Consider the following 57,671-nt stretch of genomic DNA (forward strand, 5'->3'; position numbering starts at 1 on the left):
TTATAAATCACCTTCTTTCATAGTGTTAGCGAGGCAGTACGAAAGTAGTGGTAGGCGATTTATAAGTGTATTTTATTACAAATAAATATCGGGGTGAAGTACCACCCCAATATTTATTATAGAACCATAAAATCATTAGAATAATTTTAAATGATTTTTCGTAAAAAATACAGTGTTATTTATTCACTGAAATATAGGATATGATTTTAATTATTGGATTGGTTTATAGAATATATAGCTTGATAGCTTTTTTTACCTGTAAGTACCATAAATCTTATCTTGTATGGATAAGGTCAAAGATGAGATTTAATCATTGAATATGAATTAAGCTTTTAATCATATAAAGATGATATCAGATTCTTGATCATAATAGTCAGGATTTAATAGGCTGGATATGGTTAAAAAGAATGGACGAACGGGTTACTTTGGGATATAATATGCAATCAGAAGGGGGGATTCTATGAGAAAGGTATGTAAAATCAGTGTCATAAGTATTTTAGCCGTTTTATTTCTAATTATGTGTTATATAGGTTATGAGATAGTACATCTGAAAATATTCGCATCGGAGTTTACCGTAACCGAACTTAATAAAAAGCAAAAGGAAGAAGATTTTAAATACTTGACGGATATCGTTCAAAAGATCTATCCATTTGACGCGGGAGTCAGTAAAGTTAAGGGATTAGATAATATAAATGACCTTAGAAATTCTTATATAGAAAGGGCGAAGGAGACCAAAGATAATCTGGAGTTTATAAAGCTCTTTATCGAATATACAGACCGGCTAAGGCAGGCAGGTCATGGTGGTATCATGTTTTTTGATAACTTTGATTTGTACCAAAGCTATACTATGGATATCTCAAAGGATAATTACTATAAAAGTCAGTATTGGAGGGAGTTGTTCTCTAAACTTAATCTGTATGTGCATGGTGATATAAAAATTAGCTATTTTGATGGAGAATATATAATCGCAGAAGATTGTTACCTATCAGAGAAACCGGAGGTTTTACAAAATCAAGTATTCGTACCGAAAGACTCCAAGTTGCTTATGGTCAATGATGTGTCGGTAGATCAGTTTGTGAAAACCCTTCAGGATATAACACCCTTAAGATATGATGAAGTACATAAAAAGGTTTTTACCACTGGCTTGTTTATGAAAGATCCGGGTGAGGATAAAAAAGGATGGAAATTAGAATATCAGCTTCCGGATGGTAATATAGCTTTAGGGTATCTCAAAAAAGAGCTTGGATTTATAGAACAAGATCCATCAAAATTATATCCATATAGCAACATTTACTGTTCCAAGCTGTCAGAAAGCACAGCATATATGAAGATCAATTCCTTTGAGGGGCAATATAAAAAGAACGATAAGGAAGTGATAGATACCTTTATGAAATCCTCTAAGGGAGAACTTAAAAAATTGATCATTGATCTTAGAGGTAATCAGGGAGGAGAACCTACTTATTGGATGGATTTATTAGTTCGCCCCTTGTTAAAGGATACAATGGTATATAAGCAAAAAACTGCGGTTAAGAAGGGCTTTTTTGATAAGATGGGTTATCGTTATAAGGCATACCGATTTATCTATTCCAACGATTTGTTAGACAAAAACGTTAATCATATTACTGAGATCAAAAAGATTAAGGATGATCATCTCGATGCTCAGGTTTGGGAGGTTTATGAAATAACGAGAAGTTTTACACCCAAGGATCGTTTTGATTTCGAAGGACAGGTTTATGTATTGGTGGATAATGACTCGATTTCGGCAGCAGATTCATTCGTAACGGCTGTAAGAGAGTTAAAGATTGCAAAGGTCGTTGGTGCGAATACCTATGGATGGGGAAATATCTTTATCGCACCTATGGTATACGTATTACCAAACAGTGGCCTTATGTTTCGTATGGATGTAGAACTGGCTTATAACGTGGACGATAAGGAAACCTCAATCTATGGTACGGCTCCGGATATCAATTTGGCTCCGTCCATGTATCCTACCTCATATCCGATTAGTTATCAGAGGGAAGAGCTTTTACAGGAGGAATGGATACAGTGGTGTATTCAGAATTAAAGAAAAAACAAGTTGTTTTGTAATATGTAAGTGTAAGAAGCTGATTTTTTAAAGATAGAACAGAAACAATATCTCTGAAACCAATCTTTCTATGTAATTACAAAATAAATAACAAGTAATCTAACAAATAATAAAACAAAGCAATTAATAACTAACAACAAAACAAACAATATAACAAATGATTCAATGATATTGACCTATAGATAGAATAGGAGGAAACGAAGTTGGAAAAAAATCCAAAGATCGCAAGTCCCAGATATCAGCAGATTGCAGCAGATATCGCTTCAAAAATAGTTGATAGAAATTATAAAGTTGGTGATAAAATTTATGCCAGATCCTCCATTGCCAGCCAATATGGGGTTTCCTCCGAAACAGCCAGGAGGGCTATCTTGGTTTTGTCTGATTTAGAGATTGTTGAAGCCACCAAAGGAAGCGGAGTAATTATAAAATCCTATGACAATGCCTTGGGTTTTGTTCGTCAATATAATGATATACAAACGGTGAACCACCTAAAGCGTGATATGTTGGAGAGTGTGGAAAGACAGGCTAGGGAATTGGAGTATTTTAATGAATGCTTAACAAAATTAATCAAAAAGACAGATCGTTTTCGTTCCCTTAATCCATTTGTTCCATATGATATTAAAATTACTGAGGAAACTCCTTATCTTAATCTGTCTGTATCAGAGGTTAACTTCTGGCATAACACCTCAGCCACAATTATTGCGATCAAAAGAAACGATACCGTGCTTTTATCGCCGGGACCTTATGCTAAGATTTTGCCGGATGACATCGTATACTTTATAGGTGATGAGAACTGTTTTGAACGGGTACAAAAGTTCTTATATCCAAATCACCAATAAAAATCCTATGTTACTTACATTAATAACAGAAAATAGATTGTTAATTCTGTGATGGCTTATAAAAAGCCTCTTAATGAAGATTGATAAGCTGAGAGAAAATGTATCATCGCCCTAAGCAAAAAATCACCCTGGTATTAAGGACTTATAGGAAATTTGATATAGGAAGGGTAACTTGAATTAGGATATTACTGGAAATAATGTAACAAACGATTTAAATTGAATTTTATGATAGATAGACCCTCAAATATAACCTTGGGAAAGGCTTTCAAGCTTTTTTTAAGGTTTTTTTGTACCTATTTATACTAAGATTTCATTAATATGAAACATTTATATCAAATTTGCAATTTGACAAAGTAACAACACATGTGTATAATAAAGTTGTTGCATTTCGCGAAAAATGTCAGTATATGTAATACAGCATGATAGGGAGGTTTTAAATTTGATTAGATTTGAAAATGTTACAAAGAAATTTAAGGATCAGAAAGTTCTAAAAAAAGTATCTTTTGAAATAGAGAAAGGTCATCTGGTAGTATTCATTGGTGAAAGTGGTTGCGGTAAAACAACTACACTAAAGATGATTAACAGATTAATTAAACCCTCCTCCGGTAAGATTTATATTAACGGAGAGGACATAGAAAAAAAAGATGTGATTGAACTTCGTAGAAAAATGGGATATGTCATTCAGCAGACAGGTTTGTTTCCTCATATGACTGTTAAGGAAAATATTGAAATCATACCTAAGGTTGAAAAGAGAGATCCGAATGAGACAGAAAAAAGAACCTATGAATTAATGGAGATGGTTGGGCTTGGTACGGAGGAGTTCATTCACAGATATCCTACTGAACTAAGTGGTGGTCAGCAGCAAAGAGTCGGAGTTGCCAGAGCATTTGCTACAGACCCTGAAATCATCTTAATGGATGAGCCTTTTTCTGCCTTGGATCCAATTACAAGAGTTGGGTTACAGGAGGAGCTGATTAATCTTCAATCTCAGTTTAAGAAGACAATTGTATTCGTTACCCATGATATGGACGAAGCAATTAAGATTGCTGATGAGATATGTATTATGAAGGATGGTGAAATCCTACAATACGATACACCGGAAAATATTCTGAAAAATCCAAACAGTGAATTTGTCTCAGAATTTGTTGGTAAGAACCGCATCTGGGCTTCACCGGAGTATATCAAAGCAAAGGACATTATGATTGAGACACCGGTAACCTGTCGCAAAAGTGACACTTTACTGCGTTGTATGGAGAAGATGCGTAGTGCGAAGGTTGACAGCCTAATGGTAGTTGAGGGTAAAACCAATAAGCTATTGGGTATTGTTAGAGCAAAGCAGATTCAATCGAAGAAAAACCGAACACAGGAAGTACAAAATATTATGAACACAGATATGTTAAGTGTTAGTCCTGAGGATTCCATTGTGGACATTCTAAAAGTTGTGGAAGAACATAATGCATCTAATGTTCCGGTTATCGATGGAGATGGAATTTTGAAAGGTTTGATTACAAAGAGCAGCTTAGTGACTACCTTAAGCCAACAGTTTATAGATGCAGAGGAGGCGATATAAGATGAAGCAGTTATTTGCGTTTTTTGATTATTTAGTACAAAGTAGGAATCAGATATTTTCTTTGACCATAGAGCATATTAAACTCACGGTAATCTCTGTTGGGTTTGCGATATTAATTGGTGTTCCATTGGGAATATTGATCAGTTATGTAAAGAAATTAAATAAACCGGTGTTAGGAACAGCGAATGTAATTCAGGCAATTCCCAGTATGGCACTTTTAGGTTTTGCCATACCGTTTTTAGGTATCGGTACAGTGCCGGCGGTAGTTATGGTAATTCTTTATTCCTTACTTCCTATTATAAAGAATACTTTTACAGGAATTCAAAATATTAATCCTCCGACTTTAGAGGCCGCAAAGGGGATTGGTTTAACAAAATTACAGATCCTTAGAAAGGTACAGATACCGCTGGCATTACCGGTAATTATGGCCGGTGTAAGAATTTCAGCCGTTACTGCTGTTGGGCTTATGACAATGGCAGCTTTTATCGGAGCCGGTGGATTAGGATTTTTGGTTTTCTCTGGGATAAGAACAGTGAATAATAATCAGATACTGGCCGGTGCAATTCCAGCCTGTATCTTAGCCTTACTTGTGGATTATCTGGTAGGACTAATTGAAAAACTGGTAACTCCGATTAGTCTGCAAAAATATCAAGGACCAAAAGAGATGCAATTAAAAGCCAGAAAGCGTCGTAAATTGATCCTTTCATTTACAGCCGCTGTGCTCGTAGTAATTTTATCATTTTCAGCACTTTCCGGTATCAATAGAAATGAAAAGATATTAAGATTTTCTAGTAAGGATTTTACCGAACAGCATATATTACTTCACATGTTTTCCGATTTAATTGAGGACAGAACAGATATCAGCGTGGAACGGAAAGCAAACCTTGGGGGTACTCAGGTTAATTTCTCCGCACTAAAGTCCGGTGATGTTGATATCTATATCGATTACAGTGGTACAGCTTATGGCGATACACTAAATTATCCTCCGATTTCTGATATGGAGGAGGTTTATAACACGGTAAAAGCTGATTTTAAAGAAAAGTTTGATATTGAAGTATTAAAGCAAATCGGATTTAATAATACCTATGTTTTAGCTGTAACAAAGGAAACAGCGGATCAATATAATCTCAAGACAATCAGTGATTTAGCAAAAGTGGCATCAAATCTGAAGGCAGGAACAACCCTAGAGTTTTTAAACCGAGAAGACGGATTACTCGGGATTACAAGACATTATAATTTTGAGTTTAAGGACAAGATCGGTCTGGACAGCTCACCCAGATACGTAGCCTTAATGAATAAGGAGACGGATGTTGTGGATGCCTTCTCAACAGATGGACTCTTAAAGAAGTTTGAATTAGTTTCTCTTGAAGATGATAAGAACTTCTTCCCTCCGTATTATGCGATACCATTAGTTCGTGGGGAAGCTCTTAAGAAGTTCCCAGAGATTGTTCCGGTGATAGAAGAGCTGGGTGATATGCTCTCTGATGAAATTATGATAGAGTTAAACTATAAAGTTGATGAGCTTCAGATGGAGCCGGAAAACGTAGCAAGAGAATTCTTGATAGAAAACGGATTAATTACTGAATAAAGTATGAATCGGATATAACCATTAAAATCAAAGAAGGGGCAGTAGTAAAATGAATGATCTTCATTTTACTACTGCCCCTTAGTATTACATAAAAGCACAATGTCTATATAATTGGAATTACCTTGCAACATAATAATATAGAAATACTATGTAAAAGAATATAAGTTATACTACATAGATTAGAGCATCTGGACAATTTCGAATATAGAAAATATAATTAGAGTAGGCCAAAGGATAAATGATATATACTTTATCTTACCAGAGCCTACCATTAATAAATTCAATAAATAATATATCATGTAGGGAGAATTTTATGAAGGATAAAGTAATTCGAAATGTTTCATTTTTATGTGGTATTATGATATATTCTTTGATACACTGGACCTTTCCGCTGATTTTCGGAGAAACACCCGTGAATATATTAAGGTTTGATTCACCGGTAGGCCTAAGAAATTATACCATTAATGTATTCAGTTATTTTATTCTTACGCTTTTAGTCATAATAATATTAATTGTGCTACAGCATAAAAAGATGAGGAGCTTCTTAGAAAGCTTACTCGGTATTGTTGTTTCAATAATTATGAATGCACTCTTTATTAGCTTTATGTTAAGAGGGTTTTAGAAAGAGAGGAGAGATTATGTTCTTTATTTTTGGAATTTCAAACGGAGAGAAGAAGCTGGAATTTGTTCAGGCCGGAATGTGTCCTGGTTGTGGACAGTTTGGCAGATTGGAATTATATATTACCTATATGTATTTCAGTCTTTTTTTTATTCCAATATTTCGCTGGAATAAAAAATTTTACGTAAAAAGCTCCTGTTGTAGATCCGTATATGGTATTGATAAGGAACTGGGAAGCCGAATAGAAAAAGGAGAGCAGATAACACTTAGAGAACAGGATCTTCAGATATTTCAAGAAAGCTCTTATCATTATAACATAAAACAGAAAAAATGTTTTAACTGCGGTTATATGGCAGAAGCTGATTTTGATTTCTGTCCGAAGTGTGGTAACCGTATGTATTAGAAGTGAATGACAAGAAATAGAACCTAACTTTATCCAAAATGACAACTTAAGTCAACTAGATCAAAGTATAATAAATGTAATGATTTATTCCTTTTCAATACTTAATTACGACTGACAAGATACTTATCTTTACCTAAAAAATCTTATAGAAATACTATCGACGCAATAGTTTGTTTGAATAAAGTATTAGAATTCTAAGTATTTAACAAGGTTGATTTAAGAAGGATATTGGAGGTTGATTAGTTGAAAAGAGGATTATCAAAATTAATTATGGTGATACTCATCATTAGTTCTGTTTTGTTATCAATATGTATAGCAAAAACAGCACAAAAGAATGAAGACGGGGGAAAGACAGATGAAACATATACTACAGCTACAACTGAGGAGAATTCAGATGTAACAGATGCTACAACTGAGGTGAATCCAGATGTGACAAATGGTGTTACTGAGGAGAATTCAGAGGTAACAGATGCTACAACTGAGGAGGTGCAAGAGGATTTGGTAACAAACAAAGAAACCATGGTTGGACCGGAAGAAGTTAAGCAAGTAAAAGAGGAAGCAACAGAAGTTTCCTATATTGATTCCTTGGAAGGCTATAAAGGAGCCTATGAAACAAAAGAATACCGTAATGTATTCTTAGAATGTGGATATAGTGAGGAGCAAATCAATACTAAGTTAAATAACGCTTGGGATTCGATTTTTTACGGTGGTGAAAGTACCAGAATATATTATGAGGTTGGTGAAAATGAAGCTTATATTCTGGATACCGGTAATCTAGATGTCAGAAGTGAAGGTATGTCCTATGGTATGATGATTTGTGTGCAAATGAATAAGAAGGAAGAGTTTGATCGCCTATGGAGATGGGCAAAAACCCATATGCAGATTGAGAGCGGAGCGAACGAAGGTTATTTTCGTTGGTCCATGGATCCGGATGGTACGCCTAAGTCCCATGGGCCGGCACCGGACGGAGAAGAATATTTTGCGCTATCCTTATTCTTTGCATCCAACCGTTGGGGGGATGGAGAAGCACCCTATGATTACAGTGAACAGGCCAGGTACATACTCCGTCAAGCCATCCATCAGGAGGATGATGGGATGGGAAGAAATATGTGGGAAGTAGAGAAGAAATTAATCAAGTTCGTTCCTGATTCTCTATTTACAGATCCGTCATACCATCTACCACATTTTTATGAATTGTTTGCACTTTGGGCAGATGAAGAAGATAGACAGTTTTGGAAAGAAGCAGCGACAGCCAGCCGAGAATATCTTAAACTGGCTTGCCATCCTAAGACGGGTCTTGCGCCGGACTATGCTACTTATGAAGGAGAACCGGTTGAATATAACGGTCCTCATAATTTGTTCATGTCGGATGCTTACCGGGTAGCCGGAAACATTGGTCTTGATTATATGTGGTTTGCAGCGGATCCCTGGCAGATAGAACAGTCCAATAGAATACAAGCCTTCTTCATCGTTCAAGGAATTGGAAGGCATTATAGTAATTATAGCATAGATGGAGAACCCCAGCCGGGATCGGATTATCAGTCAACCGGATTGGTGGCTATGAATGCAATGGCATCCTTAGCAGCCTATGGTCCTAATGTGAAACCTATGGTGGATGATTTATGGAGAAAGGCACCTGCCGTTGGAAAATGGAGATATTATGACGACTGTCTCTACTTTTTTAGTCTGCTTGCTTTAAGCGGAAATTATAGAATCTGGGAATGATAGGACACGACACAATAAGGAGAATGACATGAAAATAAAAAGAGTGATATCTTTTATATTGGTTATATCGATACTAATTACCATAACAGGCTGTAAAAAGTCGGAACTTGAGCCAAAGGAAATATCCTCTGAACAGACGATAAACCAACCTAATGAGCAGCCTACAAAGGTAACTTCAGAATCTGATTTGAACGAAAATGAACAAAAGGTTGAGGAGGATAACCAAGAATTAAAAGTAATTCCGATCTCCCATAACATGAAGGCAACAAAAAGTCCTATTATCTTAGGTACGGAGGGCTTCCCGCTGGTAAAGGATAAAATTGCAGCCGGTATTTATGTGGATGAGCAGGATTTAAAAGGGGTACATATAGCAGTGGAATCTTTGGGAGAAGATATTACCCTAGTATCGGATGTTTCACCGGTTATTGGCAATACCATAAGCGAATTAGGTGCCAATATAGTAATTGCGGGTACGATTGATAACAATCAAATGATTCGAAACTTAATTAATGAAGGAAAGCTTGATGTTTCTGAAGTGGAAGGCAAGTGGGAATCCTATGTGATAGAAATTGTTGATCATCCGCTTAATGGAATTGATAAAGCACTGGTCATAGCCGGAAGCGATAAACGGGGTACCATTTATGGTATTTATAGAATATCAGAAGCAATAGGAGTATCCCCCTGGGTTTGGTGGGCTGACAGTGTTCCTTTTCAACAAGAGCAACTGATTTTATCCATGAAGGATAACCGGTTTGTGCAGGGAGAACCCTCTGTGATGTACCGGGGAATATTTTTAAATGATGAAAATCCCTCTTTATATAACTGGGTTAATAAAACCTACGGAGGTTTTAACTCAGAGTTTTACGGTGAAGTGTTCGAATTGATTCTACGCCTGAAAGGTAATTATCTATGGCCTGCGATGTGGGGTAAAGCCTTCAATGAGGATGATCCTAAGAGTCCCAAGCTGGCGGATGATTATGGTATCGTTATGGGAACATCTCATCATGAACCGATGATGAGAGCCCAGAAGGAATGGAGTGTTCACGGACCTGAATACGGGGATGAATGGAATTATTATACTAATGCAGAAGGTCTTTACCGTTTTTGGGAGGACCGCATAATTCAGAATGCACCTTATGAAAAGCTGATTACGATTGGAATGCGTGGTGATGGCGATATGCCTATGATTGCCGGTGGATCGGTAGAGCAACACATTGATCTACTCACGCAGATTGTAACGGACCAGAGAGAAATTATTGAGAAACATATCAATGAAGACGTGACTAAGGTTCCTCAGGTATGGACCTTATATAAAGAAGTGGAAGATTATTATAAAGCAGGTATGAAAGTGCCAGAGGATGTTATCTTGATGCTGGCGGAAGATAATTTCGGTAATGTAAGAACCCTCCCTACAGATAAGGATAGAGACCGGGCCGGAGGATTTGGTATGTACTATCATTTTGATTTTGTGGGTGCTCCCAGATCTTACAAATGGATCAATACAGTTCCCTTAACAAAAATCTGGGAGCAGATGACCATGGCCTATGATTATGGCGTTAATAAAATATGGATAGTAAATGTTGGTGATTTAAAGCCAATGGAGCTTCCCATCGATTATTTTCTTGATTTGGCGTATGACTATGAAACCTGGAGCAAAGTGAATCAAGTGGAACAATTCACCTATGACTGGTCTGTTCAGCAATTCGGGGAAATATATGCCTACGATATAGTTCAGATTTTAGACGGTTATACGAAAATGAACGGAAGAAGAAAACCGGAGATTATCACACCGGATACCTATAGTGTTACCAATTATAACGAGGCGCAGAGAATTTTGGCAGAATTTGAAGCCTATGTGGCCCGAGCCGAAGAAATCTATGAGGTAATACCGGATGAGAAGAAGGATGCTTATTATCAGTTGGTTCTTTATCCTACGAAGGCTTCCATGCTGGTACTCAGGATGAATGTCTATGCCGGACTTAATAAGCTTTATGCTAAGCAGGGAAGAGTCATAGCCAATGAGTATACAGATATTGTGGATAAGCATGTTTATATGGATATGACAGAGACCAGGAATTATCATAAGAATATAGCCGGAGGAAAATGGGATGGCATGATGAGCCAAGCCCATATGGGTCAGACCTCCTGGGAGGCCCCGGAGAAGAATGTAGCCCCAAAGACGAAGAAGGTAAAAGCAAAAAGTGGGTCCGAAATGATTATCGGAGTACCCAATACCGAGGAGGCTTATCGTAGTGGAGAAGTATACTTGGCTGACTTTACAGACATTAACCGGGAAACAGTTTCAATAGATATCGCCAACGGAGGAGATAAAAAATTCGATTATAGCATAACTCCTAGTCACGATTTTATTATAGTGAGTGAACAGTCAGGCACTGTTGAATTACAGAATACCTTTACTGTAACCGTGGATTTTAATAAACTTGCAGATGACGTAACCCAAGCCAACGGAACTGTATCGGTAAAAGGTGCGGGAAGCGAAGTGATACTTAAGGTAAATGCAAGACGTATCGATGTAAGTAATCTTCCTAAGATGACCTTTGTTGAGACCCATGGCTATCTATCCATCGAAGCAGAACATTATTCAAAAAATGTAGAGATGGATGGTGGTAAATGGACCGTAATTGATGAGTATGGCCGTACGCTATCTTCCGTAAAGGTGTTGCCAAACCGTCTATCTTCCCGTACACCGAAGGTGGATGCACCGTATCTGGAATACTCCATCTATACTCAGCAACCGGGTACCTATGAAATTACCACCTATGCTGCGCCAACCAATAATTTATCTGCAGATACCGGTATGAAGTATGCGATTAGCATGGATGACAATGAGCCACAGATTGTGGACTCCTTCCCGAATACCTGGTATGTAGGAGACAGAGGGCACCAGTGGGGTAAAGGAGTTATGGATAATGTACATATCAATAAAACAACACATAAAGTATCAGAACCGGGTCTTCATACCATACGCATTTATATGGTAGATGCAGGCTTTACCTTACAAAAGCTTGTTATTGATACAAACGGAAGTGTTCTTTCTTCCTATCTGGGACCGGAAGAAACTTATTATGTAAAATAATTGTTTAAATACACTGAGCCGTAACATAAATTGTGATGGGTTTGCTTATCATCAAATAAATTGATTTTCATAGGGCTTCAGCACTTATTTTATTATATTTTCAAATTATCAGATTAATGTTATAATAAAACATGTAATAATTATGGAATTTTTATGTTTTTTATAGATTTGTATTATATTATTATAATAAGACAATCTTGATTATAATTTGAAATATATACAATATGCATAAAAAGTGCGAGTATCCTATGGTTTGATGAATGGAGGGTAAGATGAACTCATACATTTTTGAAACAATCGATCATGGTATTAAATTTCCTGCAAAAATATTTGTTACATCGATCGAACAATCCAGCTATCATTGGCATTATGACTATGAATTGATTTTGGTACTAAAAGGTTCGCTATCTCTGAAGCTATGGCCTGATTCCTGTGTCATGAAGGAAGGAGATATCGTACTGGTCAACAGTAAGGTGGTTCATGGTTTAAGTGAAACCAATGAAAATAATATCTGTCTAATCATGCAATTAAAACAGGAATTATTCGAAGACAGGAAGGATAAAAACCAGAATTATCAGTTTTATTTGAACAGTGTTACAGATATCGTGAAACCTATGGTGCCCTATGAAACCTTCACAAGAACAGCAGCAGAGATTGGACTGCAATATTACGAAAATTCTCTTACAAATTATTTTCGTATTCAGGCCTTATTATATACTCTGGTGGCTGATATATTTCAGTATACGCAGTATGATATAAGACAGTATGCTGATAAGAATACAACCGTTGAAGAGGCAGACACTTTGCTTCGGATTATTGAATATGTAGAGCAGAATTATTATGAGGATAGTATAACAGATTCACTTTGCCGTTATATCGGAATGAGTGAAAAGACGTTATACCGGTTTTTAAAATCCCATACTAATCTAACCTTAAAGGAATTGGTGATTTCGATAAAACTGGAAAAGACCTTACATATGTTATCGAAAACAGATAAGCCAATTTCCGTTATCGCACAGGAATGCGGGTTTGGAACGGATAAGACCTTTTATCGTATATTTAAAAATGCGTTTGGTATGACCCCAACAGAGTACCGTATCAGCGGAACCATTGTTGAAGAAAACAAGCAGGTACAAGGCTATATTGATTATAGCAAGCGGGACGCGATCCGTTTATTAAAGAAATATATATAAGGGATTCTATAAGTAAACTTATAGTATTGATGAATAATCAAACTAACATAAAAAAGGGGTTGTTGCAAAATGATAATACTTATTCCCATAAGCTTCATTTTGTAACAGCCCCTTAACTGTTATGGGCAGGCTTAAAGCAGCATGGAGGTTCGTATGAAATGTGATAAAGCATATCGAATTAGTTATACAGAGAAAGCGAAGAAGCTTTTGGCGGATTTGAATCTAGAAGAAAAAGTGAACTTAATGAGCGGTATCGGTTATTATTTTGGTAATGCGGAGCTTTATCAAAATGAGACCAATAAGCATTATAACTATATTCCATTCTATTGCGGTAGAATGGTTCATAAAGGGATACCCCGTATGATATTTACCGATGGCACCAGAGGGGTTGTAATCGGAACCGGTAAAAATACCTGTTTTCCGGTAACCATGTTGAGAGGAGCCTCCTTTGATACCAAGTTAGAAGAGAAGATAGGACGGGCAATAGCGAAAGAAGCCAGAGCCTGTAGCTGTAATCTCTTTGCCGGCATATGTATTAATCTGCCTTATCATCCGGGCTGGGGTAGAAGTCAGGAGACTTATGGAGAAGATTCCTACCATATTGGGCAGATGGGGTCAGCATTGGTTAGAGGAGTTCAAGGTGAGAACGTCATGGCCTGTGTAAAGCATTATGCTTTTAACTCCATGGAAATATCCAGATATAAGGTAAACATTGAATGTGATAAAAGAACAGAAAGGGAAGTATATCTTTCCCATTTTAAAGACTGTATTGATGCCGGAGCGGCGGTTGTTATGAGTTCCTATAATCTTTATCAGGGGGCATATTGTGGTCAAAGTGAATATCTGTTAAATCAAGTATTAAAGAAAGAGTGGGATTTTGACGGCTTTGTGATGAGTGATTTTAATCTAGGTATCAGGGATACTATAGAAGCAGCTAACAACGGTCAGGATATGGAGATGTGTAATACCAATTATTATGGCGATAAATTAGTTCAGGCAGTCAGGGACGGTTTTGTGCCTATGGAGAAAATAGACGAAGCCTGCTTAAGAATTGTCCGCACGATAATTGCTTTTCATGAAGCGGATGATAAAGAATATGATAAAACAATCCGTGGTTGCAAGCAGCATATCCGGTTAGCTCTTACATCTGCCAGAAAGGGTATCACCCTAATAAAAAATGATAAGAACGTACTTCCTTTCAAAAAGGAAAAGAGGGCCAGAATCGCTGTATTTGGAAAGCTGGCTAACCAAGATAACGTAGGAGATCATGGGTCTAGTTTTGTATATCCTCCCTATGTGGTTACACCTCTGCAAGGGATTGCAAGAGTTTGTAAGGATGCAGAGGTGATTTATTATCCAGGAACGGATTTTGGTCATGCCAGAAATCTAGCAAAAAATGCTGACTATACTTTATTTTTCGTAGGCTATGATTATGATGATGAGGGAGAACATGTGGAGGGAGAAGAGTTTAGTGAATTTGCCACAACGAAAGGTGGAGATCGGATTAACTTAATGGGCTTATATCCGGAGGACGTCAATCTAATCAGGGAAGTTGCTCCTGTGAATAAAAACTCCTGTGTTGTGTTGATTGGTGGTAATATGATTCTAATTGATGAATGGAAGGACTATGTGAACTCTATCCTTATGGCATACTACCCCGGTATGGAAGGCGGTACCGCCATCGCGGAAATACTATTCGGAGATGTGAATCCCAGCGGGAAATTACCCTTTGTCATTACGAAATCTGAGGAGGATCTGCCGGAGATAAATTGGCAAACAACCTATCAGTATTATGAATACTACCATGGTTACACAAAACTCGAGAAGGAAGAAAAAAAACCATCCGTACCCTTTGGATACGGTCTGTCTTATACAACATTTACTGTAACAGAACCGAAGTTTACTATAAAAAAGAAATATCTGATTAGTTCCTGTTTGATAGAAAACACCGGTAGAAGATATGGCGAAGAGGTGATACAGGTTTATGTAGGATATAAAAATTCATCCATTGACAGGCCGAGAAAGGAATTGAAGGGCTTTCAAAAAGTGGGATTAAAACCAGGCGAAAAGAAGAGGATAGAAATAAAAACACCGATTGATAAGCTACGCTGGTATAATGAAATGAACGGTCAATGGGAATTAGAGCACATGGAATATGAAGTGTATATCGGAACCAGCAGTGCGAATGAGGACCTATGGGAGGACAAAATTGTCTTATAACGAAACCTTATAGTATAAAATCTAATAGGTTATCTAAGATATGTTTCATGAATAATCCGGGATAAAGGAAAGTTTAGTTTCATATTATAATATAGGGCTGAAGCAAAATTGAAAGTTCATTTTGTTTCAGCCCTATATTATATGTAATATTTTTTGTTTAGAATCTATTATTCTTTATCCAGTATCTTCTTAAGCTCATCCATAAAGGTATTCACATCTTTGAATTCACGATAAACCGATGCAAATCTTACATAAGCTACCGGATCTAGGTCCTTTAATTTATCCATAAGGATTTCACCTATAATATGGCTTGGAATTTCTTTATCTTCCCGGTTGAAGATTGTGTTCTCCACTTCATCCACCAATGCAGTAATCTGATCCACGGATATCGGCCTTTTATGACAGGAACGAAATACACCTGCCTCGATCTTAGAACGTTCATAGGGCTCTCGGTTATTATCTTTCTTAATAACGACAAGCGGTATCGTCTCTACTTTCTCGTATGTAGTAAATCTTCTTTGACATTCATCGCATTGACGTCTTCTTCGAATGGAATTATTATCATCAGCCGGTCTGGAATCAATAACTCTGGTATTATCCTTACTACAAAATGGGCACTTCATAGTAAAATCCTCCTTGTTTTGTTCGATCTTAAGTTTTTCTCAAAATGTAAGTATTTAGATATACCTTGATTATATTGAAGATTGTTCTAACGGTCAAGAAAATAATTACAAATAAACAGAAATGTAACAAAATAACGGGGTAATCGACTGATTTTTATATAAAATTGCATCAACATTAGAATTTAACAAGACATTTTTCAATATCCACATCGACTAAAATTACATCAATTCCGATTTGCTTAATACATTCACAGCATATGACATATTCGTTTTCACGACCAAACATACCCCATAATTTACAGGGACCGGGTACAATGATATGTGTCATACATCCAGTACAGATATCAAATTCTATATCACATACATATCCTAGACGTAAACCATCTCTACAATTAATGACTTCTTTTTCCCGAAGGTCACAAATGCGCATATAATCACCTTTACAACTCTTGTTGCTTTATTATATGCACCGGGGACAGGAAAGTTATTATGATTAAAAAAACTGGTGGCAAATTCCAATTATTTAAGTTATAATGAGGTGGGAAAAGTCTCATAATCAAGAAGAATATGAAATTAAATTCTTTTTAAACATATTATCTATAGATATTAATAGCACCAAATGATATAGTTATCGATATTATGATATAGAGACTAATTATATTCGTAACAGTTATGATTTGTATTAAAATCAAAGGTAATAAATCCTTAAAATATTGCTTTTGCAGAAATAGATGGAGGATATATATAAAATGGCGACGAACGAATCGTATTTGAGAGTGAATGGAGGAAAAGCACTGAAAGGAGAGGTAGAAATCAGTGGTTCCAAGAATTCAATACTAGCTTTAATTCCTGCGATGTGTTTAGGTGACGGGGAAGGGGTATTAACCAATGCCCCTGTCATATCAGATGTAGATGCCATGAAGGGTATATTGGGGGAAATTGGTATACAACTAATCTGTAATCATAGCACGGTTAAGATAAAAGGTAATATAAAATACAATGTATTAAGCAAACAATATGTCTCACAAATCAGAGCATCAAATTTGTTTTTGGGTGTCCTTTTGGCCAAGTTTGGAAAGGCAGTAGTGCCTCTTTCCGGTGGAGATAAGATTGGCAATCGACCAATTGATATTCATTTATATGTATTCGAGAAATTCGGTATTCAATCAGAAGTTGTTGATGGGTATGTAAAATGTAAGGCAACACACTTTCCGTATCAGGGACAGAATATATTCCTTAGGTTCCCCAGTGTGGGCGCAACAGAGAATGCTATGTTAGTTGCCAGTGCAGCTGAAGGTGAAACCGTCATTTACAATGCCGCCATGGAACCGGAAATCGTTGATATGGCAATATTATTAAATTCTATGGGAGTTAAGATTACCGGTGCAGGTACTCCGGTTATACGTATTAAGCCATCCGACAAGAGGTTAATTAGAGCAGATCATGAAGTGATACCGGATCGTCTGGAAGCAGGTACTTTTTTATTCATGCTGGCAGCAACCAAGGGGACGGGTATCATTAAAAATATCATTCCTGAACATCTTGTGTCAGCGATTACAATACTTTCCGATTCAGGGGTTTCTATCAAAACTATGGAGAACAGCCTTCATATCGATGCAAGAAATTGTGAATTGAAACCGATTCAGATTGAGGCGTTACCATTCCCGGGGTTTCCAACGGATTTACAACCATTTGCCTCGGTTTATGCCCTGAATTGTAATGGTACTTCAACAATCAAAGATACAATTCATAGCGAGAGATTTAATCATTTACATGAGCTAAGCAAAATGGGAATGGTGAATTGGAGTATCTCTTCTAATACAATGATTCAAGGGATGCAAAAGCTTACAGGAACCTCATTAAATGGAACGGATATAAGAATGGCAGTATCACTTGTTATGGCTGCATTGATTGCAGAGGGTGAATCGAGAGTATATGGGTTAAACCATATCTTAAGAGGATATGATAATTTTGTACAGAAACTGAATAAGTTAGGTGCAGAAGTAGTTATTATGGACAAAGAACCATATGATATCATAGTTCAAATGCAGTGTATGTGAGTATGATGTAAAATAGAAGCAAAAACATGAAAATGTAAAATATTTCTTGTCATATATCTTAAGCTTTGCTATACTACCCATAAAGCAAATGATTCCTTCATTGTAGGAGAGACAATGAAAGGAGCAGTTTTCATGTTTAGCAAAGCATTCAGTGCTGCAGTCCACGGTATAGATGGCTTGATTGTATCCGTGGAGGCTGATATTAGTGACGGATTACCTCTTTTTGATATGGTGGGTTACCTCGGTTCCGAGGTAAAGGAAGCCAGGGAAAGGGTAAGAATTGCACTAAAAAATTCCGGTTATATGCTTCCGGCAAAACGTATTACCGTCAATCTGTCACCGGCAGACATCAGAAAGGAAGGAACCGCTTTCGATCTGCCTGTTGCAATCGCTATTCTTGCAGCCTTCGGATACATTCCGGAGGAAAGTCTAAAAGATACCTTAATTATCGGAGAACTCAGCTTAAACGGCAATATTAATAAAGTAAACGGCGTCCTGCCCATTGTCTACTCAGCAAAGCAGCAGGGCTTTCTTAAGTTTATCGTTCCTAAGGAAAATGCCAGAGAAGGGGCGGTGGTTTGCGGCGCACAGACTTACGGCGTAACCAGCCTTAATGAAGTGGTGTCGCTTTTAAATAATAATAATCAGGTGGAACCTGAATGTGTAGATATCAAAGAGTTATTTGAACATAATGAGATGGCAGAGAACATAGACTTTTCTGAAGTGGCCGGACAAATGGCGGCAAAAAGAGCCATTGAGATAGCCGTATCCGGCATGCATAATATCCTGATGATTGGTCCGCCCGGCTCCGGTAAGACCATGTTGGCGAAGCGAATTCCCTCCATTATGCCTGAACTGACCTTTGAAGAAAGTATGGAAATCTCTAAAATCTATAGTATAGCAGGCCTTATGGATAATAAGGCTCTCATCTCAAAACGTCCTTTTCGTTCTCCCCATCATACCATAACACAGACAGCACTGACCGGCGGAGGAAGACTTCCAAAGCCCGGTGAAATCAGTCTGGCACATCTTGGCGTCTTATTTTTAGACGAGCTACCAGAATTTCAAAAAAATACAATCGAAGTTTTAAGACAACCCCTGGAGGATAAATCAGTCACCATTGCAAGACTGAATGCAACTTACCGTTATCCGGCAGGCTTTATGTTGGTTGCCGCTATGAATCCCTGTAGCTGCGGTTATTATCCGGACAGAAACAAGTGCAACTGTTCCATTAATCTGGTAAAACGTTATCTGAACCGAATATCCCAATCCCTTTTGGATCGTTTCGATATCTGTATCGAAGCCTTACAGATGAACTATAAAGAGCTACAGACAGAACAAAAGCAGGAATCCTCTGACGACATCAGAAGACGGGTCAGCATCGCCAGAGAAATACAGCTGAAACGTTATGAAGGGCAAAAGATCTGGTTCAACTCACAGCTGACTCCCCGCTCTATAAAAAAATACTGTAAGCTGGAACCGAAGGAACAGTCACTGCTAGAAGAGGCTTTTATCAAGATGAATCTCAGTGCCAGAGCTTATCATCGGATTCTGAAGGTAGCCAGAACTATTGCCGATTTAGAAGGGAGTGAACAAATCCATACCAAGCATATCAGCGAAGCTATCTGTTATCGCAGTATGGACCAGAAGTATTGGGGAGAGTGATAATCTATGATGTTAATATCATAAAAATCCCTAACTATGAAGTTGTTGGGTAAGAAACAAACAATTGTGAGATATAGGGGTGTAATTAGAGTTATGTATAAAACATTGATAGGAATCCATAACACAACATATATTTAACTAAAAGCAACAGTGAGGTAGTTTATGATAATACATGTTGTAAGACCGGGAGATACCATTCAATCGATTGCTGATCAGTATGATATTTCTGTTATGAGGTTAATTCAAGACAATGGATTGGAGAATTTAAGGGATTTGGTTATCGGACAAAGTATCGTTATTGCGTTTCCAGTACAAACCTATACCGTACAAGAAGGTGATACACTGCAAGATATCGCGACAGCCTTTGATGTATCGATCATGCAATTATATAGAAACAATCCGCATTTAACTGATAGGGAGTATATATATCCTGGAGAAACGATTGTGATTAAATACAATAACACAAAAGGAAACATTATGATACATGGGAATACATTTCCTTTTATTAATGAGAATACTTTCAGAAAAACGTTGCCGTATTTAACTTATCTTTCAATTATTAATTATACAGCAACAGATGAGGGCGATATTATTACTCATTATGATGAAACAGATATGATTGGAGTTGCCAGAGAATACGGGGTGATGCCACTTATGTTAATAACTACACTATCGATCAGAGGAGAAGCCAATATAGGAATTGCTTATGATATATTAATAAATGAAGAATTTCAAAATAGACTTATAGACAATATCCTCGCTATATTAAAAGAAAAAGGTTATTTTGGAGTTAATCTCGCATTCCAGTATCTGAATATTTCTAATTTACGCTTATACGAATCATATTTAACTAAAATTAATAAACGTCTTACTCAGGAGGGCTATGTTGTTTTTGTTACAATCAATCCAATCAGAGAGATAGACGATGTACTCCGATATGAAAGAGTGGATTATTCACAGATTAATCAGCTAACTGATTATATTGTTTTTATGAATAATGAGAGAGTGATGGATATGTTGCCACCTTCCCCAATCATTTCTGTCAGTAATATAGAAGAGTTTATAGATTTCATAGACAGATATGTCACTCCGGATAAAATAATGTTAGGGATACCAAGTATAGGTCAAGATTGGCAGCTGCCTTTTGTAGCCGGCTTTTCTGATGTTAATACATTGATATATGCGAATGTGATTCAACTGGCAAGCAATGTGGGTGCTAGTATAGAATTTGATGAAATGTCGCAAACACCTTATTTTACGTATACGGTAATAAATTATGGAAGACCGATTGAACATATCGTATGGTTTGTTGATGCAAGAACGATTGATGCTCTATTAAATCTGCAATTAGAATACAATTTACCTGGCATAGATTATTGGAATATCATGATGTTCAATCCTCAGTTTTGGCTGATCATTAATTCTCAATATGAAATTTTGAAAAATATGAATTTATATAGAGAAGAGGAGGATATGAGTTAAGTGTAAGCAACCACATTCAACAAGTGCTTTATAATAATTGTACAAAGGAGTAAGACCATGAAATTTGAAGAATATAATTACTGGCTGGCCAATCTAGACAAGATTGGTCCGGTGAAAATAGAAAAGTTGATTCATTATTTTGAAAAGGCAGAGCATATTTTTCATGCGTCAAAAAATGAATTAATGGCATATATTATGAATGGGTATGATAATAGGGGGAAACTAACAGAAACCGACATAGACAACCTAATGAATAGCCGTGATAAGGAAAAAATTAAGAAAAATTATGATAAACTTAAAAATCAAGGCATATATTTTGTTTCGAAGGAGGATAGCCGTTATCCAATTAACTTAAAAAATATATACGGCGCGCCCTTTGCTCTTTATATTAAAGGAAAACTACCCGAGGAGCAGAAGAAAAAGATAGCGGTCATTGGGGCTAGAGAATGTTCGGCCTATGGTAAGGAGATGGCCAAATACCTAGCCGGTGCATTGGCAGGAGAAGGGATCGAAATTATCAGCGGACTGGCCAGAGGAATTGATTCCTATGCCCATGAAGGAGCCTTAACTGCCTGTGGTGTTACTTACGGAGTCCTAGGCTGTGGAATCGACATCTGTTATCCGAAAGAAAATATTAATTTATATATGGAGATGCAAAAGGATGGAGGTATCATATCTGAATATGCGCCGGGAACACGCCCGCTAGCAGGACATTTTCCAATGAGGAACCGTATTATCAGCGGACTGAGCGACGCTGTACTGGTAATTGAAGCGAAAGAAAAAAGCGGTTCACTGATTACTGTGGATATGGGGCTGGAACAAGGGAAAGAGATTTATGCGCTTCCTGGAAGAGCAACGGACCGCTTAAGTGAGGGCTGTAATAATTTAATAAAAATGGGGGCAAAATTAGTTACAACTCCGAAAGATATTCTGGAAGATTTCATACCAAATTACGGTCAAAAGGTTGTGGAAAGTAAAAAAAATAATAAATTGCTTGAAACAAAAGGAAAAATAGTGTATGCTTGTTTAAGCTTGGAACCAAAACACATAGAAGAGATTGCGTTAGAAACGAATCTGCCTTTGGATGCATTAATGGAACAGTTAGTGTTATTGGAATTGCAAGGGTTTGTTCGCCAGGCGATGAAAAACTATTACGTAACCCGTGAATGATACATGAAAATGACATCGGTCTTAAGCTGATTGAATAAATAGGAATATAATGATAGCCATCGTTTGCGATGGCTTACCTCTAGGTATATGAAAGCCATTAATTGCGGATTTACAGAATTCGAACGGAAATCTTGAAAGGCACAATCTGACATTTGGACGCTAATGCGCCAAGGCGTATGTAACAGAGGTATATCAGCTGGGACTTTTGGATGGGACCTGATGCGGATTTGACTTACACAAAGAAATGAGGGGAACTAACATCATGTCAAAAAATCTTGTTATCGTAGAATCTCCGGCTAAGGCAAAGACGATTAAGAAATTCCTGGGAACGAATTATGAGGTTCTTGCCTCGAACGGTCATGTTAGGGATTTACCGAAAAGCCAGCTAGGTATCGATATAAATAACGATTTTGAACCAAAATATATAACAATCAGAGGAAAAGGTGATTTACTCGCTAAGCTGCGTAAGGAAGTTAAGAAAGCAGACAAAGTATATCTTGCGACTGACCCGGATCGTGAGGGTGAGGCGATTTCCTGGCATCTATATCATACATTAAAATTAGAAGATAAAATATCCAGCAGGATTACCTTTAATGAGATAACAAAAAATGCAGTAAAAACATCAATAAAGCAAGCCAGAGAAATTGATATGGATCTGGTAAATGCACAACAAGCGAGAAGAATATTAGATCGTATGGTGGGTTATACGATTAGCCCGCTGTTGTGGGATAAGGTAAAGAGAGGTCTTAGTGCCGGTAGAGTACAGTCAGTAGCCCTGCGTATTATATGTGACCGTGAGGATGAAATCAATGCTTTCGTACCGGAGGAATACTGGAACCTGGAAGCTGAATTTACAATCAAAGGAAAGAAAAAGCCTTTGGTAGCTAAATTTAACGGATATAAAAGCACAAAAACAGTCATTCGTAATGAAGCTGAAATGAATGAGATATTGCAAAAGCTTGATAACGCAAAGTTTATGATAAAGGAAGTTAAGAAAAGTGAACGAATTCGTAAACAGCCGTTACCCTTTACCACCAGTACACTTCAACAGGAAGCAGCTAAGTCCTTGAATTTTTCTACACAAAAAACCATGCAGTTGGCTCAACAGCTCTATGAGGGTATTGATATTAAGGGACATGGTACGGTCGGTTTAATCACTTATCTTCGTACGGATTCCATCCGTATCAGTGATGAGGCAGACAAATCAGCCAAAGAATATGTTAAGGACAATTACGGCGCTGAATTTGTTGCTTTAGAAGAGAATTTAAAACGTACCGGTAAGAAGATACAGGATGCCCATGAAGCGATCCGCCCTACTTACATTGAATATACTCCGGCTGAGATTAAAGATTCTCTATCCAGGGATCAATATCGCTTGTATCAGTTGATTTGGAAGAGATTTTTAGCCAGTAGGATGCAGCCGGCCAAATATGAAACCACAACAATTAAAATAGAAGGTAATGAATACAGGTTTTCTACCTCTACCTCAAAACTAATTTTTGAGGGCTTTATGAGTGTCTATAATCCGGGAGACGAGGATGAAGAGAATGCGGTAGGTTTTGAAGATTTGAAAGAGGGCGATACCTTACCACTTTCGAAGCTATCAAAAAGTCAGCACTTTACTCAGCCGCCTGCCCATTACACGGAAGCTTCTCTGGTTAAAACCTTGGAAGAGTTAGGGATTGGAAGGCCCAGTACTTATTCACCTACAATTACCACAATTATTGTCAGAAGATATGTCGCAAAAGAAAATAAGAACTTATATGTAACAGAACTGGGAGAGGCAGTAAATAATATTATGAAATGTGCTTTTCCGAGTATTGTAGATGTCAATTTTACAGCGAATTTAGAATCTTTATTGGACTTTATTGAAGATGGATCTGTTAATTGGAGAACCGTTATAAGAAACTTTTATCCGGATCTTGATGAAGCGGTTAAGAATGCCCATGTGGAACTGGATAAAATTCAGATTGAAGATGAAGTTACCGAAGAACTTTGTGATTTATGCGGCAGAAACATGGTTATTAAATACGGCCCCCATGGAAAATTTCTCGCCTGTCCCGGATTTCCGGACTGTAAAAACACGAAACCTTATCTGGAGAAGATTGGCGTATCCTGTCCGGTCTGCGGTGGTGATGTTGTAGTTCGTAAGACGAAAAAGGGCAGAAGATATTATGGCTGCAGTAATAATCCGGACTGTGAATTTATGACCTGGCAAAAACCCTCCGATAAACCTTGCGATAAATGTGGTGGTGTTTTACTGGAAAAAGGGAATAAATTAGTTTGCAGTAATGAAAAATGCGGCAATGTAATAAATGTTCAAAATAATTAATCATATAAAAATGTAAAGACAAATCAGTTACTTATTTCAAAAAATGACGGAATTGGATATAATTCTAGAAAATTATTTAAAAAAGTGTGTCAAAACGGTGAAAAAAGTATTGTTTTTACAAATAACATATGATAAAATTGAAAAGGTAATACAATTAGAAAATAATACTAATTGCATTGCCTTGTTCAAATTAATAATTAACAATAAATGATTGTATAACTATCGAAGAAAAGTATGATTCACTAGCAGTTAAGTTTTGTGATAGATATCAATTTATGCGCTTTACAACTTTTCGAATAACTTTGGATACCTTAAGGGAGGAAAAGAACAAATCTGGGAGGAACCGTTTCATGAGTGTACAGTTATTAGATAAAACAAGAAAGATTAATAACCTATTGCATAATAATAATTCGCATAAGGTTGTTTTTAATGACATCTGTGTTGTTTTAAGTGAGATATTAGCATCTAATGTTTTGGTTATCAGTCGTAAGGGTAAGGTTCTTGGCGTGAAGAACCGAGCAGATATTATTGAGATTAAAGAATTGATCAAGGATGCAGTTGGCAGACATATAGACAGTTTATTAAATGAGAGACTTTTGAATATATTGTCAACAAAAGAAAATGTTAATTTAAGAACACTGGGTTTTGAATTTGAAGACGTTGATACCTACCAGGCAATCATAACTCCGATTGATATCGCAGGAGAGAGGTTAGGTACATTATTCATATATAAAACAGGACAGCAATATAATCTGGATGATATCATATTAAGTGAATATGGTACAACAGTTGTTGGACTTGAGATGATGAGATCGGTAAATGAAGAAAACGCTGAGGAAAACAGAAAGGTTCAAATTGTAAAATCAGCAATCAGCACCTTATCCTTCTCCGAGTTAGAGGCGATCACCCATATATTTGAAGAGTTAAAAGGTAATGAAGGCATTCTTGTTGCAAGTAAAATTGCAGATCGTGTCGGAATTACAAGATCTGTTATAGTAAATGCACTTCGTAAATTTGAAAGTGCCGGAGTGATTGAATCCCGTTCTTCAGGAATGAAGGGAACCTATATCAAAGTATTAAATGACGTAGTATTTGATGAATTAAAGAATATGAACAGTTAAACGGATTTTGCCATAACAACGATCAGTTGATCTAACATGGATGCAAAAGGATTTGTGAGAGGATTTTTCTCATAAGTCCTTTTTTTGCTATATAGGTTAGGGTGTCAAAAGTCCACTACTAAATATCCTACGTCAATTTGCACATTCTAGTTGTTGTATTCGTGATACAAACATAATTTAGTCGCAACACGCTCTCGCTTGGATGAAGTACGTAGTGGTACATAAGACCGCAAAACACGCGGTCTAAGTACCAACGACTTCATACAGTTGCTCACCAAATTATGTTTGTATCACTCTGAATAAAGAAAATGTATGTGCATTTTTGACGAATCAAAGTTTGACAAAAGACTTTTGACACCCTAACCTATATAGACATTTCTCCGAATTAAAATGTTGATCCTGATGCTTCGAAAAATCAGTGCTAATTAACAAAATAATATGAGAAAAATCTACATCCGGAATAGACCCGAAATACCAGAATAATACAAGGTTTAGTATTATTCTACTAATTTTTCAAATATATCTTGTGTTTTTTGAAATATTTATTATAATGATTATATACGGGAAGGGAGTGCAAACATGATAGGTTCAAATGCATTTAATTACATAAACGTTTTAGATAAGGCTGCGGATGCCAGCTGGAAACGGAACGAAGTAATCGCGAACAACATAGCAAACGTAGACACACCGGGATATAAGCGTAAAGATGTACAGTTTGAGTCATATCTGATGTCTGCCTTAATTGGGGATAATTCGCTTGATAAGCGGGTAGCCAGTGCAAGGCTTGATTCTTTAAATGCCCGGATCTATACGGATAATGCGAATTTAAGTTACCGTATGGATGGTAATAATGTGGATATTGATACGGAATCGGCAAATCTGGCACAAAACCAGGTCAGATATTATACATTACTGGATTCAATGACACAGGAATTTAACCGTATTAAATTAGTGCTTCAGTCCAGATAGAGGATTGGGGCTTAATTTGGTGTACGTTCAGTACAATGAGATGACACGATGAATTAAACAATAGAATAAAGTGTTAAAAAACGAAGGAAAAAACAGGAAAAGTAAAAAAACACAATCTTTGATAAGAAATTATAAATGGTAGGATATCGAAAGGAGAAGCAGATATGTCGGCTATGAACGGAATGAATATCAGTGCCAGCGGAATGACAGCACAACGGCTAAGGATGGATATTATTTCTCAAAATATTGCCAATGTGAACACGACCCGGGATGAGAATGGAAATCCATATAAAAGAAAAGCCGTAATATTTGCTGAAAAGGATATGACCCCTTTTGGGGAAGTGTTGATGAAGACGGCAGGTAATGTTGGCAGCGGTGTTAAAGTTACTAAAATCGTAGAAGACAATAAGGCCATGCGTAAGGTTTATGATCCATCCCATCCGGACGCGGATGAAGAGGGTTATGTGACCTATCCGAATGTAAACATCGTTCAGGAAATGACTGATTTAATTGATGCAACCAGATCCTATGAAGCTAACGTAACGGCATTTAATGCTACAAAAAACATGGCGCTTAAAGGTTTAGAGGTTGGAAAATAAATCGGAGGTAAACTATGAATATAGCATCAGTAGGTAATTTATCTGAATTTAGTAAATATGGGATTGATTCTGCCACCAAGGCGAAGGAGAATCGTAATGCTACCTTCGAAAGTCTGTTTCAGGCAGCGGTAGGGCTGGTGAAAGAGACCAATAACTATGCGAATGCAGCAGAAGAAGCAGAGATGGCTTTTTCCCTGGGTCTTATGGACAATACCCATGATCTTCAGGTTGCTCAGCAAAAGGCTAACTTGTCTCTGCAATATACCGTTGCCATAAGAAACGGAGTAATGGACGCCTATAAAGAGATTATGGCCCTGCAATTTTAGGAAGAGATGAATATATTCTTAAGGAGCATTAGGCAATGGTTGAGAGATTGAAACAAGTACCAAAGAATTTATTAACATTATGGAATAAGTATACCAGCAAACAGAAGACTATCATCATTAGTGTAGTCAGTACTGTTTTTTTTGCGTTTATATTATTAATTGTTCTGTTAGGCCGGGTAAAATATGAAGTATTAACGATAACAGCTTCCCCAAAGGAAGCCAGCCAGGTTGTGGAACTATTGAATGAGGAAGGAATCGAACATAAGTTGGGTTCCGATAATATGACGGTGTCGGTAGATTTAAAGAGGTACTCCGATGCGGTATTATTACTTGCCAGCAATGATATGCCGTCCACCGGTCTGTCTTTAGATGAACTTTTGAATAATAGCTTAAGTACTACGAACAGTGACCGTACGCTTAAGCTTAATTTGTATATGCAGAATCAACTGCGCAATTATATTATTACAATGGAAGGTATTGACGATGCTCAGGTTTACTATATCCCGGTCGAGGACAGTAACTCCATACTTACAGTTGCCAAGGATACCAGTGCATCCGTATTACTTACCGTAAATGATGATTTTGAACCAAAGACAGCGGAAACAATTGCTGAAATGGTTGCATCTGTCATAGGTAACAGCACAACAGAAAAAATTAAGGTGGCCGATCAAAACGGTAACCTTTTATATGGTGGAGGACAGGATCTATATTCCGGAAGTGCTAACTCCAATGAAGATTTTAAAGAGAGACTTCGTAATACCTTTATTAATAACTTATATATGGGATTGGTTAAAAGCGGTTATGATGATGTGGAAATCATGCCGAATTTAACTTTTAATATGGATAAAGTAACAGAATTATTTACCGAATATCTGCCTGCAGAGGGGCAAGAGCAAGGTTTGTTTGGTCGGTATTACTCCTATACCTCTGAAAATGCCGGATCAAGTGGTGGCGGGCCACCGGGAACCTCTTCGAACGATGAAACTGATTATATGATGCCGGATTCGGCATCCTCCACCGGAAGCGTTGAGATTGAAGAGATTGATTATCTTCCGAATGAAAGGGTTACCAATATCGAATATGAAGTCGGCGCGGTAATTCCGGAGGACTCCTCAATTAGTATTGTACTTAGGCAAATCGATTCAAGAACAGAAGAAGAATTGGAACTAGAGGGTTTACTCGAAGACACCACCTTTGAGGAATATGCCCTGCAAAACAGTGAACGGGAAAGGGTGCCTGTAGATCCTGAAATCATAACTATGGTTTCCTTAGCAACCGGTATTGCGGAAGAGAATATTCAGATTATGGCTTATAGACAGCCTGTATTTATACCAAGAGCGGTAGAAGTAAGAAGCTGGACGGATTATCTCCAGATTATTTTAACCGTATTAATTATAGCACTTTTAGTATTTGTGGTATTTAAAGGATTTGGTCCGGTGGAGGTTACCGAACTGGAGCCTGAATTATCCGTGGAACAATTGTTGGCAACCACGAAGGAAAATCAAACAATTGAAGATATCGAATTTAATGAAGTCTCTGAGGTTCGCCGGATGATAGAGAAATTTGTTGACGAGAAGCCGGATGCTGTGGCCCAGCTACTACGCAACTGGCTCAATGAAGAATGGAGTTAAGGAGGGATAGAAAATGGCAAGATCGGGAAACACCAGTAATGATATAACAGGTATTCAAAAAGCCGCTATCCTTTTGATATCCCTGGGACCGGAGCGGTCAGCAAGTATATTTAAACATTTAAAAGAAGATGAGATTGAACAACTAACGTTAGAAATAGCTAATACCAGGAGTATCTCTCCTGCGACGAAGGACCAGGTTCTGGATGAGTTTTATGAGATCTGCCTTGCACAGCAATATATTGCTGAGGGTGGTATTGCCTATGCAAAGGAACTTCTGGAGAAGGCCTTAGGTAGTGATAAGGCAAGGGATGTCATCGGTAAACTTACTGCATCCTTGCAGGTTAGACCCTTTGAATTTGTTAGAAAGACGGATGCTTCTCAGCTTTTAAACTTTATACAGGACGAGCATCCCCAAACCATTGCCCTTATTTTATCCTATCTATCCCCGGGACAGGCGTCCACGATTATATCGTCCCTGGCACCGGATAAACAGGCCGATGTTGCAAAACGTATCGCACAAATGGACCGTACATCCCCGGATGTCATCAAGGAAGTGGAGAAGGTATTGGAACGCAAGCTGGCATCCTTGGTAAATCAGGATTACACCATTGTCGGAGGCGTGGATTCCATTGTAGAGATATTGAATACAGTAGACCGCGGTACCGAAAAGCATATTATGGAAACTCTTGAGATTGAAGAACCTGAATTGGCTGATGAAATCAGAAGGAAGATGTTTGTATTTGAAGACATCCTTAGTCTGGATGATAAATCCATCCAAAGAGTCCTTAGAGAGGTTGATAACAATGAACTTGCCGTTGCCCTTAAGGGAGCCAATGACGAGGTACAAAATGTTATCTTTAATAACCTTTCAAAACGTTTGGCTGCCATGATTAAGGAAGATATGGAATACATGGGTCCGGTTCGATTAAAGGATGTTGAAGAAGCGCAGCAGCGTATTGTTAATATTATTCGAAAACTGGAGGATTCCTCTGAAATTATCATTTCGAGAGGCGGAGGTGACGAGATTATTGTCTAATGTGATAAAATCTTATTCCGTACGATATGAGGAGGCAGTGAAAAAGACAATCGACGTTAATGCCAAAAAAGATCAGGAGATTTTACAAAAAAGAAATCTTAGGCTAACGACCACGGTATCGAAGGAAGAGACCGGTGAATTTGTCGAAGGTATCAAAGCGGTTGTAGTGGATGCATTACCAACAGAAGAAGAACAAAAAGAAAATAACGAAAAGCAAGCTAGTATCCTAGAGAATGCCAAGCAGGAAGCGCAGGAAATCATAGAAAACGCTAAGCAGGAAGCAAGGCGGATGAAAGAAGAAGCCATAGCCCAAGGTAAGCAAATAGGGTACGAAGAAGGAATAAAGCAGGCGAATATAGAGATACAGAATAAGAATGCCGCTCTTGATGATAAAGCAAAACAGCTGCAAGAGGAATTTGACGAGATGGTACGCCGTCTGGAGCCTCATATGGTTGAAATCATGGCTGCTTTGATTGAAAAAATAACTGGGATTTTGGTACAAGACAGGCAGGAAGTGATTCTGTATTTGGTAGAAAAGGCATTTTTAAATGCAGAAAAGACGAATGAATATACGATTCGGGTAGGTAGTGAGGATTATGAATATTTAAATGACAGAAAAGATTTTCTGATCAGTGCCATCGGTAGGGATGTTCAGGTAAATATTGTAGAGGATACTGCGCTTCATAAAAACCAATGTCTGATAGAAACACAGTTACGGGTAATTGATTGCAGTTTGGATGTCCAATTAAGGAATTTAATTACCGATTTGAAGTTACTTGGAAGTGTTTAGTTATTTGTGTCTTTTGTCGATATATACTAAGTAGGGAAGATAGCAGAATGATTTCAATTGATTTAGATAAGTATAAACAGTTACTGGAGAAGAATTATGAGCTGGAAATCGGAAGGGTAGTAAAAATGGTGGGACTTACCATAGAAGCTACGGGACCGGATTCCAATTTAAATGATGTATGCTACATAACAGGTAACGATAAACATAAGAAAAAGGTTGCTGAAGTAGTAGGATTTCGTGAAAATCGAATTCTTCTAATGCCCTATGATGACATGACCGGGGTCGGTATCGGAAGCAAGGTATTCGGTAGCGGCTCAGCTTTCAAGGTTCCTGTAGGCGAAGAGCTCCTTGGTAAAACCTTGGATGGACTGGGCAATCCCATCGACGGATCTTTATTAAATTGTAGGAAGTTTTACTCGGCAGAAGCTGCTCCACCGGATCCTATGAAACGTAAATTAATTGATGAAGTCTTACCCCTTGGAGTAAAAGCGGTAGATTCCATGCTAACCGTAGGGAAAGGCCAAAGAATTGGAATTTTTGCCGGTAGCGGCGTAGGAAAGAGTACTCTTCTTGGTATGTTTGCCAGAAATACAAAAGCAGATATCAATGTAATCGCATTAATCGGCGAACGTGGTAGAGAGGTCCGGGAATTTATTGAAAGAGACTTAGGAGAGGAAGGCTTAAAACGCTCCGTAGTGGTTGTTGCCACCTCGGATAAGCCGGCGTTGATCAGAAACAAAGCAGCGAAAACTGCTACGGCAATAGCAGAATATTTCCGGGATCAGGGAAAGGATGTATTACTGATGATGGACTCTCTGACCCGTTTTTCAATGGCACAAAGGGAAATCGGATTAGCTTCCGGTGAACCTCCGGTATCCAGAGGATATCCGCCCAGTGTATATTCTGAGATGCCAAAGCTTCTTGAGCGGGCGGGAAATTCGGATAAAGGTTCTATTACCGGATTATATACCGTTTTAGTGGATGGTGATGATTTTAATGAACCGATTACGGATACAGCCAGAAGTATATTGGACGGTCATATCATGCTTTCCAGAAAGTTGGGTCATAAGAATCACTATCCCGCGATTGATATTCTCCAGAGCATATCCCGTGTTATGAGCTCCATTACGGATAAAGAACATAAAGAGGCAGCCGGAAAACTGAAAAATGTACTGGCGACCTACCAGGAGGCGGAGGATCTGATTAATATCGGTGCTTATAAGGCTGGGTCCAATGAAGATATTGATTATGCAATTTCAAAAATTAAAGAAGTGAATGCATTCCTCAGACAGGAAGTAGATGAAAAATATGATTTTGAGGAAGAGATATGCATGTTAAAGGAGATCTTTAACAAAGAATGAAAAAATTCAGATATAGCATGGAAAACCTATTACAGGTCAAGTTGAAACTGGAGGACCAGGCTAAGCTTGCCTATTCAGACGCAAGACTTCGTCTGACGAAGGAAGAAGACAAGCTACAGGCTTTGGAAAAACGAAAATCCTCCTATGAGGATGAACTAAGGTTACTAAGAACCTCCAGACTTGATTTATTAAAAATAAAGCATTGTGAGGATGCAATTGACATAATGAAGCATCAAATCAAACAGCAAGTCATTGCCGTCAAGAATGCCGAACAGAGACTTGAAGTAGCAAGAATTAGACTGCATGATGCCATGGTAGAGCGTAAAATACAGGAAAAGCTCAAAGAGAAGGCATGGGAGGAATATTTGCTGGAATTTGACGCAGAGGAACGGAAAGAAGTAGATGAGCTTAATAGCTTTCACTTTCGTAATCCTACGCTAAGTGAGGAGGACAGATAATGGCAAAGAAGAACAAGGACGCTGGGATGGAAAAAAAAGAGGGGAATAAACTATTGACTGTTATTATTGCTCTTTTAATTGCCATCATATGGTTTGCCGTTTTTGCATTGTTAATTAAGCTGGATGTCGGAGGCTTTGGCTCCGGTGTGTTAAGACCAATTATAAAAGATGTACCCATAATAAATCAAATTCTTCCAAAAGTATCTGACCAGCAGCTGGCCCAGGAAAATGATTATATCTATGATTCTCTTCCCGAAGCAGTTGCCAAAATTAAAGAACTGGAACTTTTAATAGAGGAAATGACCCAGAATAATCTGGATGGCAGTACGAAAACCGCTGAACTACAAGCGGAAATCGATCGTTTAAAAACCTTTGAAGAAAATCAGCTGGCTTTTGAAGAAAGAGTAAAGGAATTTGATGAAAATGTAGTCTTTGCTGAAGCAGCACCGGATATCGAGGAATATAAAAAATATTACGAAGAGATAAATCCGACAAATGCAGAAACGATCTACAGACAGGTAATTGAACAGCTGCAATATTCCGATGCAATATTAGAAAAAGCCAATATCTATAAAAGTATGGATCCGGAGGCAGCAGCACTAATTCTGGAGACAATGACTGCGGATGTGGAAGCGGTGGCACAGATATTGCTATCTATGAAACCGAAAGAGAGTGCTGAGATTTTAGCGGAGATGGATAATGTAGTTGCAGCTAAAATAACAAAGAAAATGCTTGATATGGATGCCGAAAAATTAGAGAAATAGGTGGCGCATTCTTCTCGGTAGCTTATATGTATCATCTAATTCAGATTACCGGGTTGCATGATTTAAGATAGAAACAATGTGACTTTGTGATTAACGGATGAGAAATCATATTAAGCAATACTGAGAATTGCGATAAATATAAGAGAGGCAGCAAAAAGTTTTATCCTATTGCTGGCCTTGAAGAAAGGAGGAGAGGATATGACGACACAGAATGTAATTGGTCAGTTTGGGAATTTCTTTGGAAGAACCGTCGGTACCGGGGCATCACAGAACAAACAAAGCGGCAATGGTTTTGATATGGTTATGGACAGCAATCTTAAGGTAGCGAATGATGCAGACACAAATCAGGCACCGAAGGATAACAAGGCAGTAACTCAGTCCAAGGAAACTAATAAGGACTACGACAAAGCAACATCAGCCAGTGAAAAAGATACTTCGAAAAAAGCAGTACAAAAGGAAGACAGAGAGGGATCAAAGCAAGTGAATGAGACTTCGAATAAGGATTCCGATAAGGTTAAATCTTCTACAAAAACTGAAGAAATGTCGAGCAGAGAAACCGATCAGGTGGCAGATGAGAAGACCGAGGATAGCTTAGTAGCTAAAATTCAGCAAATGATTGAAACCATTCGTCAGACGGTTATGGAATTACTAAATCTTACACCACAAGAGTTTAATAAGTTAATGGAAGAACAAGGTTTAAGTCCGGTTGATTTAACGAATATGGATGCTTTAAAGCAATTGGTTCTGGCAGCCGAAGGAGAGTCCGATATAACAGCATTTTTAACAAATGAAAATCTGGCTGATAAAATGAACCAGCTTACTCAGGCAGTGAATAGAGTTCAAGAAGAAACAGGCTTAATGCTTACCCCGGACCAGATGAAATTATTGCTTGAACAGGCTGAACAAGCTTCCAAGGAAGCTGACTCTGGTAATCTTTTGACGAATGAGTTAGATCATGACGGTGAGACAGCCAAGTTAAATGAAGAGTTACAGCCGATGAATAAGGATGTAAAAGATCGGTCACAGTTACAATCAGGAAACCAAAAGCAAATCCAGGTGGAAATAGCAAACGTCAACAAATCAGAGGACACTAATTCCGGAACCTATTCGGAGCACGGTGATGAAAGTTCATCGGATTCTGACATGACAAAGCAATTCAATACTTTTGTTAATCAGATGGCAGAAGCTTCCGGGCAAACAAAGGTTGATTATTCTGCAAATGTAGTAAGAATAACCGAACTTAGGGAAATTGCCAATCAGATTATTGAACGTATCAAAGTAATTATTAAGCCGGAACAGACATCGATGGAGCTTCAGTTAAATCCCGAACACCTTGGTAAGGTAAACCTGACACTGCAGTCTAAAAACGGTGCAATGACGGCGCATTTTGTAGTACAGAATGAGCTGGCAAAAGAAGCCATTGAAGGGCAGATGCATACCCTAAGAGAAACCTTGAATAATCAAGGTATTAAGGTGGAAGCGATTGAAGTAACTGTAGAAACCCATGCATTCATGCAAGACGGACAGGCCCAAACACAGGATAATATGCCGGAACAGAAAAATCAGTCAGGAAGACAGATCACCCTTGAAGAAGCAATGGATATGAACGAGTTGCAGGAAGAAGAAAGTAAAGGAGTCGACATTACCGGCCTAAGGGGCAATATGATTGACTATACTGCATAACGTTTGGTTTCGAGGGAAAGGAGATAAAAAATGAGTGATTTGATTAAGTCCGTTACGGATGGTGTATTGGAGCAGACGAAGACAGCGGCGAATGAAAAAGCATCAAAAAATGAATTAGGTAAGGATGCATTTCTTCAACTGTTGGTGACCCAGATGAAATATCAGGATCCTCTAAAGCCAAATACCGATACGGAATTCATTGCACAGCTGGCTACCTTCTCGCAGTTAGAGCAAATCCAAAACCTTGGAGCAATTTCAACAAATACACAGGCATTTGGTCTGGTAGGAAAGAATGTTATCGTTAAGACTGAAAGCAAAACCGGTAACACATCCTATATCAGCGGCCGGGTTGATTTTGTCAATATGTCCGGTGGTAAGGCGCAGATGTCCATAGACGGCAATCTGTATCCGATTGAACAGCTGGATAGCGTGATCGATGATACTTACATCATTGAAAAAGGACTTCCGGGAATTAAGGATCCGATAACGCTTGACTATGATGCTGAGGAGCCACAGGACGTAAGTTTCACTGTGAATATGGGCGAAGGTGAGACAGTAGCAGATGATGTGGCGATTATGGTGGATACCACATTACTGGATTCCTCTTTGATACATTTATCCGGTAACACGATTACGATTGATAAATCTGCTTTTGAAAATGCACCCAATGGTATTTATAAGGTGACAGTCGTATTTAACGATCCACTGTTTACTACCGTAAAAGATAAAGTAAGTCTCCAGGTGAAAAACTCGACAGTGGAACCCGGTGAAGAAGAGGGAGATACAGATGAGACAGATACCGTAGAAGATAATACGAATTCTGATCCAGTAGATAATCAAGAGGATACTACAGCGGAAACGAACGTCTGATTTTTACGTATCATGCTAAAATGTAATGAAACAAGCAGATTAATTTATTTGTAAGAATGAGGGAGATCATTATGAACATTCCTGTAAATCAATTTCCTTCCATTGAGCAAATGACAGATCGGTTGAATCCCGGTAAGATTAACAAATCTGCGGTGAAACAGCTTTCCGGTATCCCGTTTAGTGAAATACTGAAAGAAAAACAGGCAGCCGGTGAAAGCGGTGAACTAAAATTCTCCAAACATGCGAATGAGCGTTTGGCCAGCCGCAACATCGATTTGACCGATGACCAATTCAAAAGGCTTGAGATTGGAACAAAAAAAGCCGGCGAGAAGGGAATTAACGAATCATTAGTAATGGTAGATGATCTGGCCTTTATCGTTAACATTAAAAACAATACGGTTATTACAGCCGTAAACGACGGTGAAGATAAGGTTTTTACCAATATCGACGGTGCCGTAATCATGTAAAGCCGGACCTTATGGAGGCTTGGCATCCATGAATGACAGATTGGATGCGATAAATTACAAGGCACAATTAGGAGGTCACAAGTTATGATGAGATCATTGTTTTCTGGTGTTTCAGGTTTGAAGGTACACCAGACAAAGATGGACGTAATAGGTAATAATATTTCAAACGTTAATACAATAGGTTTTAAATCCAGTAGCGTAACCTTTTCAGATGTCTTCTATCAGACGACCCAAGGAGCATCCGGCCCCAATCCGGCAACCGGAACGACCGGAAGAAATGCGATGCAGATCGGTCTTGGCTCCAATGTGGCGTCAATTACATCGGCGGTTACCACCCCAGGTGCTTCCCAAAGAACGGATAATCCCTTCGATGTTATGATTGAGGGAGATAGCTTCTTTATCGTTAACAGCGGCGGTACGAATTATTTTACAAAGGCTGGGTCCTTTAATGTGGATTCTTTTGGTACCTTATGTACACCTTCCGGAGCATCGGTTATGGGCTGGCAGGTGGATCCTAACGATCCTACCAAGGCAGAAGCTAAGGCAGTATCTCCATTAAATATCATGGCTCCGGAGAATCTTTACGCGGATCCGGAAGCTACCACGGAAGTATACATATCCGGTAACATTGACAGTAAAGACACACAGGTTGCCAGTGAAACCGGTAAGATGGTAAATATAACATTCTTTGATAATATGGGACACAGCTATACCGCAGACATGAAGATATGGCAGTCCCAGGATGCTACTAACCTTTATAACGTTGCTATCACCGATATCAAGGATGCGGACGGTCAATCCATCTTTGTGAATAAAATAGTAGATGAAGAAACCGGTGATGTGACATATGAAGAAACTTCAATAGATTCCTTTACTTTTGGTGATGTAGAGTATCAGGTAGAAGTTGAAGAAGACGGCTCTGTAACGATTGATACTACGGATGCATCCATTATTAATTTTAATGGTTCAACCGGTGCCTTTGTAAGTGTTGGTGACGGTGCAACTCCCGGTAACAGCTTGTCGTTTGCAATCGATGCAAGTCCGAATCCTTTTTCACCAATTAATATTGATTTTTCCAGTATTACCATGTACTCAACCAGTGGTTCTTCTTCCCTGGAAGCTACGAAAGGAAGTCTTGAGGGAATTGGAGCAGGTAAACAGGTGGGTAATATGACCGGTGTCAGTATCGATGCTTCCGGTAAAATCTATGGTAAATATGACAACGGAGACAGTAAATTACTGGGACAGATTGCAGTGGCAACCTTCTCCAATCCGGCCGGTTTAGAAGCAGTAGGTAACAGTATGTTTGCTGCAACGCAAAACTCCGGGGATTTTGATGGAATTGGTCAGGATCCGACCCAGGGAGGCGGAAGCTTAACAACGGGTGTCTTAGAGATGTCTAATGTGGATTTATCCGCTCAGTTTACGGATATGATTACAACCCAGAGAGGTTTCCAGGCGAATTCAAGAATTATTACCACATCGGATACCTTACTGGAAGAACTGATAAATCTTAAGAGATAATTTATATTTCCTTAGGATGATTGTCTAACACATTAAGGATGGGTGGCAGTTTAACCTGCCGCTCATCCAATAAGAAATAGAAACGATTTTTATTATTTGCTGTTGGTAGTATGAAGTGAATGCGAATGAACTCGTTTTGCTAGTGCTGAAACCCAAATGCGCGGTGTATCGGCCAGAATGGAGATTGTTATGATAGAAGTAACAAGTCTGAATGACAGAAAAATATTAATCAATGCTGAGTTAATAGAACGGGTTGAAGAATCTCCCGATACTGTGGTTACGTTAACTTCCGGTAAGAAATTAATTATAAAAGAAAGTAGACAAGAGGTCAAAAATCTTGTAATATTATACAAAAAAGAAGTTTCTTGTAGAGAATTGTAGACTATCTGTACAGCTACATAGTTTGCAGGGATGCAAACTTAATACATTGAATTTTGCAAGGATGGAAGGTGGCAATTTTGGATAAGGCATCCATAATAGGACTGGTTTTATGTATTGTGATGGTAATCTTCGGTATTATAACAGGGGATAAAGGTGTTGCCGCACTTGTTGATTTTGTTGATCCTACATCGGCGTTTATTACCTTAGGCGGAGCATTTGCAAGTATACTGATCATGGCACCCAGCCTAAAGGGTTATGTTAATAACTTGAAAAGTTTTTCTCTGGTTTTGAAAGAGATTCCATCTAATGAGGAGGATACCATTCGATCCATTATAGAGCTGTCCAATGTGGCCAGAAAAGAAGGACTTTTAGCATTGGAAGAAGCAGCCAATGGTATTGATGATGAATTTTTAAAAAAAGGTGTATTATTAATCGTTGATGGAACTGACCCAGAACTGGTCAGAAGTATTCTGGAGACGGAACTTAATTGTATTGAAACCAGACATGCCAGTACAGTCAGTTTTTGGGATTCTTTGGGAGCTATGGGACCTGCGTGGGGTATGATTGGTACTCTAATTGGTCTGATTAACATGCTTCAGGGCTTGGATGATCCGACAACAATCGGTCCCAGTATGGCGGTTGCCCTTATTACAACGTTATATGGTTCTGTTTTGGCTAACTGGATTTGTATTCCCATAGCAACAAAATTAAAAGCGAACAATACGAAGGAAATTATGATTAAAGAAGTAATGGTGGAAGGTCTGTTATCCATTCAAGCGGGAGAGAATCCAAGAGTTATTGAAGAAAAATTAAAATCCTTCCTATCACCGTCCCGTAGGGCAGCGATGAGTGAACAAGGCGGTGAAGATATTGGCTAGAAAGAAGAAGCAGGAGACATCGTCAGGGGGTAATGCACCTTGGTTAAATACCTTTGCTGACTTAATGAACCTTTTACTTTGTTTCTTTGTGTTGCTTTTTGCTATGTCCACGATTGATGCAGAGAAATTTGAACAAATATCCATATCTTTGGCTAATACCTTCGGAATATTTGATGGAGGTAAGACAGCAATTGGTGAAGGTCAGCTGGTATCGGACGGCATGACACAACTGAATAATTTAGATGAGTATTATTCCAATATGGGTGAGGATAATCGACAGACTGAGACTGAAACACCGGGTGAATATGATCCGACCTCACAGGAGGACACGGAAGAGGAACAAGAAAATATAGAAACTCTTAATCAGGCCATGGAAAAGATAGAAGCTGAGATGGAGAAAGTATCCGAGCAAATGTATGACCAATTGGCAGAGCTGACGACGGAATATAATCTGGGGGATTATGTAGAGCTTAGCATTGATCCCGAGTATCAATTTGTGCAACTATCCTTAAAGGGTAATATTTTGTATGATTCAGGTAACGCAGAGATCAAGGAGGATGCACAACCGATTTTATCAAGGATTGGAGATGTACTTCAGAAATTTGAGGGATTTGCCATTGAAATCGAAGGTCATACGGATAATGTTCCTATGAACAGTTCTACTTATAAGGATAATAATTGGTTATCTTCAGCCAGAGCTTTGAATGCAGCGGAATTTTTGATAGAGAATAAAAATTTAAACCCTGCAAAGATAAAATATTCCGGCAGGGGAGAGTATGATCCTTTAACCAGCAATGCGACTGCTGAGGGGAGAGCTAAGAATAGAAGAATTGAAATTAAAATATTTAATGAGCTGAGTGGTAAATAGGCGCTGGAACTACAAACCTATAATGCAAAAACAGCGAAGAAATGAGGAGAATGATGAAAAAAAATATTCTTACGATTATTATTCTTGCGATGGCTTTAATTAATGTTGTTTTGTCAGCAGTTATTATTTTTGTAATCGTACCGACATCAAATAAAACCAATAATTTGGTTAGTAAAGTGGCTCAGATTATAGATCTGGAACTGGAATCTCCCGATGCGGATCAAGCTCAAATCTCCGTATCGGATATTGAGACATATGATATTGAGGAGAAACTTACAATTAATTTGAAAAAGAGCGACAGTAAAAATCATTATGCAATTCTTTATGTAGCTTTATCAATTAACAAAAAGCATAAGGATACTGTAACATTACAACCTTTAATTCAGGAAAATGAAACCATTATTAAAGAGATGATAAGAGATGAATTTACGAAATATACAATAGATGAAGTAGATGCCAATAAAAATGCAATCAAAGATCGAATTTTAGCAAGAATACAGGAATATTTCGAATCCGACTTTATTATTAATGTATCTTTCGGAAATTTAATATTGGAATAATAATTATGATGATTTTATTCGGATTTTGTGTTATTATGGGTGTAGAATGCTAGGAGGTAATGACAATGGGCGATGTCTTATCCCAAAATGAGATAGATAATCTGCTGGCGGCCATCAGTAGTGGAGAGCTTGATGCGGATGAGTTTCAGCAAACGAGTGAGAAACATGTTAAGAATTATGATTTTGCCAGACCATCCAAATTCTCCAAAGAACATCTTAGGACGATGAATATTATATTCGAACATTATGCCAGATTATTGTCTACCAATCTTCCGGCATATCTTCGAAAGAATGTCCAGGTGGAAGTGATTAACTCGGAGGCTGTTACATATTCCGAATTTACCAATGCCCTGTCCAATCCGGTATTGCTGGGAGTAATTGATTTTTCCCCTTTGGAAGGAAATATCATAATAGAGCTTGCCGATAATCTGGGGTATGCCATCGTTGACCGGATGCTGGGAGGCGGGGGATATCCATTGGAGAAAATCAGGGATTTTTCAGAAATTGAGTTATCCATAATCGAGCGTATTTTTACTGTTTGTACCAATCTTTTGCGGGAACCTTGGGCAAATGTAATACAATTACAACCAAGACTAATGCGAATAGAAACAAACTCACAATTTGCTCAGATTATATCACCCAGTGAGATGATTTCGATTATTACATTAAATATCAAGATAGGAAACATTGAAGGAATGATGAATATCTGTCTTCCGTATGTCTGTCTTGAAAAAGTAATTGATAAATTGAATACAAAGTATTGGTATTCAACGATGCAGATGAGTGATGACAGGTCATATCAGGATGTCATTGAAGTAGCAATTGCTAAGGCTAGAATTCCAATTCGGGCCGTACTGGGAAAAAGTTCAATATCAGTCAATGATTTTGTAAACATGCAAAAGGGCGACATAATCAGATTAAACACAAAAGTTGAAGATGAATTAACCGTTTATGTCGGTAATTTAAATAAATTCACCGCACTTCCGGGTTCTTCCTCAGGTTCCTATGCGGTAAAAATTTCATCAATCATTAGAGGAGAGGAGTAACAGACTATGGATGGAATGCTATCCCAAGAAGAGATAAATGCTTTGCTTAATGGCATTGGTTCTGATGATGGGGATGTCAGTGACTCCAACAATGAACAACTGACTGATGCTGAAAAAGATGCGATAGGCGAAATATCGAATATCAGTATGGGAACGGCAGCGACAACACTGTTTTCCTTGGTAAATCAGAGAGTTGTAATTACAACCCCGGTTGTGGAGTATGCCACTTGGAAAGATATTGTTAATAGCTATGACAAGCCATGTGTTTTTATACAGATCTATTATCAAGATGGTTTGGATGGCAACAATATATTAATTTTAAGAGAAAAAGACGTAAAAATTATAACTGACCTAATGATGGGCGGTGATGGAACAAACATTAATGGTGAGTTGACAGAACTACACCTTAGTGCAATCAGCGAGGCAATGAACCAGATGATGGGTTCAGCTGCCACTTCAATTTCCTCCATGTTGGAAAAACGGGTTGATATCAGCCCACCGAGATCTTCTGTGGTAGATCTAGATGAAAGTATGAATGGAGAGAATATAGCCGATTTCCTTAAAGGGTCGTTTGTACGAGTTTCCTTCCGTATGGAAATCGGAGATTTGGTAGACAGCGTATTGATGCAGTTATATCCCTTTGATTTTGCCAGGGATCTGTACAAGCAGTTTGTACAAGCCACATCCATGGATCCGGATGTTCCGATCAGTGAAACTCCGAAAGAGGCAAAACGACAATCAGCACCACCCCCGAGTAACACAGGGCAGGCAGCTGGGCAGATGCAGTCACAACCGAATCCGGTTCAACAGCCGCAGATGCAACAACAGCCGCAGGGATATAATCCTTACAATATGCCTTATCCGGCGCAGGGAACACCGATGCAGGCAGGAATGCCTTATATGATGCCACCCATGCAGGATGTAAATGTTCAACCGGTACAGTTTGCACAGTTTGCTCCCATGATGAACGGTGTGGTCCAACCGGAGAATATAGATTTATTAATGGATGTTCCGCTGGAAGTGACCGTGGAACTGGGCCGGACCAGTAAATCCATAAAAGAAATCTTGGATTTCTCACCCGGTACAATTATTGAATTAAACCGACTTGCAGGTGAACCAATTGATGTTTTGGTTAATGGTAAATTTGTTGCAAAAGGTGAAGTAGTAGTAATGGAAGAAGCATTTGGTATCAGGGTAACTGAAATTACAAAACTAAAACAATAAATTAAATTCACTAAACTACACAATAAGATAGGAGAATTAAAATGGCGAAGAATATTTTGATTTGTGATGACGCAGCGTTTATGAGAATGATGATTAAGGATATCCTGGTAAAAAACGGCTATAACATCGCAGGTGAGGCAGAGAATGGTTTAAAGGCAATCGATAAATATACAGAAACAAAGCCTGACTTGGTTATGATGGATATTACCATGCCTGAGATGGATGGTATTCAGGCGTTAAAAAAGATTAAAGCCATGGATCCCAGTGCGAATGTAATTATGTGTTCTGCGATGGGTCAACAGGCAATGGTTATTGAATCAATTCAATCAGGTGCAAAAGATTTTATTGTTAAGCCCTTCCAGGCTGACAGAGTATTGGAAGCTGTTAAGAAAGCAGTAGGTTGATAATTAGAATGAATTTTAAAACTATAGTCATATTGCAAAGTAGTACAAAAAAAGATGAAATTGTCAAAGGTCTTAATGAAGAGATCCAGGAAGCTGTTCCGGTGCAGTATAGCACCGTTGATAATATATTGCAATTTGTTGGCTTGGTTTTACTATTAATATTTATCCTCGCTGCCGCTTATTATACATCCAAATTCATTGGTAAGATGAAGCTTGGACAGTTAAAAAACAGCAATTTTCAAGTGATTGATACCTATCGCGTTAATCAAAATAAGATGCTGCAGATTATTAAGGTTGGTTCGAAATATCTTTTAATCGCGATAGGGAAAGATACGATTCAGTATATTACGGAGCTTGATGAGTCCGAGGTAATCACTCATGAGGTTAATACTGTAGAGAGACAGACTTTTAAGCAGGTTTTCGATAAGCTTAAGAATAAGAAAGAGTAAAGGTTGGTATCCATGGGGAAATGGGCAAGAGCACGCTTTAAGAAAAAGACGGTAGGAATCATATTGTTATTGATGATTTTTGGTACAGCCTTTTTCAGTTTTAATGTTCCTCACGCATCTGCGGCTACCGTGGAGGATACGATCACTGCAGATGAACCAGCAAACGACGGTAATAATGTTAGGGGAGCATTGGGACCGTTAGAATTTACGTTAAATACGGATGAAGACGGGGAAAGCTTGTCGGCAACTCTTCAGATGCTAATGGTACTTACAGTAATAAGCTTAGCACCATCCATTTTAATAATGGTAACGTCGTTTACCAGAATTATTATTGTACTTCATTTCGTAAGAGCAGCGTTAGGAACGCAGACAACCCCACCAAATCAGGTTATGATTGGTTTAGCACTTTTTTTGACATTTTTTATTATGTCTCCGGTTTTTACAAGAATTAATACTGAAGCAATACAGCCTCTTTCCAGGGGAGAGATTTCTCAGGAGGAGGCCTTTGATGCAGGAACAGGTCCGATTAGGACTTTTATGCTGGAACAGGTTGAAATCAAGGATTTGCGGTTATTTGCAGATATAGCGGGTATATCCGAGATACAATCAGTGGATGAGATTCCATTAACCGTAATTATACCTTCTTTTATCATCAGTGAGTTACGTAAGGCGTTTATTATTGGCTTTCTTATATACATACCTTTTATCATTATCGATATGGTTGTAGCATCCACACTGATGTCAATGGGTATGATGATGTTACCGCCTACCATGATTGCTATGCCGTTTAAAATTCTATTATTTGTTATGGCGGATGGTTGGAATTTAATTGTGGGTGAATTAGTTAAGACGTTTTATTAACGGGAGATGAGTTTAGTGAATGAGATAATCGTAATTGATATTGCAAAACAAGCAGTCTATTTGATGTTAAAAGTCGCAGCTCCTATGCTGATTACCTCCTTAGTGGTAGGATTGGTTCTCAGTGTTTTGCAAACAGTTACATCTATACAGGAGCAAACCCTCACATTTGTTCCGAAATTAGTTGCGGTTTTTGTCGTTATGATGCTTTTTGGTAACTGGATTCTTACTTCACTTAGGGAGTTTATGGTTGAGTTGTTTTCGAATTTCAGTTACTACATTAATGCCTTATGACATTTACAATAGCAGATTTTGAAATATATTTTTTAATACTTGTGAGGATTACCGCATTTTTTTATACGGCTCCTTTTTTTTCGTTAAAAAACGTTCCGATACGAGTGAAAACAGGACTGTCAATATTTCTGGCGATTATTCTTTTTTTTGCCGCATCGTATGAAACACCACAATATATTGGAGTTATTGGGTATTCAACTTTAGTTATAAAGGAAGCAATTGCAGGAGCTATTATGGGTTTCTTTGCAAATATTGCATATCATATATTGGCTTTTGCCGGCCAGATGATCGATATGGAAATCGGATTTTCTATGGTGAATCAACTGGATCCTGTCACGAATATACAAACGACAATATCATCGAATTTATATGGTTATCTGGTGCTTTTAATGATGATGATAACGAATCTTCATCATTACTTTCTAAAAGGTATTGTTGATTCATTTCAAGTTATATCATTAGGTAATGCTACATTAAATCTGAATATTTATCAGATAATGATCCGTTTTATTGTAGATTATTTCGTAATTGGTTTTCGTATCGTCCTCCCGGTATTTGCAGCTATTCTAATAGTAAATACAATTCTGGGAATCCTTGCGAAGGTTGCACCTCAGATGAACATGTTTGTAATAGGTTTGCAGCTTAAGGTATTCATCGGTCTGATTGTTCTGGCTTTAATCATAGGTCTTATACCAAGCGTTGCAGATTTTATATTTAATGAGATGGTGCAAATGTTTAAAGCCGCCATAGAAATGCTGGTTTAAGGAGGAAAAGGCTATGCGAGAGGAAGTTTTTGATAATAGACAGGAGATATATTTTCCCAATTCATCGCATAGACAAATCTCCCATATTCTTCCTTATCGCCTTCAATTCTTTGCGAAAGAAGGCAACGGTGGAGAAAAAACAGAAGAGGCAACCACAAAAAAGTTAAACGATGCCAGATTGGAAGGGCAGGTTGCACGAAGTACAGAGTTAATTACAGCAACGGCTTTGATTACGTTGTTTTTAGTCTTAAAAGCCTTTATGGGCTATATAAGTGACAGATTTATTGAGGCTTTTCACAGTTCCTATCAAAACATTGATAAAGTTGCCGGTGAGGAATTTAATACAGCTGTATCTCAGGGACTTTTGTATGATGCTATTATGTCAATTTTAATGATATGCCTACCGATATTTTTATCCGGACTTGTTGTTGCATTCGTTGTGACATTAATGCAGGTAAAATGGAAGATTTCAGGTAAGACATTAAAACCGAAGTTTAGTAAATTAAATCCGATTAGTGGATTTAAGAAGATTTTTTCTGTAGACAAAGCGGTAACCCTTGTGATGGAATTGTTAAAGATACTGGTTATAGCCTATATTTGCTATGATACCTTAAAGGATGAATGGAAAACTCTGGTTATCTTATACGATATTAATTTGGAACAGGCGATTATGTTGATTGGAAAGATGGTAATTGACCTGGGTCTTAAGATAAGCCTATTATTTTTAATTATTGGCTTAGCAGATTTTATATATCAAAAGATGAAATTTAAAAAAGACATGAGGATGACAAAACAGGAAGTTAAGGATGAGTTTAAAAACTCGGAAGGTGATCCTCAAATCAAAAGCAAAATCCGGTCGAAGATGAGGGAGGTTTCCCAAAGAAGAATGATGCAGGCCTTACCGCAGGCCGATGTTGTTATTACGAACCCGACTCATTTTGCAGCCGCTGTCAAATATGATAAGGAAACAGCCGATGCGCCGATACTGATCGCTAAGGGAGCGGATTATCTGGCACAGAAGATAAAAGAAACAGCGAAAGAACATGGGATTGAAATTGTAGAAAACAAACCACTTGCCAGAATGCTTTACTACAATGTGGAAATAGGAGCTGAGATACCGCCGGAACTTTATCAGATGACGGCGGAAGTACTGGCATATGTATATGGGTTGAAGAACAAGATTTAAAGTTTGAACTTTTAGGTTATGCACATTTACATGATGTTGTTAATAATTTTTAACTTGCTTTTACCTCGGATGCTTTTTATAAGCCTCAGAGACAACAAAAATCCTGGCCATTGGAACAGCATTTTTGTCTGAGTAATGTGATGACGTCACGAGTCTTAACAAAGCATTATCACCCTCGGTTGGCCTGGTCTTAAAGAACTTTAGTTCTTTTTGAACAAGACTTCAGTTCTGCTTAAAAATTATTACCAACATCATGCAAATGCGGTAAATGTTAAAGATGATTTTCACGTAGTATAGAGGATTATCATATCGTTTATTAAATATTGTGGATATTTAACTTATAAATACAAGTTATTATGGATTATGAACGTGATTACTAGATTTGATTTTTTGAATTTTATAATAGATTGAGATGTTTCTTAAGGAGAATGAGTTAGTATGAAGAAGGCGGATTTTGGAATCGGTTTATTTTTAATAATCGCTATTATATTTTTAATCGTACCGATGAATTCCACACTTCTGGATATTTTTCTGGCATTAAATATTTCAGTGGCTATGGTTGTATTGTTTAATGCGATGTTTAGTAAGGAAGTTCTAAATATGTCGGCCTTCCCTACCATACTGTTGTTTACTACCATTTTCAGGATTTCATTAAATGTATCCAGTACAAAATTAATATTAACCACCGGTGATCCCGGTAATGTTGTTAGAACCTTCGGTAGCTTTGTTGCCGGTAATGGGAATCTGGTCATCGGTTTAATTATATTTATTATTTTGATTTTAGTGCAGTTCCTGGTAATTAATAAGGGATCTGAACGAGTTTCGGAAGTAACGGCAAGATTTACCTTGGATGCGATGCCAGGTAAACAGATGGCGATTGATGCGGATTTAAATACCGGTGCCATCAATGACGTAGAAGCCAAGAGAAGAAGAGAAAAAATACAGGAAGAAGCGGCCTTCTTCGGGTCCATGGACGGTGCTACCAAGTATGTTAAGGGTGATGCAATCGCAGGTCTTATCATTACTATTATTAATATGGCCGGCGGTACCATCATGGGTGTTATGTATTTAGGACAGTCGGCAGGAGAAGCCTTTCAGCATTTTGCTGTACTTACCATTGGTGATGGTCTTGTAAGCCAAATTCCTTCCCTCATGATATCCCTGGCAACCGGTGTTTTGGTTACGAAGGTTTCCAAGGAAGCGGATCTGGGAGATCTGCTTGTCAGGCAGTTATTTTCCATTCCCAAGGTATTATATATGGTTGGTGGAAGCATGATATTTCTTGGGGTTGTTACCCCTTTAAATGTAGTTTTGTTCTCTGCTTACGGTATTATATTTATTATTTCCGGAAGGGCAATTGCTGCTAAGCTTGAGGTTACCGAGATTGAAAATGAGGTTTCTTTAGAAGAGGCTTCTGCCAATGAAATCAGAAAGCCGGAGAATGTGGTTTCTCTGCTTCAGGTTGACCCGATTGAGCTGGAATTTGGTTATGGAATTATTCCTCTTGCCGATGCAAATCAGGGAGGAGATTTGCTTGACCGTGTTGTATTAATTCGAAGACAGATTGCCTTAGAGTTAGGCTGTGTCGTTCCGATGATTCGTTTAAGAGATAACATTCAACTAAACCCGAACCAATATATCATAAAAATCAAGGGCATTCAGGTTAGCGAAGGTGAGATATTATTTGACCATTATATGGCAATGAATCCCGGCTATGTGGAAGAAGAGATCACCGGAATACCTACGTTTGAACCTTCCTTCCATTTACCGGCTATTTGGATTACAGAAAGCCAGAGAGAGCGGGCGGAATCTTTAGGTTATACGGTAGTAGATCCACCATCGATTATAGCTACCCATTTAACAGAAGTAATCCGAAGTCATATTCATGAATTGCTTACCAGACAGGATGTTCAAAATCTTGTTAATAATATACAAGAAGCAAACCAGACACTTATTTCTGAACTGGTACCTAAGTTACTTAACATTGGTGAAATACAGAAGGTATTGCAAAATCTTCTCAGTGAAGGTATTTCAATTAGAGATTTGGTATCCATCTTTGAGACTCTGGCCGATTATGCACCTACAACAAGGGACACCGATGTGTTGACGGAGTATGCGAGACAAAGCTTAAAAAGAGCGATTTCAGGGAAGTATTTCCCTTCAGGTGAAATGACCAGTGTGGTAACGCTTGACCCGAAGGTAGAGCAGGAGATTATGAACTCGGTCAAACAAACAGAACAGGGCGCGTATCTTTCCCTTGATCCCGGTGTAACCAAAGAGATTATTGAGTCTGTTCAGGCAGAGGTGCAAAAGCTGGAAGAACTGGGTAAAAATCCGATTATCATAACCTCCCCAATTGTTCGAATGTACTTTAAGAGGTTGACACAGGATTACTTTAAGGACTTAATTGTGGTATCATACAATGAGATAGATAATAATGTTGAATTACAGTCAGTAGGGATGGTGACCGTTTAATGATTATTAAAAAGTTTCAAGCGAATACAGAAACAGAAGCAATCATGCTTGCCAAAGAAGAACTTGGTAAGGATGCTATTGTTATGAACATTAAAACCATATCTCCCAAGGGTATCTATAAATTGTTTCGTAAGCCTTTGGTAGAGATTACGGCTGCCGTAGATGATAATATTACTTACAAAAATGAAAAGCCTAAGACAACACCGGTAAAGCCTCCTCTTAAAACAATCCTTCCGGACATCATATATGATGAACCCAAGGAGCCAATCGGTATAAAAACAATATTGGAGGACTCCTCCGAACCATCTGCTATTGAACAGAAATTAAATAATCTTCAAAGCTTATTAGAAAAGCAGATTAATGAAAAGACAACCGAGGATAAGACGGATGGGAAAGCAGCTGAAAACAACAAAAATCTGGCATGCATTCAATTAATCTATAATCAACTGATATCCAATGAAGTTGAGGAAAAATACGCCAACCAAATCATTAGTGAAATTGAAGGAACCTTAAAGAAAGATGCTTCTATGGATAATATATTGGGAAGTATTTATCAAAAAATTGTTCTTAAATTGGGACAGCCCAAGACCATTGATCTATCCGGTAAACGGCCAAAGTTTGTATTCTTTATCGGTCCTACCGGTGTGGGAAAGACCACAACGATAGCAAAAATCGCTTCAAAATATAAAGTGGAAGAGAAATCAAAGGTTGCATTTCTAACGGCAGATACTTACCGTATTGCAGCCGTGGAACAGTTGCGCACCTATGCCAATATACTTGGTATTCCGCTTAAAGTGATTTATACCGGGGATGAGATGAAAGAAGCCCAAGAAGAGTTTTCTGAGTATGACATTGTATTCGTTGACACAGCCGGACGATGTCATCGGAATAAAGATCAAAGAGATGACATTGAGGCATTAATTCATATGATTCCGGAGACAGAAAGAGAAATATATCTTGTTTTAAGTGCTACAACAAAATATCGGGATTTGGTAAAGATTACAGAAGTATATTCGGAAATCATGAACTATAATCTTATTTTCACAAAGCTTGATGAAACCAGTAGCATCGGGAATTTATTTAATATTCGTATGTTGACACAAGCACCTCTATCCTATGCAACCTTTGGGCAGAATGTACCGGATGATATATCACGGATTGATGCACAAAGCATTGCGAAGCAATTATTAAGGGGGCAATAGACATGGATCAGGCAGAAAAATTAAGAAAATTAGTAAAAGAACAGGAAAAAACCCCTAGAAATATTGCGAGAGTGATAACGGTTACAAGCGGTAAAGGTGGAGTGGGTAAATCCAGCATAGCGGTTAATCTCGCCATGGCCCTGAGCAGACTTGGTAAAAGAGTTGTTATCCTAGATGCTGATTTTGGTCTGGCTAATATCGAGGTTATGTTGGGAATTCGACCCAAGTATAATCTGGCAGATCTTATGTTTCGGGGAAAAAGTCTGACAGACATTATTACAAATGGACCAGATAATATAGGTTTCATATCAGGTGGATCAGGAATACAGGAATTAACCAGCTTAACTAGGGATCAAATTATTTATTTAATTCAGAAGTTGGTTGAGTTAGACGAAAAAGCAGATATTATTATCATCGATACCGGTGCAGGAATTGCGGACACTGTATTAGAGTTTGTAGCAGCCAGCTCGGAAGTGCTTTTAATTGCAACGCCGGAACCAACCTCGATCACAGACGCTTATGCGCTTTTAAAAACGTTGAATCGAAAAACTGACTTTTCCTTGCAGGATACTGTAATTAAGATGGTTGCGAATCGAATTGGCAGCTATGAAGAAGGAAAAGAACTTTATGATAAATTAAACCTTGTAGTCAATAAATTTTTAAATATAAATATGATGTATCTGGGATCCCTACCCCATGATAATTCCGTATCCAAGGCAGTCATGCGTCAGAAGCCTGCTATTGAGCTATATCCGAATTCATCCTTTACCAAAACAATCGAAGGATTTGCAGATATTCTGTGTGAAAATGAACCTGAAGCTATCGGAGAGAAGAAGGGGATTGCTCAATTGTTTTCGAATTTGTTGCGATCAAGGATTAAGAATAGTAAAAAGCAATAAATAAAACTATAAATAAGACCTATAAATAAACAATAGAGTAAGTAATAAATATAATCAATAAAAAGCAATAAAATAAGCAGTAGATAAAACAATAAGTTTAGAAATGAAAATAAAGATAATATATAAAAAACAGCAAGTAAATAAGTTTTTTATGAAATAAAGTATTATTAAGTTAAAATCAAATAAACATGATTTATTGTATAATAAGGCAGTGGAAAAACATAAAAAGTGATTATAATACAAAATAGTCTAAAAAAGTAAAATGTAGAAATTTGTGTTATATTATGTTATAATTATTAATGTTTCATAAGTATTTTAAAAAACGTTATACTGTATATTGATATTTCTTACGGTCTGTATATAAATATGGTATGTGATTTGTTAACATCTGCTTGTGCTAACCTAATCTTATTATGAATTATATGTGATTTTTTTAATCCTGCAGGAGGGATGATATGCTGCGCGATATTGTATCGATAGGAGATAAAATAGATGTTAAGCATCTGGATCATACAGGTAAATTGAAAAACAACGTGACCTGTGTGAGCCAGTTGCTGGATTTTGTTGAAGACGACATAATAAGTATAGCTATGCCACTCTTAAATGGACATATGGTTTTCCTTGAGGTGGGAGAAAAATACAGTCTATGCTTTTATACAGGGAAGGGTTTGTATCAATGCAGTGCTGAAATGATAAGCAGCTACCGCGAAAACAATGCAGTAATAGCAGCTTTAAAATTAAGCTCAGATTTAGAGAAGTTCCAAAGAAGACAATATTATCGTCTGGAATGTATTCATGAGATTTTATATCGAGTTATTACGCCAAAGGAAATCTCTTTTACAACCCTACTTAGCCTTGGGAATTATAAAACCACCGAAGAAAGAGCAGAGATAAGAAGAAAATTGGCTCAGATGGATCAACAGTGGGAAAAAGCCTCAATCATCGATTTAAGTGGGGGAGGATGCAGATTTAATTCCGATTATATGCACGATCCCGGTGACCGAGTAAAAATAAAACTTGATTTTATACTGGGTAATGAAATGAAAAAACTTGTAATTGGTGCGGATATCATTTATTCCGGTAAGCTATTAAACCGCTTAGGTAAATATGAACATAGGGCAGAATTTGTAAATATCGGAAAAAATGACAGAGAAGATCTGATTAAGTACATATTTGAACAAGACAGAAAAAGAAGGAAGAATGGAAAGGTTTAGAATAAAAACCATGAATTATAGATACAACTCAGATAATAAACTTGAATTTTATCGAATTTAGAAAGGCAGAAACGTAAAATGAAGAAAAATATTTTGATTGTTGATGACTCTGCACTTATGAGAAGGGTTCTTTCTGATATAATAGAATCAGACGATAGGTTTCAAGTTTTTGATTTAGCTAAAAACGGTTTGGATGCTCTTAGCATCATGTTTTCAAAGGCAAAAGAAGTAGATGCCATATTACTTGATATTAATATGCCAAGAATGAACGGTATCGAATTTTTGTCAGTACTAAAACAACAAAATATTAAAGCTACCATCATTATAGTAAGTACCATCGCGAAAAAGGATGAGAAAGAGACTATCCTGGCGCTTGAACTGGGAGCTTTTGATTTTGTAACAAAGCCGGAAAGCTATAATGATGTGAAAAGTAATCTTTTTTCAGACAAAATATTAAAAGCCCTTGCAGTTGCAACGAAGGTAGAAACAAGAGCTGAAATTAAGGCTGAAATGAAGAAAGGCCCAAAACCGGCGAAAGAGAAAGCTGATACGAAAGCAACACCTGAGCTATTAGCAGTGAAAAAAGACAAGCTTATGCCGGTAAGGGAACCTGCCCGCAGAATAAAATCGGAGCAAAAGACGCAGGAGATGAAGAAATTAGTAGCCATTGCCTGTTCTACCGGAGGGCCGAAAGCACTTCATAGTGTGGTTCCTAATTTACCACAGAACCTTGACGCCAGTGTACTGATTGTACAGCATATGCCAGGAGGATTTACCAAATCTTTAGCAGACCGTCTCAATGATTTAAGCCCAATGCATGTAAAAGAAGCTGAGGATAATGAGATACTTGAAAAAGGTACGGTTTATATAGCGAAGGGCGGCAATCATATGGAACTGATCAAACAAGAAGATGGTAGCTATCGTCTTTCGGTTTATAAGGGAATTCCCAGACATGGATTATTACCTTGTGCCGATATTATGTATGAATCCTTGGTAAAATCGGATTTTGAACAAATAACCTGTGTTGTCCTTACGGGGATGGGCGGGGATGGAACAGAAGGAATAAGACAATTAAACTCGAAGAAAAAAATTTATGTGATTGCACAGAACGAAGAATCCAGTATTGTTTATGGAATGCCAAAAGTAATAAAAGATGCCGGATTAGTGCATGAAGAGGTTACATTAAAAGATGTTTCTGATGCCATCATAAAGAACGTGGGGGTGCGCTAGAATGGACGTAAGTCAATACCTTGAGATATTTATTGAAGAAACAAAAGAACATTTACAAAATTTGAATGAGCAGTTATTAATATTGGAAAAAGAACCAGAGAATGAAGGTACGATTAATGAAATCTTCCGTGCCGCACATTCTCTTAAAGGTATGGCCGGAACCATGGGTTATAAGAGAATGCAACGGTTAACGCATGATATGGAAAATGTATTCTCAGAAGTTCGTGGCGGAAAGATGAAGGTGACTTCGCAACTGGTAGATATATTATTTAAGGGTCTGGATGCCCTGGAAACATACCTAAGTAATATTCAGAATGAAGCGAATGAAGGAACAGAAGACTATCAAGATATTTTGAATGCCTTGGATGATTTTATGAAAGCCGGCATGGGTAATGCAGAAGGAACCAAAGAAGCGGTTGCTTCTAATCCTAAGGTTTCAGTTCAGGAAGTTCCTGTTGATCATGGGAAACATAAATATTTGAACATAAAAATTGAGGAACATGAAAAGAAGGCGATAGCAAAGGCCGGAATGCTCGGACTTAATGTGGTCGGACTTACGGTATACATACAGGAATACTGTGTTTTAAAAGGTGCAAGAGCTTATATGGTGAATCGCTCTCTTGAGGAGCATGGTGAAATCATTAAGTTGTATCCTACAGCACAGGATTTAGAGGATGAAAAATATGATTTTGACTACTCTGCTTTTATCATAACGAAAGAAAGCCCTGAAAAATTAAGTCAATTAGCTATGAGGGTTTCAGAGGTAAAAGAAGTAGTTGCGGACTATATAAAACTTTCTGATGCGGATCAGGAAGCCTATACCGCTGCGGTGAAACAGGATGAGGCGTTACAGTCACAACCGAAGACAGTGAAAGATCCAGGATCCCTTAAGGCAGGGAATGCACCGGCTGCAAAACAAACGACGAAACCGGTAGCGAACCGCTCCGTTCGTGTTGATATTGAAAAACTGGATGTACTTATGAATCTGGTAAGTGAGTTGATTATAGCTAAGAATAGTCTAATCTCCCTTGGTAGTGATGGAGAAAAACAGCAAGAGAACGGTTTCCATGACCAGATTGAGTATCTGGAAAGAGTGACGACGAATCTTCATGAATCGGTTATGAAGGTTAGAATGGTTCCGATTGAGAGCGTTGTAAACAGATTCCCCAGAATGATTAGAGACTTATCCAAGAAATTAAATAAGGATATGGAGTTATTTATGACCGGTGAAGAAACTGAGCTTGACCGTACGGTTATTGATGAAATCGGTGATCCTTTAATGCATTTATTACGTAATGCGGCGGACCATGGACTTGAGAGCAATGAAGAACGAGAGAGAGCGGGTAAGAATCCGGTTGGTTCTATCTTCCTTGATGCATATCAGGATGGAAACAATGTTATGATAGAGGTAAGAGATGACGGCGGCGGAATTAATGTTGAGAAGATTAAAAAGAAAGCCATTGAGAGAGGCGCCATTACGGAAGATGCGGCACAGAGAATGACGGATAAGGATATTATTGATATTCTGTTCCAACCTAGCTTTTCAACGGCTGAACAGGTAACGGATGTATCCGGTAGAGGTGTTGGCCTTGATGTGGTTAAGACGAAGATAGAAGCTCTAGGTGGTGAGATTGAAGCTAAGACAAAATTAGGCGAAGGTTCTAACTTTATTATAAGACTTCCATTAACGCTGGCTATTATTCAATCCCTTATGGTTATTATCGGTTCTGAAAAATATGCACTTCCTCTTGGAAGTATCCAAACAGTTGAGAATGTAGCAACTTCAGAAATCAAGAAAGTACAGGGAAAAGAGGTTATCAACCTTAGAGGAAACGTGGTTCCGATTGTAAGGTTAGGTAATATTCTCGATTGTGAAGAAAAAGAGAATGCACCGGATGAACTTCTTGTCGTTATAGTTAAAAAAGGTGAGAAACTAGCAGGTATGGTGGTAGATGAATTGATTGGGCAACAGGAGATCGTTATCAAATCAATTGGTAAATATATCAAGAACCATAAAATTGTCAGTGGTGCAACCATTCTTGGTAACGGCGAGGTCGCACTTATTCTTGATGTCAATTCATTAGTATAGGAGGTGCGGATATGGAAGCGACAGAAACAAAACAATATATTATTGTTAATCTTGGAACTGAGCAGTATGGTATTGAAATTAAATATATCGAAAATATCATTGTTATGCAAAATATAACCAGAGTGCCAAAGGCACAAAGTTATTTCTTGGGAGTTATTAATTTAAGAGGTGAAGTAATACCTGTCATGAGCCTTAGAAAAAAATTAGAGCTTGGATCAGATATATTTACCTCTGTATCCCGTATCATTATTGTAAAACCGGAACCTTCGGCGGCCCCGGTCGGAATTATCGTAGATGAGGTAAAAGAGGTAATAACCTTAGAAAGTTCAGATGTGGAAATGCTGAATTATGATGAGAAGGACGAAAAAGCCTCTTTGAGTGCCGGTGTTGGTAAATATGGAAATGAACTGATTAACTTGCTGAATATTCCAGGTATTGTATTAGAAAAGGAAGCAAGTAAGAAAAAGAATAAGGGTACATCGTAAAATTAATACCTGTGCATATGATCTAATCTGATTTATCTTATCAGCATAGGTGTAACCCGATTACACCTATATTGTAATGCAGGACTAAGATAAATCATCCTATAGAGCAGGTAAAGGATATTATGATAATTATGTACGAGATAGAATGAGAGGTGTATGTGGTGTCTCACATTAATTTAAACCAAATAGATAATATGCAGTTTGATGTATTGCGAGAGATCGGTAATATTGGTGCTGGGAATGCAACCACGGCACTTTCACAGATGATTAATTCGAAAATTGATATGAAAGTACCCAAGGTAGATCTACTGGAATTTAAAGAGCTTTCCGACATTGTTGGAGGGGCAGAAAATATTGTGGTTGGTATTTTATTTACCTTAGAAGGTCAAATTGATGGCATGATGATGTTTATGATGGATCTATCAGCAGCCAGACACTTGGTTAACCTGCTAATGGGTACTACAACTGATAGCCAGACAACAGATTTTTCGGACATGGAATTGTCGGCCTTAAATGAGATTGGTAATATCATTGCAGGCGCATATTTATCTTCCTTATCGTCCTTAACCAATATGCTGATCACATCAAGTGTACCATATATGTCCATTGATATGTCAGGGGCTATTTTAAGTGTTCCTGCAATTGAGTTTGGTAAAATCGGTGATAAGGCTCTTTTAATTGAAACAGAATTTGGTGATGATATAAAGGCTGTTAACGGTTATTTTATCCTGATTCCAACCTTGGAATCTTATGGAGCAATACTATCATCTTTGGGGTTATAGGTGAATAAATGGACAATATGATAAAGGTCGGAATGGCAGACTTAAACATATGTGTTACCCCGGATGCTATAACAACTTTAGGTCTTGGATCATGCGTCGGTATTGTATTATA

General features: G+C 37.9%; 52 protein-coding genes (1 of these 52 running past the window's edge). 50 read left to right on the forward strand and 2 right to left on the reverse strand.

Annotated elements, in window-relative coordinates:
• Window positions 1-460 precede the first annotated feature (460 nt).
• The 10 genes from I5677_RS13740 to I5677_RS13785 all read left to right on the forward strand — a co-directional run bounded on the left by I5677_RS13740 (window position 461) and on the right by I5677_RS13785 (window position 15,340).
• Window positions 461-2,065: a S41 family peptidase gene (locus I5677_RS13740; protein WP_197662211.1), complete on the forward strand. Its 1,605-nt coding sequence runs from the start codon at window positions 461-463 to the stop codon at window positions 2,063-2,065.
• 224 nt (window positions 2,066-2,289) lie between these two features.
• Window positions 2,290-2,925, forward strand: coding sequence for a TrkA C-terminal domain-containing protein (locus I5677_RS13745; RefSeq protein ID WP_197662212.1), 636 nt, complete (start codon window positions 2,290-2,292; stop codon window positions 2,923-2,925).
• 439 nt (window positions 2,926-3,364) lie between these two features.
• On the forward strand, window positions 3,365-4,495 hold the full coding sequence (locus I5677_RS13750; RefSeq protein ID WP_197662213.1) for an ABC transporter ATP-binding protein: 1,131 nt from the start codon (window positions 3,365-3,367) through the stop codon (window positions 4,493-4,495).
• A gap of 1 nt (window position 4,496) precedes the next feature.
• Window positions 4,497-6,083, forward strand: a complete 1,587-nt coding sequence (locus I5677_RS13755) for an ABC transporter permease/substrate-binding protein (RefSeq protein WP_197662214.1) — start codon at window positions 4,497-4,499, stop codon at window positions 6,081-6,083.
• 313 nt (window positions 6,084-6,396) lie between these two features.
• Window positions 6,397-6,705, forward strand: coding sequence for a hypothetical protein (locus I5677_RS13760; RefSeq protein ID WP_197662215.1), 309 nt, complete (start codon window positions 6,397-6,399; stop codon window positions 6,703-6,705).
• Window positions 6,706-6,721: 16 nt separating this feature from the next.
• Window positions 6,722-7,105 carry a zinc ribbon domain-containing protein gene (locus tag I5677_RS13765; protein WP_197662216.1) on the forward strand — a complete coding sequence of 128 codons (384 nt, stop codon included), beginning with the start codon at window positions 6,722-6,724 and terminating at the stop codon, window positions 7,103-7,105.
• Window positions 7,106-7,348: 243 nt separating this feature from the next.
• A complete protein-coding gene (locus I5677_RS13770) occupies window positions 7,349-8,830 on the forward strand; it encodes a glycosyl hydrolase family 8 (protein ID WP_330617931.1) in 1,482 nt (493 codons plus the stop codon).
• A gap of 28 nt (window positions 8,831-8,858) precedes the next feature.
• The gene (locus I5677_RS13775; RefSeq protein ID WP_197662217.1) at window positions 8,859-11,927 is read left to right on the forward strand and encodes a glycosyl hydrolase 115 family protein; all 3,069 of its coding nucleotides are present in this window, start codon (window positions 8,859-8,861) and stop codon (window positions 11,925-11,927) included.
• Window positions 11,928-12,199: 272 nt separating this feature from the next.
• Window positions 12,200-13,120, forward strand: a complete 921-nt coding sequence (locus tag I5677_RS13780) for an AraC family transcriptional regulator (RefSeq protein WP_197662218.1) — start codon at window positions 12,200-12,202, stop codon at window positions 13,118-13,120.
• 153 nt (window positions 13,121-13,273) lie between these two features.
• The gene (locus I5677_RS13785; protein WP_197662219.1) at window positions 13,274-15,340 is read left to right on the forward strand and encodes a beta-glucosidase; all 2,067 of its coding nucleotides are present in this window, start codon (window positions 13,274-13,276) and stop codon (window positions 15,338-15,340) included.
• Between the two features lie 167 nt (window positions 15,341-15,507).
• On the opposite strand, the gene nrdR is transcribed toward I5677_RS13785, so the two are convergent.
• Window positions 15,508-15,963, reverse strand: a complete 456-nt coding sequence (nrdR, locus tag I5677_RS13790; protein WP_197662220.1) for a transcriptional regulator NrdR — start codon at window positions 15,961-15,963, stop codon at window positions 15,508-15,510.
• Between the two features lie 175 nt (window positions 15,964-16,138).
• The gene (locus I5677_RS13795) at window positions 16,139-16,393 is read right to left on the reverse strand and encodes a YlmC/YmxH family sporulation protein (protein ID WP_197662221.1); all 255 of its coding nucleotides are present in this window, start codon (window positions 16,391-16,393) and stop codon (window positions 16,139-16,141) included.
• Between the two features lie 319 nt (window positions 16,394-16,712).
• Here I5677_RS13795 and murA point away from each other — a divergent pair, with 319 nt between their 5' ends.
• The 40 genes from murA to I5677_RS13995 all read left to right on the forward strand — a co-directional run.
• Complete coding sequence (gene murA / locus I5677_RS13800; protein WP_197662222.1) at window positions 16,713-18,023, forward strand: UDP-N-acetylglucosamine 1-carboxyvinyltransferase; 1,311 nt, start codon at window positions 16,713-16,715, stop codon at window positions 18,021-18,023.
• A 114-nt stretch (window positions 18,024-18,137) separates the two neighbouring features.
• Window positions 18,138-19,688: a YifB family Mg chelatase-like AAA ATPase gene (locus tag I5677_RS13805; protein ID WP_243456609.1), complete on the forward strand. Its 1,551-nt coding sequence runs from the start codon at window positions 18,138-18,140 to the stop codon at window positions 19,686-19,688.
• A 162-nt stretch (window positions 19,689-19,850) separates the two neighbouring features.
• Window positions 19,851-21,170, forward strand: a complete 1,320-nt coding sequence (locus tag I5677_RS13810) for a LysM peptidoglycan-binding domain-containing protein (protein ID WP_197662223.1) — start codon at window positions 19,851-19,853, stop codon at window positions 21,168-21,170.
• 57 nt (window positions 21,171-21,227) lie between these two features.
• Window positions 21,228-22,340, forward strand: coding sequence for a DNA-processing protein DprA (gene dprA / locus I5677_RS13815; protein WP_197662224.1), 1,113 nt, complete (start codon window positions 21,228-21,230; stop codon window positions 22,338-22,340).
• A 262-nt stretch (window positions 22,341-22,602) separates the two neighbouring features.
• Entirely contained in the window at window positions 22,603-24,672 is a 2,070-nt protein-coding gene (gene topA / locus I5677_RS13820; RefSeq protein WP_197662225.1) for a type I DNA topoisomerase, read from the forward strand.
• 350 nt (window positions 24,673-25,022) lie between these two features.
• On the forward strand, window positions 25,023-25,793 hold the full coding sequence (gene codY, locus I5677_RS13825) for a GTP-sensing pleiotropic transcriptional regulator CodY (RefSeq protein ID WP_197662226.1): 771 nt from the start codon (window positions 25,023-25,025) through the stop codon (window positions 25,791-25,793).
• Window positions 25,794-26,372: 579 nt separating this feature from the next.
• Entirely contained in the window at window positions 26,373-26,762 is a 390-nt protein-coding gene (gene flgB, locus I5677_RS13830) for a flagellar basal body rod protein FlgB (RefSeq protein WP_197662227.1), read from the forward strand.
• Window positions 26,763-26,926: 164 nt separating this feature from the next.
• Window positions 26,927-27,361, forward strand: coding sequence for a flagellar basal body rod protein FlgC (gene flgC / locus I5677_RS13835; RefSeq protein WP_197662228.1), 435 nt, complete (start codon window positions 26,927-26,929; stop codon window positions 27,359-27,361).
• A gap of 14 nt (window positions 27,362-27,375) precedes the next feature.
• Window positions 27,376-27,687, forward strand: coding sequence for a flagellar hook-basal body complex protein FliE (locus I5677_RS13840; RefSeq protein ID WP_197662229.1), 312 nt, complete (start codon window positions 27,376-27,378; stop codon window positions 27,685-27,687).
• Window positions 27,688-27,722: 35 nt separating this feature from the next.
• Window positions 27,723-29,318, forward strand: coding sequence for a flagellar M-ring protein FliF C-terminal domain-containing protein (locus I5677_RS13845; protein ID WP_197662230.1), 1,596 nt, complete (start codon window positions 27,723-27,725; stop codon window positions 29,316-29,318).
• A gap of 13 nt (window positions 29,319-29,331) precedes the next feature.
• On the forward strand, window positions 29,332-30,354 hold the full coding sequence (gene fliG / locus I5677_RS13850) for a flagellar motor switch protein FliG (protein ID WP_197662231.1): 1,023 nt from the start codon (window positions 29,332-29,334) through the stop codon (window positions 30,352-30,354).
• A gap of 1 nt (window position 30,355) precedes the next feature.
• Window positions 30,356-31,144, forward strand: a complete 789-nt coding sequence (locus tag I5677_RS17460; protein ID WP_197662232.1) for a FliH/SctL family protein — start codon at window positions 30,356-30,358, stop codon at window positions 31,142-31,144.
• A 47-nt stretch (window positions 31,145-31,191) separates the two neighbouring features.
• Entirely contained in the window at window positions 31,192-32,505 is a 1,314-nt protein-coding gene (gene fliI, locus I5677_RS13860) for a flagellar protein export ATPase FliI (protein WP_197662233.1), read from the forward strand.
• Window positions 32,502-32,963 (forward strand): flagellar export protein FliJ, encoded by a 462-nt coding sequence (gene fliJ / locus I5677_RS13865; protein ID WP_197662234.1) that lies wholly within the window; start codon window positions 32,502-32,504, stop codon window positions 32,961-32,963. The genes fliI and fliJ overlap by 4 nt, the downstream gene beginning before the upstream one ends.
• The gene (locus I5677_RS13870; protein WP_197662235.1) at window positions 32,963-33,727 is read left to right on the forward strand and encodes a MotE family protein; all 765 of its coding nucleotides are present in this window, start codon (window positions 32,963-32,965) and stop codon (window positions 33,725-33,727) included. Before fliJ ends, I5677_RS13870 begins: the two co-directional genes overlap by 1 nt.
• 198 nt (window positions 33,728-33,925) lie before the next feature.
• Window positions 33,926-35,410, forward strand: coding sequence for a flagellar hook-length control protein FliK (locus tag I5677_RS13875; protein ID WP_197662236.1), 1,485 nt, complete (start codon window positions 33,926-33,928; stop codon window positions 35,408-35,410).
• A 30-nt stretch (window positions 35,411-35,440) separates the two neighbouring features.
• Window positions 35,441-36,280, forward strand: coding sequence for a flagellar hook capping FlgD N-terminal domain-containing protein (locus I5677_RS13880; RefSeq protein ID WP_197662237.1), 840 nt, complete (start codon window positions 35,441-35,443; stop codon window positions 36,278-36,280).
• Between the two features lie 71 nt (window positions 36,281-36,351).
• The gene (locus I5677_RS13885) at window positions 36,352-36,747 is read left to right on the forward strand and encodes a TIGR02530 family flagellar biosynthesis protein (RefSeq protein WP_197662238.1); all 396 of its coding nucleotides are present in this window, start codon (window positions 36,352-36,354) and stop codon (window positions 36,745-36,747) included.
• Between the two features lie 84 nt (window positions 36,748-36,831).
• Window positions 36,832-38,271, forward strand: a complete 1,440-nt coding sequence (locus tag I5677_RS13890; RefSeq protein ID WP_197662239.1) for a flagellar hook protein FlgE — start codon at window positions 36,832-36,834, stop codon at window positions 38,269-38,271.
• 177 nt (window positions 38,272-38,448) lie between these two features.
• Window positions 38,449-38,652 (forward strand): flagellar FlbD family protein, encoded by a 204-nt coding sequence (locus I5677_RS13895; protein ID WP_330617932.1) that lies wholly within the window; start codon window positions 38,449-38,451, stop codon window positions 38,650-38,652.
• A 77-nt stretch (window positions 38,653-38,729) separates the two neighbouring features.
• Window positions 38,730-39,530, forward strand: a complete 801-nt coding sequence (locus I5677_RS13900; RefSeq protein ID WP_197662240.1) for a motility protein A — start codon at window positions 38,730-38,732, stop codon at window positions 39,528-39,530.
• Window positions 39,514-40,398 carry a flagellar motor protein MotB gene (locus I5677_RS13905; RefSeq protein ID WP_334298805.1) on the forward strand — a complete coding sequence of 295 codons (885 nt, stop codon included), beginning with the start codon at window positions 39,514-39,516 and terminating at the stop codon, window positions 40,396-40,398. Before I5677_RS13900 ends, I5677_RS13905 begins: the two co-directional genes overlap by 17 nt.
• A gap of 53 nt (window positions 40,399-40,451) precedes the next feature.
• Complete coding sequence (locus I5677_RS13910) at window positions 40,452-40,958, forward strand: flagellar basal body-associated FliL family protein (protein ID WP_197662242.1); 507 nt, start codon at window positions 40,452-40,454, stop codon at window positions 40,956-40,958.
• A 65-nt stretch (window positions 40,959-41,023) separates the two neighbouring features.
• Entirely contained in the window at window positions 41,024-42,004 is a 981-nt protein-coding gene (gene fliM, locus I5677_RS13915; RefSeq protein ID WP_197662243.1) for a flagellar motor switch protein FliM, read from the forward strand.
• A 6-nt stretch (window positions 42,005-42,010) separates the two neighbouring features.
• Window positions 42,011-43,228, forward strand: a complete 1,218-nt coding sequence (gene fliY, locus I5677_RS13920; RefSeq protein WP_197662244.1) for a flagellar motor switch phosphatase FliY — start codon at window positions 42,011-42,013, stop codon at window positions 43,226-43,228.
• 41 nt (window positions 43,229-43,269) lie between these two features.
• On the forward strand, window positions 43,270-43,632 hold the full coding sequence (locus I5677_RS13925; protein WP_197662245.1) for a response regulator: 363 nt from the start codon (window positions 43,270-43,272) through the stop codon (window positions 43,630-43,632).
• Window positions 43,633-43,640: 8 nt separating this feature from the next.
• On the forward strand, window positions 43,641-44,081 hold the full coding sequence (locus I5677_RS13930) for a flagellar biosynthetic protein FliO (RefSeq protein ID WP_197662246.1): 441 nt from the start codon (window positions 43,641-43,643) through the stop codon (window positions 44,079-44,081).
• Between the two features lie 12 nt (window positions 44,082-44,093).
• Window positions 44,094-44,942, forward strand: a complete 849-nt coding sequence (fliP, locus tag I5677_RS13935) for a flagellar type III secretion system pore protein FliP (protein WP_243456610.1) — start codon at window positions 44,094-44,096, stop codon at window positions 44,940-44,942.
• 15 nt (window positions 44,943-44,957) lie between these two features.
• A complete protein-coding gene (gene fliQ / locus I5677_RS13940) occupies window positions 44,958-45,233 on the forward strand; it encodes a flagellar biosynthesis protein FliQ (protein ID WP_197662247.1) in 276 nt (91 codons plus the stop codon).
• Complete coding sequence (gene fliR / locus I5677_RS13945; RefSeq protein WP_197662248.1) at window positions 45,230-45,997, forward strand: flagellar biosynthetic protein FliR; 768 nt, start codon at window positions 45,230-45,232, stop codon at window positions 45,995-45,997. Before fliQ ends, fliR begins: the two co-directional genes overlap by 4 nt.
• A gap of 13 nt (window positions 45,998-46,010) precedes the next feature.
• Window positions 46,011-47,183 carry a flagellar biosynthesis protein FlhB gene (gene flhB / locus I5677_RS13950; protein WP_197662249.1) on the forward strand — a complete coding sequence of 391 codons (1,173 nt, stop codon included), beginning with the start codon at window positions 46,011-46,013 and terminating at the stop codon, window positions 47,181-47,183.
• Window positions 47,184-47,621: 438 nt separating this feature from the next.
• On the forward strand, window positions 47,622-49,658 hold the full coding sequence (gene flhA, locus I5677_RS13955) for a flagellar biosynthesis protein FlhA (RefSeq protein WP_197662250.1): 2,037 nt from the start codon (window positions 47,622-47,624) through the stop codon (window positions 49,656-49,658).
• On the forward strand, window positions 49,658-50,860 hold the full coding sequence (gene flhF, locus I5677_RS13960) for a flagellar biosynthesis protein FlhF (RefSeq protein WP_197662251.1): 1,203 nt from the start codon (window positions 49,658-49,660) through the stop codon (window positions 50,858-50,860). The genes flhA and flhF overlap by 1 nt, the downstream gene beginning before the upstream one ends.
• A 2-nt stretch (window positions 50,861-50,862) precedes the next feature.
• Window positions 50,863-51,759 (forward strand): MinD/ParA family protein, encoded by an 897-nt coding sequence (locus I5677_RS13965; RefSeq protein WP_197662252.1) that lies wholly within the window; start codon window positions 50,863-50,865, stop codon window positions 51,757-51,759.
• Between the two features lie 455 nt (window positions 51,760-52,214).
• The gene (locus I5677_RS13970; RefSeq protein WP_197662253.1) at window positions 52,215-52,973 is read left to right on the forward strand and encodes a flagellar brake protein; all 759 of its coding nucleotides are present in this window, start codon (window positions 52,215-52,217) and stop codon (window positions 52,971-52,973) included.
• Between the two features lie 78 nt (window positions 52,974-53,051).
• Window positions 53,052-54,203 (forward strand): chemotaxis-specific protein-glutamate methyltransferase CheB, encoded by a 1,152-nt coding sequence (cheB, locus tag I5677_RS13975; RefSeq protein WP_197662254.1) that lies wholly within the window; start codon window positions 53,052-53,054, stop codon window positions 54,201-54,203.
• A gap of 1 nt (window position 54,204) precedes the next feature.
• Window positions 54,205-56,292: a chemotaxis protein CheA gene (locus I5677_RS13980; protein ID WP_197662255.1), complete on the forward strand. Its 2,088-nt coding sequence runs from the start codon at window positions 54,205-54,207 to the stop codon at window positions 56,290-56,292.
• Between the two features lie 11 nt (window positions 56,293-56,303).
• The gene (locus tag I5677_RS13985; RefSeq protein ID WP_197662256.1) at window positions 56,304-56,777 is read left to right on the forward strand and encodes a chemotaxis protein CheW; all 474 of its coding nucleotides are present in this window, start codon (window positions 56,304-56,306) and stop codon (window positions 56,775-56,777) included.
• Between the two features lie 194 nt (window positions 56,778-56,971).
• Window positions 56,972-57,559, forward strand: a complete 588-nt coding sequence (locus I5677_RS13990) for a chemotaxis protein CheC (protein ID WP_206762712.1) — start codon at window positions 56,972-56,974, stop codon at window positions 57,557-57,559.
• Window positions 57,560-57,567: 8 nt separating this feature from the next.
• Window positions 57,568-57,671 carry the beginning of a chemotaxis protein CheD gene (locus I5677_RS13995; RefSeq protein WP_197662258.1) on the forward strand. 382 nt of this gene lie beyond the right edge of the window, so the window shows 104 of its 486 coding nt (coding positions 1-104); the start codon lies at window positions 57,568-57,570; its stop codon lies off the right edge, out of view.

Source organism: Mobilitalea sibirica, from assembly GCF_015999265.1.
GTDB classification, from domain to species: domain Bacteria; phylum Bacillota; class Clostridia; order Lachnospirales; family Lachnospiraceae; genus Mobilitalea; species Mobilitalea sibirica.

What these genes read in the sequence shown, in the direction of transcription:
- dprA (WP_197662224.1), top strand. Translation starts at nt 21,228, where the DNA reads ATGAAATTTGAAGAATATAATTACTGGCTGGCCAATCTAGACAAGATT.
- murA (WP_197662222.1), top strand. Translation starts at nt 16,713, where the DNA reads ATGGCGACGAACGAATCGTATTTGAGAGTGAATGGAGGAAAAGCACTG.
- I5677_RS13780 (WP_197662218.1), top strand. Translation starts at nt 12,200, where the DNA reads ATGAACTCATACATTTTTGAAACAATCGATCATGGTATTAAATTTCCT.
- I5677_RS13980 (WP_197662255.1), top strand. Translation starts at nt 54,205, where the DNA reads ATGGACGTAAGTCAATACCTTGAGATATTTATTGAAGAAACAAAAGAA.
- I5677_RS13795 (WP_197662221.1), bottom strand. Translation starts at nt 16,393, where the DNA reads ATGCGCATTTGTGACCTTCGGGAAAAAGAAGTCATTAATTGTAGAGAT.
- I5677_RS13765 (WP_197662216.1), top strand. Translation starts at nt 6,722, where the DNA reads ATGTTCTTTATTTTTGGAATTTCAAACGGAGAGAAGAAGCTGGAATTT.
- flhB (WP_197662249.1), top strand. Translation starts at nt 46,011, where the DNA reads ATGCGAGAGGAAGTTTTTGATAATAGACAGGAGATATATTTTCCCAAT.
- nrdR (WP_197662220.1), bottom strand. Translation starts at nt 15,963, where the DNA reads ATGAAGTGCCCATTTTGTAGTAAGGATAATACCAGAGTTATTGATTCC.
- I5677_RS13885 (WP_197662238.1), top strand. Translation starts at nt 36,352, where the DNA reads ATGAACATTCCTGTAAATCAATTTCCTTCCATTGAGCAAATGACAGAT.
- flhF (WP_197662251.1), top strand. Translation starts at nt 49,658, where the DNA reads ATGATTATTAAAAAGTTTCAAGCGAATACAGAAACAGAAGCAATCATG.
- I5677_RS13810 (WP_197662223.1), top strand. Translation starts at nt 19,851, where the DNA reads ATGATAATACATGTTGTAAGACCGGGAGATACCATTCAATCGATTGCT.
- I5677_RS13965 (WP_197662252.1), top strand. Translation starts at nt 50,863, where the DNA reads ATGGATCAGGCAGAAAAATTAAGAAAATTAGTAAAAGAACAGGAAAAA.
- I5677_RS13785 (WP_197662219.1), top strand. Translation starts at nt 13,274, where the DNA reads ATGAAATGTGATAAAGCATATCGAATTAGTTATACAGAGAAAGCGAAG.
- I5677_RS13845 (WP_197662230.1), top strand. Translation starts at nt 27,723, where the DNA reads ATGGTTGAGAGATTGAAACAAGTACCAAAGAATTTATTAACATTATGG.
- I5677_RS13775 (WP_197662217.1), top strand. Translation starts at nt 8,859, where the DNA reads ATGAAAATAAAAAGAGTGATATCTTTTATATTGGTTATATCGATACTA.
- I5677_RS13755 (WP_197662214.1), top strand. Translation starts at nt 4,497, where the DNA reads ATGAAGCAGTTATTTGCGTTTTTTGATTATTTAGTACAAAGTAGGAAT.
- fliJ (WP_197662234.1), top strand. Translation starts at nt 32,502, where the DNA reads ATGAAAAAATTCAGATATAGCATGGAAAACCTATTACAGGTCAAGTTG.
- I5677_RS13925 (WP_197662245.1), top strand. Translation starts at nt 43,270, where the DNA reads ATGGCGAAGAATATTTTGATTTGTGATGACGCAGCGTTTATGAGAATG.
- fliP (WP_243456610.1), top strand. Translation starts at nt 44,094, where the DNA reads ATGGGGAAATGGGCAAGAGCACGCTTTAAGAAAAAGACGGTAGGAATC.
- flgB (WP_197662227.1), top strand. Translation starts at nt 26,373, where the DNA reads ATGATAGGTTCAAATGCATTTAATTACATAAACGTTTTAGATAAGGCT.
- fliM (WP_197662243.1), top strand. Translation starts at nt 41,024, where the DNA reads ATGGGCGATGTCTTATCCCAAAATGAGATAGATAATCTGCTGGCGGCC.
- I5677_RS13805 (WP_243456609.1), top strand. Translation starts at nt 18,138, where the DNA reads ATGAAAGGAGCAGTTTTCATGTTTAGCAAAGCATTCAGTGCTGCAGTC.
- flhA (WP_197662250.1), top strand. Translation starts at nt 47,622, where the DNA reads ATGAAGAAGGCGGATTTTGGAATCGGTTTATTTTTAATAATCGCTATT.
- I5677_RS13970 (WP_197662253.1), top strand. Translation starts at nt 52,215, where the DNA reads ATGCTGCGCGATATTGTATCGATAGGAGATAAAATAGATGTTAAGCAT.
- I5677_RS13890 (WP_197662239.1), top strand. Translation starts at nt 36,832, where the DNA reads ATGATGAGATCATTGTTTTCTGGTGTTTCAGGTTTGAAGGTACACCAG.
- fliR (WP_197662248.1), top strand. Translation starts at nt 45,230, where the DNA reads ATGACATTTACAATAGCAGATTTTGAAATATATTTTTTAATACTTGTG.
- I5677_RS13740 (WP_197662211.1), top strand. Translation starts at nt 461, where the DNA reads ATGAGAAAGGTATGTAAAATCAGTGTCATAAGTATTTTAGCCGTTTTA.
- I5677_RS13840 (WP_197662229.1), top strand. Translation starts at nt 27,376, where the DNA reads ATGAATATAGCATCAGTAGGTAATTTATCTGAATTTAGTAAATATGGG.
- fliI (WP_197662233.1), top strand. Translation starts at nt 31,192, where the DNA reads ATGATTTCAATTGATTTAGATAAGTATAAACAGTTACTGGAGAAGAAT.
- I5677_RS13895 (WP_330617932.1), top strand. Translation starts at nt 38,449, where the DNA reads ATGGAGATTGTTATGATAGAAGTAACAAGTCTGAATGACAGAAAAATA.
- I5677_RS13990 (WP_206762712.1), top strand. Translation starts at nt 56,972, where the DNA reads ATGCAGTTTGATGTATTGCGAGAGATCGGTAATATTGGTGCTGGGAAT.
- topA (WP_197662225.1), top strand. Translation starts at nt 22,603, where the DNA reads ATGTCAAAAAATCTTGTTATCGTAGAATCTCCGGCTAAGGCAAAGACG.
- flgC (WP_197662228.1), top strand. Translation starts at nt 26,927, where the DNA reads ATGTCGGCTATGAACGGAATGAATATCAGTGCCAGCGGAATGACAGCA.
- codY (WP_197662226.1), top strand. Translation starts at nt 25,023, where the DNA reads ATGAGTGTACAGTTATTAGATAAAACAAGAAAGATTAATAACCTATTG.
- I5677_RS13910 (WP_197662242.1), top strand. Translation starts at nt 40,452, where the DNA reads ATGAAAAAAAATATTCTTACGATTATTATTCTTGCGATGGCTTTAATT.
- cheB (WP_197662254.1), top strand. Translation starts at nt 53,052, where the DNA reads ATGAAGAAAAATATTTTGATTGTTGATGACTCTGCACTTATGAGAAGG.
- I5677_RS13760 (WP_197662215.1), top strand. Translation starts at nt 6,397, where the DNA reads ATGAAGGATAAAGTAATTCGAAATGTTTCATTTTTATGTGGTATTATG.
- I5677_RS13870 (WP_197662235.1), top strand. Translation starts at nt 32,963, where the DNA reads ATGGCAAAGAAGAACAAGGACGCTGGGATGGAAAAAAAAGAGGGGAAT.
- I5677_RS13880 (WP_197662237.1), top strand. Translation starts at nt 35,441, where the DNA reads ATGAGTGATTTGATTAAGTCCGTTACGGATGGTGTATTGGAGCAGACG.
- I5677_RS13875 (WP_197662236.1), top strand. Translation starts at nt 33,926, where the DNA reads ATGACGACACAGAATGTAATTGGTCAGTTTGGGAATTTCTTTGGAAGA.
- I5677_RS13930 (WP_197662246.1), top strand. Translation starts at nt 43,641, where the DNA reads ATGAATTTTAAAACTATAGTCATATTGCAAAGTAGTACAAAAAAAGAT.
- fliY (WP_197662244.1), top strand. Translation starts at nt 42,011, where the DNA reads ATGGATGGAATGCTATCCCAAGAAGAGATAAATGCTTTGCTTAATGGC.
- I5677_RS13985 (WP_197662256.1), top strand. Translation starts at nt 56,304, where the DNA reads ATGGAAGCGACAGAAACAAAACAATATATTATTGTTAATCTTGGAACT.
- fliG (WP_197662231.1), top strand. Translation starts at nt 29,332, where the DNA reads ATGGCAAGATCGGGAAACACCAGTAATGATATAACAGGTATTCAAAAA.